This window comes from Natronolimnohabitans innermongolicus JCM 12255 (assembly GCF_000337215.1).
GTDB classification, from domain to species: Archaea; Halobacteriota; Halobacteria; order Halobacteriales; family Natrialbaceae; genus Natronolimnohabitans; species Natronolimnohabitans innermongolicus.
Genome location: NZ_AOHZ01000051.1, coordinates 1 through 43,658, shown reverse-complemented (window position 1 = coordinate 43,658; position 43,658 = coordinate 1). Strand labels below are relative to the sequence as shown.

The following is a 43,658-nucleotide window of genomic DNA, read 5'->3' as shown; positions in this document are numbered from 1 at the left end:
ACTGTTCCCGCGACTGCGGCCCCCGTCGTGGCGAGGAACCGCCGTCGATCGATCGTCGTTCGCTGCTTCCTACCGCGATCACGCTGTTGCATATCTAGTTTTAGGCCAACCTAAAACACATATAGATTCCGGTTTTACCGGATGTTATGACAAAAAGACGAACTAGCAGGAGCTGTTCGTTCGGCGTTCGCCCGGTGCCCACGGGATTTCGGCCGGCCTAAACTCCTCCAACCATTTCTTTTTAGGCCATCCTAAAGAGTCTGTCGGTGACGCTGATTCGCTCGAACTCATCGGTCGGTTTCGGGCTCGAGTCGGCCGCTCGATCGACCGCTGTCCCCAGCGCCGACGGCGAGTCGAACCCATTTTCTCTCCCGAGAGTGAACACTCGAGTATGAGCGTCCGCGAGGAGTTCGACGACTGGGCCGCAAGCGGCCGGGACAGAGGCATGGAAGACCGCCACTGGCACACCGCCAAACACGCGCTGGCGCGGATGCCGGTCGAGCCGGGCGAGACGATCCTCGACCTCGGCTGCGGCAGCGGCTACGCCGGCCGCGCGCTCCGGGACACCAAGGGCGCGGGTCGCGTCTACGGGCTCGACGGTTCGCCCGAGATGGCCCGCAACGCCGCCGGCTACACCGACGATCCCGCGGTCGGCTACGTCGTCGGCGACTTCGACGAGTTGCCCTTCGCCGACGACTCGATCGACCACGTCTTCTCGATGGAGGCGTTCTACTACGCGCCGGATCCCGAGCACACCCTCGAGGAGATCGAACGGATCCTCCGGCCCGGCGGGACGTTCTACTGTGCGGTCAACTACTACGAGGAGAACGTCCACTCCCACGAGTGGCAGGAGTTCATCTCGATCGAGATGACCCGTTGGGACCGCCAGCGGTACCGCGAGGCCTTCCGCGAGGCCGGTCTCCACGTGGCCGAGCAGGACAACATTCCGGACCGGGAGATCACGATCCCCGCCGAAGCCGAGTTCCCGCTCGAGGATTGGGACACCCGCGAGGCGATGGTCGAACGCTACCGCGAGTACGGCACACTGCTGACCGTCGGCGTCGCACCTTGACGCCGGTCGCTTTCACAACGAACGAAACGCCGTCGTGCGGTGGCACGCGCTGCTGATCGTCCGAGCGAGCGCGAGGACGATCATCGACGTCGTGTGAGGGATGAGCGAGTGACCGGCGGGAACGAGCGAATCGGCTGGGGAGGACGTGGGAATTCCCTGTTGCCACGGCCGTCGTACGCGTTGTTCCGGCGAGTCACAGCAGTACGCGTTGTTCCGGCGACGTCGGCGAGGGGTGCGTCATCGTGTTCGACGCGTTGAGTCACAGCAGTACGCGTTGTTCCGTGTCGAGTCACACCAGTACGCGTTATCCGGCGTTGTCTCGATACCATTTCCCCTCACTGTAGGGGGCCGTTTCGACTCGAGATATCCGACTCCTGACAACCCCTTGGCTTCGACTCGAGTCGGCCCGCTGTCTGTCGGTTTTCGTCACAGTGTTCGACTCGAAAGCGTCCGCCTCGAGTCAGTTTCTGCGGCTCGCTCGTCGGCAGGTCTCCCCGCAGATTATTCGAACCGTTCGCCCGCCGGAATCGCCACTTCGAGCCAGTTTTCCTCGGGCGGCAGGGGGCAGTCGAACGTCTCGCTGTAGGCACAGAAGGGGGTGTAGGCGAGGTTGAAGTCGACGACGAGTTCGTCGCCGTCCGCGAGGTCGCGATCCGGCGCGAGTTCCATGTACCGGCCGCCCTCGTAGCTCTGCTGACCGGTCGTCTTGTCGCGAAACGGGACGAAGAGCGGCTCCTCGTTGGGGCTCTCTAGCTGGTAGGCCGCGAGTTCGTAGGTGCCGTCCTCGAGGTCTTCGTCCTCGCGCTCTAAGTCGAACTCGAGGATCGCTACTCGCAGGTACCGCATCTCCCGGCCCGCGGTGGTGTCCATCAGGACGACCTCGGGATCGTCGTGGACCGTCGCGGTCGCGTGCACGCGGTAGTCGAAATCGGGCTCGAAGTACTCCAGGCCGTCGAACTCGTCGCGTTCCTCCGGCGGAATCGGCGACTGGGGGTGGTCGGCGAAAAACTCGTCTTTCTCGGCGCGTTTCGACTCGAGTTCGTCGCACCACTGTTCGACGTCGACGGTGTCGGTCATACCGACCGTTCGGCGTCCGTCCGGGAAGGGGTTACGTTCGGACGCCGGTGGGCTCTCGTGCGTGAGTCACGGTCCCACGACCCAATTATTAGACAAGGCTAAACAAGAAACTCGAGTAGAAACGTATATTAATTCTTGGTACCGAATTATGAACTTGGAACTTCGCCAATGACGTCTCTTCACTTCTCGCCGTCGCCGCGACCGCGACGCCATCACACGACGACGACCGGTCAGTCCGCAGTTTGCTATCGCGGGGCCGAACCGGGCCGGATTACGGAGGCGTAACGATGTGGCCCTGGGAACACGCCATCATGGGGTATCTGGTCTACTCCCTCTTCGCCCGCGTCTACTACCGGGAGTCGCCGGGCGGTCTCGACGCGTTCGCCGCGGTCTTCGCGTCCGTGTTGCCCGACCTCATCGACAAGCCGTTGGCCTGGGAGTTCGGCGTCTTCGACGCCGGCTACGCGCTCGGCCACTCGATCTTCTTCGCGATCCCGCTGTCGATCGCCGTCGGCGCGCTCGCCAGATCGTCCGACCGACCGCGAGCGGGCGTCGCGTTCGCACTCGGCTACTTGCTCCACCTCCCGGCGGACGTCGTCGACGGCTACGTTCGGGACGGTGCGTTCAACGTCTGGATCATGCTCTGGCCGCTCGGGCGGGAGCAGGTTCCCGACCACGGTCACGGTCACGGGTTCGTCGAGCAGTTCGCCGTGCTGTTCGGGCGGTACCAGCAGGAACTACTGTCGGGCGATCCGTCGACGTACATCCTCGTCCAGATGGGCATGCTCGCGGCCGCCGCCGGAATCTGGCTCTACGACGGGGCGCCCGTCGCCAGAGAACTCCTGCTGTGGTGCAAGCGGGCACTCGAGTCGTCGCGTCGCTCCTGATACCGTCGGGGTATCCCATCGAACGCCCGGTCGAACCGGTTTTCGGACGCCCGTCAGGCGGTCGCCTCTCGAACGCCGCGAGAGGCATCACCCGGTGTCGGTCTGTCACTCTTCGATGGTCAGGATCCCGTTTCGCGCGGTGACGTCGCTCGCCTCCGGCGGCAGGTCGAACTCGTACTGCTCGCCGTCGGCGAGGATGATCGCGGTCGAGCCGAGGATGTCCATCGAGATGTCCGCAGCCGAGTTACCGAAATCGACCGCGATGACGCTGCCGTCATCGTAGTCGAAGGTGCGGACGACGACGTCGTCTCGATCGACGTTTTTCAGGGAGCTGGGGACTTTCATAGCCGTCAGTAGGCGCTCGGTGAGTTAAAGAAGCAGGCTGGCAGCGTCCGGGAGGAGTGTCCCGCTTGCGTAACGCTTATCTATCATACTGTGAACAGATAGCGAACGCTATGACGGTCGCGTCGAACGCCGACGGCGATGCGGGAACGGGGGCCCGAAATCTGCGATCGGTGGCCGTCTTTCTCGGCGCGCTCGTGGCGCTCTCGAGCGGCGTCGTCGCCGTCTCGCGGCTCTCGGACGTGAGCATGATCGCGCTCGCACCGCTGTACATGTTCACGCCGATGCTCGCCGGGATCGCGACCTGTATCGTCGGTCCGCCGTCGTTCGAACGGGCCGGCCTCCGGCTCCCGCGGAATCGATTCCGCTGGCTGGGGATCGCCGCGGTCGTCCCGATCGTGCTCGTCCTGTTGGGCACCGCCCTCGCGCTGGCGCTCCCGGGCGTGGAGTTCGTCCCCGACGCGAATCCGCTGACCGGTGAGGGGACCGACTTCGCACCGGCCCAGGAGGGTGAGCCCGCCGGGCCGTCGCTTCCCGACTGGCCGCTGAACCTCCTCGTTGCGATCGTCGCCGCGGTCGCGATCGGCGCGACGTTCAACGCGGTGTTCGCCTTCGGCGAGGAGTTCGGCTGGCGCGGCGTCCTCCTGACGGCGCTCGCACCGCTGGGATTCTGGGGTGCCTCCGCCGTCATCGGCGTGCTCTGGGGGCTGTGGCACGCGCCGATCATCCTCGAGGGGTACAACTACCCGAGCTATCCCGTTCTCGGCGTCGCCGTGATGACCGCGGCCTGTCTCGCGATGTCACCGGTCTACACCTACGTCGCGGTCGCCGCGCGGTCGGTCGTGGCGCCGGCGATCTTCCACGGTACGTTCAACGCCTTCGCGGCGACGATGATCGTCTTCGCGCAGGGCGGCTCGGAGCTCGTCGTCAACCCCGTGGGAGCGATCGGGATCCTCGTCTTCGGTCTCGCCGCCGCTGCCATCGCGGTCCGCGGCCCGCCGTCCCTCGAGGCGAACTGGGCCGTCGCTGGGAAGACCGACGGTGACGCCGACGCGACCGACGGCCGCGATCGGGGCGCGGTCGAATCGACGACGGACGACGAGTTAGGCGCCGACGAGCGAGGGCAGCAGTGAGTGAAGACGGCGGAACGGCAGGGAACCGATACGCGATCGCGACGCGTCCCGACCGCCGCTCGCGTCGATCGGCCGCCGTGAGCGTGATCGTACACCCCAGACACCGATGTTCCGGGCGGACGTTCCGGACATTTATATACTGAAACGCGGCCAACGCAGTTCGTCAACGCTATGGACGACCGCCGCCGAGTACGCGCAGAATGACGGACTGGCGCTCGATCTTCGGCCACGACGAACCCTACGACGAGCAGGTCGACGGTATCGAGACCGCCGTCGACACCGCTCGAGACGGCGGCTACACGGTCATCGAGGGAGCCTGTGGCACCGGGAAGACGATGATTGCGCTCACCGCGGGGATAGACCTCGTGCGAGATCCGGACACCGACTACGAGCGCGTGTTCGTGCTGACGAGCGTCAAACAGCAACTGCGCCAGTTCGAAGCGGACCTCGAGACGATCAACGCGAATCTGCCCGACGAAGCGGCCCCCGTTTCGGGGCTCACGCTGGTCGGGAAGGCCGACGTCTGTCCGTACAACCGGGAGGACGCAGCCGGCATCGACGACGGCAACGTCTACGACCGCTGTGAGACCCTCCGAGACCGGACGCGCGACCTGACCGGCGAGGGCGGCGACACCACCGCGGGAAGCCTCGTCGATCAGGCCCGTAGCCAGCAGATCGGGTTAGCCGACAGCGGCGCCCGCGGGGGCGGTGCGACATTCTTGCGCACCGCCGATGAACCAACGCCGTACCCGCCTGACCTCCCCGAGTACAGCGACGGCGGCCCGATCGACGCCTCCACGGAGTACTGTCCGTTCTACGCCCAGTACCTCGAGGACCTCCCCGAGGAGGGCAGCGACGGCGACGCCGCGGAGGCCGTCCCCTACGACTTCACCGAGGCGGGGATGATCACCCCCGAGGACCTCGTCGCTCGTTCGGCCGCCCACGGTACCTGCCCCCACTCGGTGATGGGCGCGGTTCTGGGCCACGTCGAGATCGTCCTCGGTAACTACTACCACGCGTTCGACCCCCGAACCACGGGCTCGTTTACGGGCGCCTTGCTCGACGACTCGACGTTCGTCGTCTGCGACGAGGCACACATGCTCGAGCCCCGCGTGCGCGATCTGGTCAGCGACGGGATCGCCGACTCGACGCTCCGGGACGCCGAAACCGAACTCTCGCGGGTCATCCAGCCGGTCAAGTTCGAACGCGAGGGACGCGACGCACAGGGGGGTTCGAAGACCGCCGACGCCGACCTCGTGCGCGCGGAACTGAACGACAGCGACGTCTCCTACGACGAACTCGAGCGGACCCTCGAGTTCGTACAGGATCTGCGCGTCGAACTCGACCGACGGATCACCGCCTATCTCGACCGGAACTACAGGGGGTGGGAGTCGGACCTGACCGACCTTCGAGACGAGGAGATCCCGCTTCGCGACCCCGCCGTCCCCGCCGAGGACGAACTCTCCGAGTGGGCTCGCGAGGCCGGCTACGGCGACGCCGACTGGGTTCGCGCCGAGGCCGTCGGCGCCGTGGTCGAGCGGATTCTGAACGAAGCGGAGGACGAAGACCGCACCCGCGCCGCCCCCGCCGTGGGCCGCCTCCTCGGCGAGTGGTACCGACGCGGCCACACCGACTACTTCCGGGAGCTCGAACTCGAACGCACTTGGGACGACACCGAACCCGCCGACTCCTGGCGCCGCGCGTACAACGCCCGAATGGCCCTGCACAACTGCGTCCCCAGCGACGCCATCGGCGAGCGTCTCGCTACCTTCGGCAGCGGCATCCTGATGAGCGCGACCCTCGAGCCGATGGACGCCTTCACCGAGGTGACGGGCCTCCAGTACATAGCGCGCGAGGAAGACCGCCCCGTCGTCGAGCGACGCTACGGGCTGCACTTCCCCGACGAGAACCGCGAGAGTTTCGCGGTCGCGGCGCCGAAGTTCACCTACGACAACCGCGGCCGACCCGGCGACCAGAATCCGACCCGAACCCAGTATATCGACGCCATCACGAACGTCGGCGAACTGCCCGGCAACGTCCTCGTCGGCATGCCGAGCTACGCCGAGGCCGACTGGATCGCGGGCGTGCTCGAGGACCGCCTCGAGAAACCCGTCCTTCTCGACGCCGCCAGCGACGACGAGACCACCCAGTCGCTCAAACGCGAGTTCTTCGAGGGCGACGGGAAGGTGCTCGTGACGAGCCTCCGGGGAACGCTGACCGAGGGCGTCGACTACAGCGGCGACCGCCTCGCCGCGGCCGTCGTCTGTGGCGTACCGATCGTCAACACCTCGAGTCCGCGCACGAAGGCGGTCCGGCGAGCCTACGACGACGAGTTCGGCGACGGTTTCACGTACGCGCTGACCATCCCCGCGGTCCGCAAGGCGAGGCAGGCGATCGGTCGCGTCATCCGCAGTCCCGACGACGTCGGCGTCCGCGTCCTCTTAGACGAACGCTACGCTCGAGACAGCTGGGACTCCGTTCGACCGTACCTCCCCGACGACGGCGAGTTCCAGCCGGTCAGCCCGGACATGCTGGGACTGGGGCTGGATCGATTTCGGGATCGGCTCGAGACGAAGCCGTGACGACCCGTCGCTGAGCGACGAGCCGTCGCCGAGCGCCGGCGGCCGCTCTCGTTTCGTCGTCACTCGCGTTCGCGTCCGCGTTCGTATTCGTACTCGTCCCCGTCCCCGTCGAGACCCGTGCTCGCGTCCGTTCGATCCGCGTTCCCGTCGCTCGATCGATCGCTCGAATTGGCGTCGAGGAGGTGCTCGAGGCGCTGCTCGAACTCGGTCTCGTCCATTTCGCCGTCGGCGTATCGTCGCTTCAGGTCGTCGAGTGGTTCTTCGCCGCCGTCGCCGTTGGATCTTCGATTCGAGTCGCCCCCCGAGATTCCCGCACGATCGATCGCGTACTCGTCGGTCGACTCGAGGGTTCCGATGAGCGAGAGGTAGACTGGCCAGAGAACGAGTCCCGCAAAGAGGAGCGTCGGCGCCGCCATTCCGAGAAAGGCGACGCTCAAGCCGGCCGGGACGGTCGGGTCGAACAGTGCTAGCGCGAGGATCCAGAGCCCGCCTGTCCCGACGAGCGAGCCGAGTAGCCAGCGACCGAGTGCGCCGTCCGGCGTGTAGTGTTCGATGCGCGCGTGCCACCGGCGGGACAGCGGAAATCGCGAGGAGCCGCGAACCATATTGTATCGTGGTAACAGATCGTCATAATTGTGACGCCGAGCTGACAGCATCGCCCACAACCATCTCGACCGCCGTCAATCGCCGCTCCGTTCCGTCTCGTCGGATCGCCGTATCGTCACCGTCGTGGTCGTCGTGGTCTCCGCGTACAGCGAGTACAGCAAGATCGTGAAGCCGCCGGCGGTGAACGCGCTCTGGATCGCGACGCCGAGGCCGACGTTCCCGCCGTAGAGGTGTGCGATCGCACCCCCGACGGCGCCGAGAACGATACAGCCGAAGCCGATGGCGAGCGCTCGGAGCGCCTGCGAACCCGTGCGTTTGAACGCGCGATAGGAGAGCAACGCGACCGCGCCGCCGGTACACAGCGTCGCGGTGTTCGTGATTGCGATCAGGAGCGCGTATTCGTCCAGTCCCATGCGTATCAAGTACTGTTGGACGTCGGCCGGGCGCCGAGACGCCGACCCGTCGTCCGGTCGGATATCGGCTACTCCCGCAGCCGCGTACTTGAGTGGCGTCGCCCGTTCTCACTCGTAAAGAACGGTGCGAACGTGTTCGGCCATTAGTGTCCGCTGCGGACTCACTCGGTTGGCGGGCGCTCTTCGACGAGGTGCTCGTCGAACCGATCCGCCCACTCCGTGAGCCACTCGGTGAGTTCCCCGCGGAGTTCGGTGTAGCTCGTCGCGACCGGTTCCGGCGGCTCGCGGGCCAGGCCGACAAAGCCCAGGCCGGGATCGACACCCTCTACGGCCGGGATCTGGACGTTCCGCCGGGCGAGTTCGGCCTGCACCTCGTCGGTGAGGACGAACTCGAGGAAGGCGTAGGCCAGGTCCGGCGCCGTCGCCGCCTCGAAGATGCCCATGCCCTCCGGCAGCGTGTACCCCTCGTCCTCGAGGAACGCGACTCGGTGGCGGCGCTCGTCGTAGCCCTCGCGGGCCGCAAAGACGGGGTCGGTCGAGTAGGAGACGACGAGCGGGCGCTCGGCGTCCAGATAGGCGTCGTAGCTGGCGCTCCAGGATCGGTGAATCCGGGCGCCGTTGGCGGCCAGTTCCTCCCAGTAATTCATCGCGTCGCTCGGCCCGCCGGTCGCGATCGTCCACAGCAAGAACGCCTGTCCGGGCATCGAGTAGCCGGGATGGTGCGTTAGCAACGTATCCGCGTACTCGCTTTCGACCAGATCCGCGAACGCCTCGGGCGGCTCGAGGACCGTATCGTCGTAGACGAGAGAGACGTAGCCCGCGTCGTACGCGAGCGCCCGACCGTGCGGATCCTCGAGGTCGAGTCCGTCCTGAATTCGATCGACGCCGTCGATCCGGTCGTGGTTGAGTTCCCGCAGCAATCCACCCTCTTCGATTCGGTCGTCGATCCGCGTGAGGTCGCCGACGGTAAAGCCGAAGCAGACGTCGGCGTCGATCTCGCCGCCGTACTCGCCGCGCTGGAGGTAATGTTCAACGCCGGCTTCGGGCACCACCCACTCGAGTTCGGCGTCGGGATACTCCTCCTCGAACGCCTCGACGAGCCAGGGACCGGGCGGGTTCGGTCCGCTGACCATCGATCGGTAGGTGACGACGCGAAGCGTTTCGTCGTGATTCGGGTCCTCGGGTTCCTCGTCGTCTTCGTTCGGTTCGTCCGAGTCGTCGGCGAAGAGACAGCCCGCGAGTCCGGCGACGCCGACGCTGCCGGCGCCGCCGACCGTCCGCAGGACCCTCCGACGGTTCATACGGGTGTGTAGGAAGGGCGAACGTAAGTCTCGTTCCCAACCAACCAAATACCTTACAGATACGTGGTGGCGATCTCGATCACTCGTACCGCAACGCGTCGATCGGATCCGTCCGCGCCGCCCGCCAGGCCGGATAGAGGCCGGAGGCGATGCCGACGACGACCCCGACGACGATCGCCAGCGCGACGTACTCGTAGGGGTAGACCAGCGGGAGATCGATGTACCAGACGCCGAGATAGCCCGTCACGAGACCGAGTACGGTCCCCAGAATCGCTCCGACGACGCCGAGGATCACCGCCTCCGCGAGGAAGAGCCCGAGTATCTCCCGGTTCTGGGCGCCGACGGCTTTCATGATCCCGATCTCGCGGGTTCGTTCGGTCACCGAGACAAGCATGATGTTCGCGATTCCGATCGACCCGACGAGCAGCGAGATCGCCGCGATGCCGACGATGAAGTTCTGTAAGAGCGAGAGGACGTCCTCGAGTTGCTGGAGCAACTCGGCGCTGGTCTGGAGCGTCACCGCGAGATCGTCGCCGAGCAGTTCGCCGGCGTCGGAGTCGTCGCCCTCGAGGTAGGCCAGCGCGCTCTCGCGGGCGGCGTCGACGTCGTCGTCGTCGGCGGTAGGGGCTTCGACGACGATCGCGAGGAACAGGGCGCCGTCGCCGTCTCCGCCGCCGATTCCGTCGTCGTTCTGCTCGTCAGCGTCTTCGTCGTCACCGCCGTCACCGCCGCCACCGTCGTCACCCGCGCCGGGTCCGTCGGTACCGCCTCCGTCACCACCGCCGGGAATGTCACCGGCCGCGTCCTCCGTGTAGTAGGGATCGGTCGGGACGTAGATCCGCGGCGACGGCTCGAAGCCCTCGAACGGACTCAGCCCTTCGGACGTTTCGGTGATGCCGACCACCGTGACCGACGTCTGCTCGCCGCCTTGCAGGGCGACGGTGATCTCGTCGCCGACCTCGACGTCCTCCTCGAACTGGCCCGCGACGGCCGGGTTGATCACGGCTTCGCGCTCGCCCTGCTCGAACTGACGGCCCTCGTCGAGCGTGTCCTCCCGGATGTAGGTCGGTCCGGCCGCTACGAGGGCGTCGCTCTGGGGTGATAGCTCCCCCTCGTAGACCAGCGCCTGCGTCGAGATCGGCATGTAGCCGTAGGCCGCGTCGATCTCCTCGCGGCTCTCGAGTTCGTCCAGATCGTCCTGGCTGAAGACCGGCTGGGCGCCGGCTAACGGCCCGCCCTCGGTGTCCGGATCGGCGGCCCAGCCGTAGACGTTGCGCTGGTCGTCTGGACTGATGTCGCCGATGACGCCCGCCTGCAGGCTCGCGCCGAGCGTGACGAAGGCGATGACGGCCGCGATGCCGATCACGATGCCGAGCGTCGTCAGCGACGAGCGCAGTTTGTGACCACGGATCGAGCGCCAGGAGAGACGCAGGCTCTCGAGGGGACGCATCAGCGCTCGGCCCCGCTTTCGTTTTCGTTTCCGTCTTCGTCTCCGGCACTCGAGCTGCTGCGAACTCGAGTGCCCGCCGTCTCCTCGTCCAGCCGCTCGATCCGCTCGAGTTTCCCGTCCAGGAGGTGGACGATCCGGTCGGCACGTTCGGCGACGTGGCGCTCGTGGGTGACGACGACCATCGTCGTCCCGGCGTCGTGAAAGTCCGCGAAGAGGTCGAGGATGTCGTCTTCGGTGTCCGTATCGAGGTTTCCGGTCGGCTCGTCGGCCAACACGAGGGCGGGGTCGTTGACCAGCGCCCGCGCCAGCGCGACCCGCTGGCGCTGGCCCCCCGAGAGTTCGTTCGGAAGGTGATCCTCGCGGTCGGCGAGACCGACGCGCTCGAGCAGTTCCCGCGCCCGCTCGCGGCGCTCGCCGCGGCCGACGTTCTGGAACAGCTGGGGCAACGCGACGTTCTCGAGGGCCGTCAACCGCGGCATGAGGTTGAACGTCTGGAAGACGAAGCCGACCGTCGTTCCGCGAAGTGTCGTCCGCTCGCGGTCGTCGAGCGTCGTCACGTCCGCGCCGTCAACGACGACGGTGCCCTCCGTCGGCGTGTCGAGACAGCCCACGAGGTTCATCAGCGTCGACTTCCCCGAGCCGCTGGGTCCCATGATCGCCGTGTAGGACCCCCGCGGTATCTCGAGGGAGACGCCGTCTAACGCGTGGACCGGTTCGCCGAGCTGGTACGTTTTCCGAACGTTTTGCAGGGAGACCGCCGAGCCGCGACCGCCGACACCGCTATCGTGATCGCCGCTGTCACTACCGCCGTCGCCGTCGGCACTTCCGGACTCCGATGTCGCCATGGGCCGAGGACTACAGCCCGAAGTAAAAAGGTTCAATTGCCTAACGACCCGGCTACCCGCGGATCGCGTCGACGAACTCGAGCCAGCGCTCGTGACCGTCGAGCGTCGCCGTCTGCACCTCCGAGCCGAATCGATCGCGTCGCAGGCTCTGGAGGGCGTTTCGCGCGCGGTCGATGCCGACGATGCGCTCGACGACCTCCTCGCCCTCCTCGCGGTCGATCGGAGCCGACTCGAGGCGGTCGACGAGCTGTTTCCGCTCGTTCGTCAACTCCACCTGGGCCTCCCGGACCACCGGTTTGAGGTCGTCCGGAATCCCTTCGACCTTGCGAGTCTCGATGACGAACTCCTCGAGCGGGAGGTCGTCGTCGCCGACGGTGATCGTCTCGGGGAGTTGCTGGCCGATAGTCGCGCTCTGGCGGTTAGCGCGCTCGATGAGATCGCGTCGTTCGGCGGCGTCCATAGCGGCGCCACGTACTGTCTCGTAGAATACATTTCGGTCTCGAACGGTCGGCGAGCGGATTACCAGTCGCGGTCGTCCTGCTCGTCTCGCGAACTGCCCCAGTCGTCTGCGTCGTCGGTCGAGGAGTCCCAGCTGTTGGTCGCCCCCTCGTCTGGCGATCCCCAGTCGTCGGTTTCGGTGTCTCTGCCCCGGTCGTCGGCCCCGGAGTCGGCGTCCCAGTCACCGCCGTGTTCGTCCGTCGATTCGGTCACGTCGCCGCGGAGCAAGAGGTACGCGACGATCGCGACGAGGCCGACCGGGAGAAACAGGAAGAGCAAGAACCCGATACCGAGCGCCCAGAGGAGTTCGTTGTTCTGGCGGTTGGAAGCGTCGCGGTAGACCCAGTAACCCGCTCCCGCGGCGATGAGCAGTCCGATGACGAGACTGGCGATCATCATCTCCGGCGAAATCTCTTCTTCGACCTGCAGCAGCGTCGCCGTCAACTCGAGCATTCGGTACCTCCGTACTCATGCTGTCGGACAGCAGTCAGCGAGCGGTCGGTCGCGAATTCGCGGTCGGCTCCGACGGCGACGACCGCAGTCGCGCGACCGATCGGCAACGCGTGCTGTCCGGCAGTATCACGAGTCGTCGCTTGCGCCTCCGTTCGCCGGTAGTCACTTCCCGCCTCGAGGCGGCGGTGAGAACTTCTGTGCATCTGTCTAGCCCGTCACATACATATCAGCGGGTATGTATCTTTCGTCCGGTACTCTGACTCACGGAAGGGTGGCGATCCCGCTGTCGTCTCCGTACTTTGCAACGAGCGGGAGCGACGCCGCGGCGACGTAAACTGTAGCAAGATATATGTATTCTGCCTAAGAACACCGCTGATACGCAGGCTATGACAGCTATTGATATTTCCTCCGTGACGAAACGTTACGGCTCGGAAACCGCCCTCGAAGGTCTCGATCTCACCGTCCACTCCGGCGATATCTACGGGTTCCTCGGCCCGAACGGCGCCGGGAAGTCGACGACCATCAACCTGATCCTCGATTTCATCCGGCCGACCGCCGGCGAGGTCAGCGTCTTCGGCCTCGACGCCACCGAGGACACGCTCGAGATCCGCGAACGAACCGGGATTCTCCCGGAGGGCGTCGAGACGTACAACCGGCTGACCGGCCGCAAACACGTCGAGTTCGCCATCGAGTCGAAAGACGCCGACGACGACCCCGACGAACTGCTCGAGCGCGTCGGCATCGCCGACGCCGCCGACAAGAAAGCCGGCGGCTACTCGAAGGGGATGACCCAGCGACTGATGCTCGCGACGGCGCTGGTCGGCGAACCCGACCTGCTCATCTTAGACGAGCCCTCCACGGGCCTCGATCCGAACGGCGCCCGCCAGATGCGCGAGATCATCCGCGAGGAAAACCGACGCGGCGCGACCGTCTTCTTCTCCTCGCACGTCCTCGGTCAGGTCGAGGCCGTCTGCGACCGCGTCGGCATCCTCCGGGACGGCCGCCTGATCGCCGAAGACACCGTCGAGGGGCTCCGCGAAACGATGCCCACCCAGACGCGCCTGCGCGTCCAGCTCGATCGGATCCCCGACGACGCCGAGGGTGCGCTCGAGGCCGTCCGCTCGATCGACGGCGTGAGCGAGGTGCAGGCCGACGGCCCGTCGCTGCTCGTCACCTGCGAGGACAGCGCGAAGACGACCGTCCTCCACACGGTCGAGGAGTACGGCGTCACCGTCGAGGACTTTACGACCGATAGCTCCTCGCTCGAGGACCTGTTCGTCGCCTACACCGAAGGCGACGCCGACGCCCGCGGGGTGGCGCCATGAGCGCGGTCACGGTCGCAAAGAAGGACTTCGAGGACGCCGTCCGCTCGCGGAAACTGATGTTGCTGACGGCGGTGTTCGCGCTGTTCACGCTCGGCGGCGCCTACCTCGCCGCGGAGTTCGGCGAGCTGTTCGGGGAGGAACTCGGCGACGGCGCACAGTCGACGATCGAACTCGTCCTCGCCCTCCAGACGTCCGCCGGCTTTCTGGTGCCGATTATCGCCCTGGTCGTCGGCTACAAGGCTATCGCCGGCGAGCGCGAGAGCGGGAGCCTGAAGTTCCTGCTCGGGCTGCCGCACACGCGACGCGACGTCGTCGTCGGAAAGATCCTCGGTCGTTCGGCGGTCGTCGCCGTCTCGATCCTGATCGGCTTCGGCGTCGGCTTCGTCGGTCTGTTGGCGTTCGTCGGCAGCGTCTCGATCGTCGACTATCTCCTGTTTACGCTCGTGACGATCCTGTTTGGAGTCGTCTACGTCTGTCTCGGCGTCGGCGTCTCCTCGCTGACGAAATCGACCTCGCGGGCGGCGATCGGCGCGTTCGGAATCATCCTCTTTTTCTGGTTCCTCTGGAGCACCCTCGTCCAGGTCGCGCTCTATCTCGTCGAGGGCGAGTTCTTCATGGAGGAGTTCCCCGAGTGGTACATCAGCCTCCTTTCGATCTCGCCGGACGCCGCCTACGGCTCCGCTATCGGCGCCGTCTTCAGCGACTCGTCGTTTACGATGGCCGACGCCTACCAGTACGACGTCGGCGAACTGCCCCTGGTCGCCGAGCCGTGGTTCGGCTTCGTCATCCTCGCGCTGTGGGCCCTGCTCCCGCTCGCTATCGGCCTCTGGGCGTTCGGTCGCGCCGATCTCTAACCGGGCGTCGGAGAGTACAACGTTTTTGCCGCCGCCGCTCGCCGTAGTAGCCATGAAGACGGCAGGCGGATCCGACGCAGCGAAACGCCGAGCGGGCGAACGCGCGGCCGACGAGGTCGCCGACGGCGCCGTCGTCGGGCTCGGGACGGGCTCGACGACCGCCCACGCGATCCGAGCGCTCGGCCGAGCGGTCGACGACGGCCTTACGATCCGCGGCGTTCCGACCTCGTTTCAGTCGCGCCAGCTCGCACTCGAGGTCGGAATTCCGCTGACGACGCTCGACGCGGTCGAAACGGTCGATATCGCCATCGACGGCGCGGATCAGGTCGCCGACGACCCCGAGTCGGCGGGCCACGGCGCGCTCATCAAGGGCGGCGGCGCCGCACACACGCGCGAAAAGGTAGTCGACGCCGCGGCGGACCGGTTCGTCGTCGTCGCCGATCCGTCGAAGCTCGCGGCGACGCTCGAGCGGGCCGTCCCGATCGAAGTCATCCCCGACGCCCACACGGTCGTCGCCGACCGCGTTCGCGACCTGGGCGGCGAGCCGACGCTTCGCGAGGCCGGGGCCAAAGACGGGCCGGTCGTCACCGACAACGGCAACCTCGTGCTCGACTGCGAATTCGGTGCGATCGACGATCCGGGCGACCTCGCGACGCGACTCTCGCGACTCCCAGGCGTCCTCGAACACGGCCTGTTCGTCGATCTCGCGGACGTCACGTACGTCGGTACCGAGTCGGGCGTCGAGACCCGCGAGTACTGACGCGCCCGCTCATACGGATTGCTGCAACGATGTATCGGCGCAACCGCTACCTGGACGGCGGTTGCACCGGAACTGACGGACAGTAAACCGTATCACTCGTCCGTCGTCCGTCGTCTGTTCGACCGCCCGGTCGCGCGAACCGCGGCGAGTCCGACGACGACGTACACCGCACCGAGCAGCCGCGTCGCCGGCCCGATCCACGGTTTCACCTCGAGCTCGTCGGGATTCTCGTAGGCCAACTCGAGGCCGACCGAGAGGCTCTGGCGGGGGACGAGCGCCATCGCCAGTCCGAGCACCGAGAGCGGACGCTTGAGGATCGTCGTCTGTGCGGGGTGGCGAACGAGCAGCCAGCAAACGACGAGCCCCTCGAGTCTGGCCATCGGGAGCGTCCACGACCGGAGTCGACCCGCATCGGGATCCTCGAAGGCGAGTCGTTCGGCGGCGTCGACGATTCGGTTCGGAACGAGGACGGCGAGCAGGGCGGCGACGAGTGCGAGAATTTTTCGCATAGCACGGGTACGACGCTCTCGGCAAAGTGGTTGTGCGTTGCGCCGGTGTCCGCGGGCAACCGGCGCACCGAGCGGGTCCTCCTCGAGGCGCGAGCAGCGCGACCGAAATCCGATTCCACTCGACCTGACTCGGCCCGACCTAACTCGAGTCGATCCGACTCGAGCGTGGCCCGTCCGATCGGCACGCCGACTCACCCAGCAGACAGAACGCTTTCGGCGTGCGACCCCGACCGGTTACGTATGGATATCGAGGAAAAACGCGTCTACGGCGACCGGGAGGGCGCCCTCGAGGCCTACGTCGCCAGTTCGATCGGCGTCGTTCGCGTCCGGGTCGCCGGCGACACCGTCGGGGAGTTCGGCCTCTGTGACCGCTGTACCGCCCGCGATATCGCCGCGGGCGGCGGCGTCGTCGCGATGGCGACCGACGAGGACGTCCGGCTGCTCGCGCTCGAGTCCGGACCCGAGCGCGACGGCGACCGTGACACCGAAGCGCAGACCGAGAGTGCGGACGAGTCGCCCGTCATCGACGCCGGCTTCGGCCCTGCCGTCGCCGTCGGCGCCGACGACCGCGGACTGATCGCCGCCGGACCCGACGGCGAGGTCGCGCGACTCGAGGCGGATGCGGTCGCCGCCGCGGTCGAAACGGGTCACGAAAGCGGCGATTCCTCGCCGACCGTCGATGCCGAGTGGACGCCGCTCGAGCACAACGGCGTCGCGACGGTTCGCGCGATCGACGGCGACCTCGTTGGGACCGACAGCGGCGTCTACCGCGTCCACGAGGGCGCGCTCGATCACGCCGGGCTCACGGACGTCCGGGACGTCTCCGCGGCCGGCGTTCCGCTGGCCGCGACCGCAGACGGCCTCTACAAGCTCGGCAACGGCTGGATGGCGGTACTCGAGGGCGAGTTCGAGACCGTCGCCGCGGATCCGCGAAGCGAACGCGGCCGACTGCGCCGAGCGCACGCGGTCGCCGGCGAGACGGTCTACGCCTACGACGCCGACGCGGAGTCCTGGAGCGAGTACGATCGCTCGAGCGCGCCGATTGCGGGGATCGGCTACGGCGCGACGGTCTACGCCGTCACCGAGCGCGGAACCTTCCTCTCCGCGACGCCGGACGACGTCGGCGGTCGGTGGCGCTCGCAGACGATCGGTGTCGGGGATGTGACCGGTCTCGCCGTAGCCGACGACGGTTGAGTTACTCGTCACGCCCCGCGGTTCCCGCCGATCTCGGCTCGAGCGTCTGACGGAGATTTAACTATCCCGGATACTTTGCACTTCGAACATGAGTGGGATTTCACGACGGCGACTGCTCGCGGTCTCCGGCGTCGGTCTCGTCGGCGTCGCCGCCGGCTGTACGAGTAGCAGCGACGCTAGCGACGAGAACGGCGACGAAGACGACCAAACCGAAGACGACGCACATACCGTGTCGGGCGGGATCATCGTCGACAACTTAGACGACGAGGCGCACACGATCGACCTCCTCGTCGAGTTCGACGGCGAGATCGAAGCGTGGGAGACCGAAACCCTCGAGGGTGGCAACAGCGCGACGCTCGAGCGCGACTGGGACGCCGACCGCGAGGGCTTTCGCGTGACCGCGCGGCTCAACGAGGGCGACCCGATCGACATCACGCCGTCGGGGTGGAACGAATCGGACTGTCTCAGCATCTTCGTCCGTATCACCGACGACGAGCGGATGACGTACTCGAGTAACACCTCGCCGGGTCACTGCGACGACGGGCGAGATCCCGACGACGCCGACGAGGAGTGACGTCCCCGTCCGGCCGCAATCGAAATCGAAAACGGAAACGGGTTTAGCCCGCGCGCTGTCTGCTCGAGTATGACCACGATCGTCAGCGGCTCGGCCTCGCAGGCGCTGGCCGCCGCCCTCGCAGACGAACTCGAGGTACCGCTCGCCGGCGTCGAGTACGACCGGTTTCCCGACGGCGAACTGCTCGCGGCTGCACCCGATTTCGACGACGACCGCGCGATCGTCGTCGGCTCGACCGTCTCGAGCGACGCCCACCTCGAACTGCTCTTGCTCCAGGACGCCGTCCGCGAGGCCGGCGCCGACGAGGTCGTCACCGTCGTCCCCTACATGGGCTACGCCCGCCAGGACAAAGCCTTCGAAGCGGGGCATCCGATCTCCGCGCGGGCCGTCGCGCGTGCGATCTCGTCCGGCGCGGACCGCGTGCTGACCGTCGATCCCCACGAGGCCGCCGTCTGCGAGTTCTTCGAGCCGACGGCGACCGCCGTCAGCGCGGCCGGTCGACTCGCCGAGCCGTTGCCCGCCGGCCTCGAGGAGCCGGTCTTCCTCTCGCCCGACGCGGGCGCGATCGACCTCGCGGAGACCGTTCGAGACGCCTACGGCGACGGCGAGACGGACTACTTCGAGAAGGTTCGCCACTCCGGCACGGCGGTCGAGATCACGCCGAGCGACGTCGACGTGGCCGGCCGAGACGTCGTCGTCACCGACGACATCATCGCGACGGGATCGACGATGAGCGAGGCGGTCGGCGTCCTCCAGGAGCGAGCCGTCGGACGCGTCTTCGTCACCTGTGTCCACCCGCTGCTGGCGCGCAACGCGGTTACGAAACTCCGCCGGGCCGGCGTCGAGGCGATCTACGGCACCGACACGATCGAACGCGGCGTCAGCGCGGTCTCGGTCGCGCCGACGCTCGCCGAGGAACTCTAACAACCTTTTGCTCTGCGTGCGGTCGCGAAGCGACCGCACTCGGCAAAACACCGAGAGAGCGAAGCTCTCTCGGACAGCGAGGGACCGACGGTCCCTCGAGCAGTCGGCGCGAAGCGCCGACGACCCCGCGGGATCTTCGATCCCGCTTAGCGTTGATGAAAAACACGGTCGTTCGAGACGGCAAAGCCATCTCGTGATGACGAAAGACGCAATGCGTCTTCGAACCACGTCACCCCCTCAGCCGCGCCGTTCGTGCGGCTTCGAGGGATTCCTTGGCCCGTTCGCTCGCGGTTGCTAGCGGTAACGCCTGTGCCTGTACGTGCCGCGAGTTTCATCTCCAACTCCGAATAACGAAACCGTATACCCGACTACGAGCGTGTCATAGAACGCCTCACAATGGAAGCTGCAGGGTGCAAGATGTGTGTCCAGCACTAGTGCAACCCTGCAAGACGTAGCTTCGGTAGACGACTTTTTGAATATCGTAGCTACGGAGACAGCACCGAAAAGTACGTCGCTCGAGGCGTCATGGTGGAACGGTCGTGACTGCACCCTTGGGAATCCGGGGTACCGAACCGATTGACCAATCTCAGGAAGACAGTGAGACACTACATCCGAACGCAGTATGGCGATTCACCAAAGCCTACTTTGGCATATGAGAGTCTATTATCGAGTGAAATATGAAATCACGAAGAAAAATTCTCTGCGGGAGTGGGATAGTCATTAGCGGAGCAATCGCTGGCTGTACATCGCTTGGGTTCGGTTCGGATGATAACCGAGAGTATTCGATCGCAGTATACAATTACGATCAGTCCACTTCCAGAACGTTTCACATCCATATCGGAGAACGACCTGGCAAATTCTTCCATATTGAAGCGGTCGAACTCGAAGCGAATTCCGCTGACGAAACGATCTCATTTGACGGCATCCCGGGAGCGCTAACTATTACTATCGATGAGGGTGATCAGTGGGACAGCCTGGTATTCTCGTGGCCTGTCCAACATGGTGGTGGAGTGCCCGCATCCAAAGCGAAGATTCAGTTTTGGCCGGAAAGCCAACAGGAGATCGTTGTGTTGGCGGGTCCGACGAGTTGAATCCTATTGGGACCTGTCCATTCGAAAGCTAAAAACCCATAATCCCATAGTTTAAGTGAAAATGAGGGCGTCATAGAATAGTTATAGTAGCCACTGAACGTCAATGCACACCTGATCGCAGTACGGCGTTGCGATCAGTGTGTAAATCGTTTCAGTGGCTACTATATTATGCCAGAGAGCAGAGTCACTGGGCTCATTCATCACAGCGTTCACCCTGCTCTTTGGTGTGCCAATTGTTCTACGACACCCTCGACGACCGCTACAGCGACTCGAACTCGAGGTCGCCCTCGCGAATCGCCGCCAGCGTCTCGGCCAGGTCGTCGACGGGGAGTCGCTTCTGGTTCGTCGTGTCGCGTTCTCGGACGGTAACGGTCGTCTCGTCTGCTCGCGGCTCATCGCCGCTCGCACTATCCGAGGCGCGTTGCGCCTCGCGCTCTTCGATCGTCTCGTAGTCGACGGTCACGCAAAACGGCGTGCCGACCTCGTCCTGGCGACGGTAGCGCCGGCCGATGTTCCCCGAGTCGTCGTAGGTAACGGAGAGCCCTTCCGCGCGCAGGTCGGCGACGATGTCGTTCGCCTGCGCCTCGAGCTCGTCGTCGCTCTGGAGCGGGAAGACACCGACGAACGTGGGCGCGACCTCGGGCTCGAGGTCGAGGTAGGTGCGCTCCTCGCCGTCGACCTCGTCCTCGCGGTAGGCGTGGTGGAGGACGGTGTAGACGAGTCGGTCGACGCCGAAGGAGGGTTCGACGACGTGGGGGGTGATATGCTCGCCGGCCTCGGTCTGTTCCTCGACCGCGAAGCCGGTTTTTTCGACGGGGATCTCGTGGGTCTCGCCCTCGAGGTCGATCTCGACGCTGTCGCCCTCGAACGCGGACCGATCGCGGGCCGCGAGATCCTCGAGTTCCGAGACGACGGCCTGGGCGTCGCCGCCGAACTCGGGGCCGAGATAGCTCATATCGGGGTCGACGGTGGCGCGCTCGACGGTTTTGGGCTCGTCGTACTGTTTGAAGATCGTGAACCGATCGTCGGAGTACTCCTCGTGTTTCGAGAGGTCGTAGTCGCCGCGGTAGGCGAAGCCGGCCATCTCGATCCAATTACCGTCTATCTCGCTTTCCGCGTCCCAGCAGTCGCTGGCGTAGTGAGCGCGCTCGCCCGAGAGGTGCTGGCGGAACCGGAATCGGTCCATGTCGACGCCGACCGCCTCGTACCACGGCTTGGCGACGCCGAGGAAGTACGCGACCCACGGACTCGAGATGATCCCCTCCTCGACGGCGTCGCCGATCGTGGTCTCGATCTCGTCGCCGTCCGCGGCGTTTTGCTCGCTCGCGGGATACAGGCTCACCTCGACGTCCGCGACGGACTCGAGGTCGGGGTCGTCGGTCTCGGGGTCGATGAAGTACTCGAGTTCGGCCTGCGTGAACTCCCGCGTGCGGATGATGGACCGGCGCGGGCTGATCTCGTTGCGGTAGGCGCGCCCGATCTGCGTGACGCCGAACGGCAGTTGATTTCGAGCGTACTCCTTGAGTCGGGGGAACTCGACGAAGATGCCCTGGGCCGTCTCGGGCCGCAGGTAGCCCGGCTGGGCGTCGCCGGGGCCGATGTTCGTCGCGAACATGAGGTTGAAGTCCTCGACGGCGACGCCGGCCAGCCCCGCGCCGCATTCGGGACAGGAGAGTTCGTACTCGGCGATGACCTCCTCGACCTCCGGGATTGGGAGGCTCTCGGCGTCCTCGTACTCGGTGTTGTCCTCGACGAGGTGGTCCGCGCGGCTGCTCGTCCCGCACTCGGGACACTCGATCAGCATGTCGTCGAAGCCGTCGAGGTGGCCCGAGGCTTCGAAGACGGGCTCGTGCATGATCGTCGGCGCGTCGATCTCCATGTTGCCCTCGGCGACGGCAAAACGGTCGCGCCAGGCGTCCTCGAGGTTGCCCTTCAGCGACGCGCCCTGCGGACCGAAGGTGTAGAAGCCGCCGACGCCGCCGTAGGCGCCGCTGGACTGGAAGAAGTACCCCCGGCGCTTGGCGAGTTCGACGAGTTTCTCGCTCGTCGCCGCGTCGCCGTCGGCCGCGGTGTCCTCACTCATAGAGCGCCTCCAGCAGATCCACGTCACAGACGATACCGACCAACTGCTCGCCGGAGACCATCGGGATCTGCTCGATGTCGTTGCTGATCATCCGCTGGGCGGCCTCCTGAATCGACGTGCTCGCGGCGACCGTCACGACGTCGTCGCTCATGAACTCGCCGACCGTCTCCGCGGGGATTTCGATGTCCCGCGTGGGCAGGTAGCGGCTCCCGACGCCCTTGATTCCCTCCCAGGACCACTCGGAGTCCTGGTCCGGGAAATTGTCGCCCGTCTCCTCTTCGCCCTCGACGATGCGTGCGACGTCGATGATGTCGACTTCGGTCAGGACGCCGCTGACATCGCCGTCGTCGTCCAGTACGACCGTGTACGGAACGTTCGCGTAGTACAGTCCGCGCTCGGCGACGGGCAACGGCGCGCCTTCGTAGGTCGTGTTCACGTCCGTGCTCGCGTAGCCCTCGACGGTGCCGTCGGTCTCCTGGTCGCCCGTCGCGATGGCGTGGATCACGTCGGTCACCGTGATGATTCCCTCGAACTCGCCGTCCACGACGGGAACGCGACGCGCCCCCTCCTCGACCATCGTCCGCGCGGCGTCCTCGAGGGCGGTGTCGGCCGTCGTCGTCACAACTTCGTCGTCCATCAGCATGACGAGCTGGTCCTCGTCGGGCTGTTTGATCAGTTCTTCGCGGGAGACGATTCCGCGGTACTCGAGGCCGTCGTCGCCGGGTTTGACGACCGGCACCGACGAGAACGATTTCTCCTGGAGGTACTCGAGGACGTCCGAGCGGGTGCCCGGAAGCTCCACCGTTACCACGTCTTCGCGGGCCGTCATCGCGTCGGCTACGTTCATATCCCATCGATACGGCGAAAATGAGTATAAACCCAGTGTTTCGCAGACCGGAGTCGCCGGTCGTCCGCAGCCATTCAACCAATTGACGTGTCCGTTCGATTCGACGAGTTTATATATGAGTGGGTGACACTCACATACATGGCGACGAACCCCCACGTCATGACGTCCGACACCATCGTCGGTTCGATCGACTCGAGCGACTCGAGTACGAACTACGTCATCGCCGATATTTCGGCCGACGGGGCCTGGCTCTCGATGCAGGCGACCGACGCGCCGACGCTTACGGCCTGGCGATAAGGGGGTGGGGACGGGACGACGCGACGGCGCAAACCGCTCTCGCGGACCGTCGCGGGCGGCCGAGAGAAGTCACGGTCCCAGGAGTGAGCCGACTGACTGGCGACGCTACGGCAACGTGGCGCCGTCCCGTCCGTCGACGTCGATTACGGACGAACCGCGGAAATTCAGTTTTCAGTCCTCGTCAGCGTCAGACTCGCTCAGAAAACCGTCAGCCCGAGCGCGTACGGCCACTCGAGCGCGCTGACGGCCAGCAGTGCGATCGACGCCGCGAACAGGCCGACGTTCTTCAGAAAGTGGGTCATCTCGGTCTGGCGCTCTTCTTCGGGTGCGGCCCAGAAGTCGTGCATCATCGGCGTCGTCACGAGCAGGAAGCCCGCGAGCGCGGCCGCCGCGAGCGCCGGGAAGACCCCGAGTGCGACGCCGAGCCCGCCCGCGATCAACACGACGCCGGAGGCGACGACCGACAGTTTCGGCGCCGGGACGCCCTTGAACTCGGCGTAGCCGGCCATGTTCTCGAGGTCGAGGAAGTGATTCAGTCCGGTAAACGCGAGTACGAGGCCGAAGATGACGCGGCCCGCGAAGAACAACTCGTCGGCGAAGGGGCCGTCGAACGTCTGCAACGGTACGGTTTCGATAGCAACTAACATCGTGTAACCTGATAGAGGAACGGAACTGTAATAGCCGTTCTTGGACATCCGTTTCACCGGGTAACGCCGGTGTTATCGGCCGTTTCGGCTGCCGAACGTTCACACGACTCGATCGTCACGACGCCGACGCAGCGGCCGCGATCTGAGAGCCGCCCCCGACAGTTTAGTAGCCGACCGTTGGACCTCCCGTCGATGGTCGGGCCACGGCCACCTCGCGAGTCCGCCGACGACGCGAGCGACGCGTTCGACCTCGAGCGAGACGACTCGCGGTACACGATTACCACGTTTCTCTCGTCGCTCGTTCCGGCGGCGCTGGCCCGGCGAGCGGTCGCCGTTTCCATCAGGACCGACCGCGACGTCTACGCGCGCGACGACCCCGTCGCGATCACGGTCGACTTCAAGAATCGACTGCCGATTCCCGTCTCGATTCCGACGCCCAGCCAACGACGGTGGGGGTGGACCGTCGACGGCGACCTCGAGGCCAGCGACGAGCGACGGTACGTCCCCGACCGACCCGCCGTCTTCCGCTTTCGCGGCGGCGAGCGCAAACAGGTCCGGTTTACCTGGCACGGCCGCTTCGAGCGAACCGCGGGCGGTCGCCGCGAATCCGTCGTTCCCGACCCCGGGGAGTACGAACTGCGGGCGTTCATCGCGACCGGCGAGGAGACGTACCGGCCGAGCGACGCGACGACGATCCGACTCGAGTAGGATGGATTCGAGTGCACGCGATCGGAGTCAGCGTACGCCGGCAACCGTTTAGTCCCGTGGGTCGTGGTACCACGTATGTCCCTCGAGCAGCTATTCGGCCAGTTGCCCGATCCCGGTACGCACGCGTTCCCCGACTACTCGCTGCCGAAGGGCGAGCCAGTGATGCCGATTGCGGTCACGAGCGAGGAACTGACGACCGTCCTCGAACTCTACGAGGCCTTCCAGAGTGTTGATCCAACCGGACTGGATTCGAACCCGTTTCTCGAGGCGGCGACGACGTACATGCAGCAGGCCTTCGGCGTGGCGCGATATCGCCCGGACGAACAGCTGCAGGACGATATCGCCGCCCTGTTGAACGACTTCTCCGACGACCTCGGCGGCCGGACGATGGGGGTCGTCGACGCGACGCCGGACCACCACCGGACGCTCTATTTCTTCCTCGTCAGCTGTCGCGGCTACCACGGCGCACCCCACGTTCGATTCGATCCCGACGAGGCCGCCGTCGCGACGCTCTACGAGTGGTACCAGCGCGTGACCGACCAGGACGCGTATCTCAAACATCCCGCGTCCGTCCTCGAGTGACGCCGGGCGCTCACCGAGGGGTCGAGTTGCGGGTGACGACGGACGGCGAATACGCGTCGCTCGAGTCTCGCGGTCACTCGAGAGAAGAACGGAAACCGCAACCGCGGACGTCGATCATCGGTTCGAGTCCTCACCCGGTGAGGAAGCCGCCCGGCGGAATGCGGCCGGCCGGGCTCTCGTCGTCGTCGCTCGACTGATCGTCGCCGAACTGCGGGGAGTGGCGGATCGTTCGTCGGGCCTTCGCGAGTCGCTGCGTGCCTGCCGTGACGGTGGCGAGGAGTTTACTCATACACGAGTAACCAAGTGCGTCGTGTACATAAGTATTTTCGAGATGAAAGATGGTGTTGGTTTTGCCGAAACCGACGCAGAATCGCCGATCGGTCGAATGCTCGATTCAAACCATCTAACGGCATCTTATGGTCGATTATCTGTACTTCTTGCTCGAGTACTGTGGACGATGAACAGGTGTTTGATATCCGATAGCTCGACTCGAGTTGGGCAACGCCTTCGAAGCCGCGCCGTGCGCCCGCGCTTACCGATGCAGATGACACGCCGCGAAGTGGGGGTCGGACCCGTGCTGGGCCTCGAGTTCGTAGGCCGGTTGCTCCCGCGCACAGATGCTCCGTTCGGCGAACGACTCGAGCAGTAACTCGGTGGCGCGCTCCCAGTCGTCGTCGGTGACGCCGTCCTCGTCCCCGTCTCCACCGCGCTCGTCGTCAGTCCGACGATCGGTTGCGACGTACCCGATCGCCTCGTCGACGATTTCGCCGGCGCCGCCGCGGGGCAGGTCGCCGTCGAAGAACTCTCGACGGAGGTCGGCTGCCGTCATCGGCTCGAACGTTCGTCGTTTGACCGCGCGCATGAACGCCCGCGTGTGGCCCCACTCCTCGTCGGTCAGTTCGTACTCCTCGGGTGCGATCACTCGCGGACACCGCGTTCGGAACCGACAGCCCGACGGCGGGTCCTGCGGGCTCGGGACCTCCCCCTCGAGGACGCCCCGGGCGCCAGACTCCCGCGGGTCCGGAACGGGGATCGACTCGAGCAGCGCCTTCGTGTAGGGATGTTGCGGATTCTCGAACAGTTCTTCCTTCTCGGCGACCTCGACGACGTGGCCCAGGTACATCACCGCCACGCGGTCGGAGATGTGGCGGATGACGGAGAGGTCGTGGGCGATAAAGAGGTACGTGAGGCCGAACTCCGCCTGGAGTTCCTCCATCGTGTTCATCACCTGGGCCTGAATGGAGACGTCCAGCGCGGAGACGGGTTCGTCACAGACCACGAAGTCGGGGTCGACCGACAGCGCCCGCGCGAGGTTGATCCGCTGGCGTTGTCCCCCGGAGAAGGCGTGGGGATGGCGGTTGTAGTGGCGCGGATCGAGGCCGACTTTCTCGAGTAGCTCCTTCGCACGCGCTTCCCGGCCCTCGTCGTCGAACATGTCGTGGGCTCGCATCGGCTCCTCGATGATCTGGCCGACCTTCATCCGCGGATCCAGCGACGACTGGGGATCCTGAAAGATCATCTGGATCTCCGAGCGCTTCCGGCGCAGTTCCTCGCCGCTCAACTCGGCCAGATCCTCGCCTTTGAACCGGATCGTTCCGTCGGTCGGATCGAGCAGCCGCAGGATGGTCCGGCCGAGCGTGCTCTTTCCACAGCCCGATTCGCCGACCAGCCCCAGCGTCTCGCCTTTCTTGATCTCGAGGGAGACGCCGTCGACGGCTTCGACCTGATCGACGCCGAAACTCACCGGCGGGAACTGGCCGGGCTCGAGGTTGACGCCCGCGAGCAGTCCCGAGTCGGCCGGGAAGTGTTTGGTCAGCTCCTCGACCTCGAGTAACGTCTCGCCGTGGGCGAGGTCGCTCTCCCCGAAGCCGATCGGATCGTCGGGCGTGCTCATCGCTGCGGGTCACCTCCGTCGGGCGACGCGGGCTCTTCTTCGCCGGTCGAACTCGAGTTCGAGTCCGCGCCCGCCTCCGTCCCCGTCCCGCCGACCCGCGTCTCGGCCTCGTCGCCCGGTTCGAGCGGCACGCTCCCGTCGTAGTCGACGTCGAAGACGTCGTGTTTCACGCAGGCCGTCCGGTGCGGATAGCCGTCGGCGCGGTCGACCTCGAGGGTCTCGGGGTGGACGCGCGTACAGACCTCGCGGGCGTCGGGACAGCGCGGGTGGAACCGGCAGCCGGAGGGCGGCTCGATCGCTTCGGGCATCACGCCCTCGATGGGATCGAGTTCGTCGACGGTGCGATCGGGGCGTGGCATCGAGTCCAGCAGCGCCTTCGTGTAGGGGTGGTTGGTGTCGTAGAATAATTCGTCCACCGGCGCCTGCTCGACGATCTCGCCCAGATACATCACGTTTACGCGGTCGCAGATCTCGGCGACGACGCCCATGTCGTGGGTGACCCACACGAAGCTCGTGTCGTAGCGGTCCTGCAGGTCGTCGACCAGATCGAGGATCTGCCCCTCGACGGTGACGTCCAGCGCCGTCGTCGGCTCGTCGGCGATGATCAGGCTGGGCTCGCAGGCCAGCGCCATCGCGATGAGCACGCGCTGGCGCATCCCGCCCGAGAACTGGTGGGGATACTCCTCGTACCGTTCGGCGGGATCCGGAATGCCGACCTCGCGGAGCATCCGGATCGCCTCGTCTCTGGCCTCGCCGCTCGAGAGGTCTCGGTTGAGTTCGATGAACTCCCGGAGCTGGCCGCCGACGGTGAAGACGGGGTTGAGCGACTCCATCGGGTCCTGGAAGATTACGGCGATCTCCCGACCGCGGATTCGCTCGCGCATCTCCGATTCGGAGAGCATCTCGTCGCGTTCTCGCAACTCGCCGTCAGGCCCCTCCTCGAGGCCGAAGAGCGTCTCTCCTCTGTAGGTTATTTCGCCGCCGACGATCTCGCCGGGATCCTCGACGAGGCGCATGAGGCTCATCGAGGCGACGGACTTGCCGGCGCCGGACTCGCCGACGAGGCCGACGATCTCGCCCTCGTGGACCTCGAAGGAGATCCCGTCGACGGCGCGAACGGTACCGCTCTCGGTGAAGAACTGTGTCTTCAGGTTCTCGACGCGAAGGAGTGGTTCGGACATGGGTTAATTCTTGATCCGCGGATCGAGCGCGTCCTGGAGGCCGTCGCCGAACAGGTTGAATCCCATAATCGTCACGAGGATCGCCAGCCCCGGCCAGATCGACAGCCAGATGTTCGAGTGCATGTACCGGCCGTGGGCGATCCGCAGCATCTCGCCCCAGTCAGGCGTCGGCGGCTGGGCGCCGTAGCCGAGAAAGGAGAGGCCGGCGACGGTCAGGATGGTCACGCCGATCTGGAGCGTCGCGTACACCAGTACCGGCGAGAAGCTGTTCGGAATAACGTGTCTGCGGATGATGTTGCGATCCTTGACGCCCGCGGCGCGGGCCGCCTCGATGTAGTCCATCTCCCGGACCGACAGCACCCGACTGCGGATGATGCGGGCGAAGACGGGAATGAACGTGATCCCGACGCCGACGATCGCGTACCGAATGTCCGGGCTGCCGCCGCTGAGGAAGACGATGAAGACGATGATCAAGACCAGCGGCGGAATCGCATACAGCGTCTCGACGAGGCGCATCAGGACGTCGTCGACCTTGCCGCCGTAGTACCCCGAGATAGCGCCGACGATCGTCCCGCCGATCAGTCCGATCGCCGTCGCGACGATGCCGACGCTGACCGACACCTGCGAGCCGTAGACGATGCGGGTGAAGTAGTCCCGTCCCTGCGGATCGGTCCCCAGCGGATGCGAGAGCGTCCCGCCGTCGACGAACGCCGGCGGCGCGTTCGCGTTCGCCTCGCCCGGCGGCGGAATCGCCGTCGGATGGTCGAAGATCGGGAGCGCCCGCGCCGCGGGATAATCCTGGACCGCCCCGAACGTGAGCCGCGCGACGTTGCTGTCGATCGCTGCGAACGTCGCGATAAAGAGCACGACGGCGACGATGTAGAGCCCGATACGCGCCGTCGCGTCCCGCTTGATCTTCGCCAGCGTGTACCGCCAGCCGACGCGCGTCTCGACTTCCTCGTCGGCCTCGTCTTCGCCGGGGCCGACGCTCGGTTGTTGCTCCTCGAGTTGGGATTCAGTCGTTGCCATGTCTCACTCACCTCGCATCGCCGCGTTCGTTCGCCGGTCGCTCGCTGTTTCGGTCGCGTTCACGATCACTCACGCTCCCCGTAGGTTACGCGCGGGTCGATGTACGCGTAGGAAATGTCCGTGATGACGACGCCGATCACGAAGATCGCGCCGAGCACCATCGTGACGCCCATGATCAGCTGGTAGTCGAGTTGCTGGATCGCCTCGATGAACAGCCGCCCCATCCCGTTGATGGCGAAGACGGTCTCGATCAGGACGGCGCCGCCGAGGGCCGTCGAGAGGTTGAGGCCGATGATCGTGATGATCGGCAACTGCGCCGAGCGGAACGCGTGTTTGCGCAGGATCGTCCGCTCGGGCACGCCGTAGGCGCGGGCGAGCTTGACGTACTCCTCCTGGAGCGACTCGATCATCTGCGTTCGCTCGACTCGCATCAGCGTCGCCATCTGGAGCGTCCCCAGCGCAATCATCGGCAGTATCAGGTGTCTGATCGACTCGATCCAGTGTTCGAGGTAGCCGTCGTGGCCGGCCGCCTCGGGGGGCTGCCACGGGTATACCAGCCCCGCCGACGGCAAGACGCCGAGTTGTACCGCGAAGATGATGATCAGCATGATGCCGATCCAGAACGACGGCGTGCTGACGCCGATCAGGGCGACGATCCGGGAGATGTGATCGGTCGGTTCGTTGCGCCGCTTCGCCGCGATGATGCCGAGCGGAATCGCCGTCACGATCGCGAAGACGTACGCCGACAGCACCAGCAACAGCGTCGGGCCGGCCCGCTCGAGCATTAGCTCCGAGACGGGCCGATCGCGGTGAATGCTGTAGCCCAGGTCGCCCTGGACGAGTCCCGTCATGTAGTTCCAGTACCGGACGTGCAGCGGCTGGTCGAGTCCGTAGCGCTGTTCGATCGTCCTGACCAGTTCCTCGTCCGCCTGCTGGCCCTGTAGCATGAGCCGGACGGGATCGCCCGGCGCCAGATTCGCCAGCAGGAACGTGATGATCGAGATACCGATCAGGACGGGGATCGCCTGTAGCAGTCGGTAGATCGTGTACTTGAGCAGTCCCATTCGTCGAATGCTGTCGTGGGTTCGAATCTGTTCGAGCCGCCGCGCGGCCGGTTCCGTTTTTCGAAGGCGACGCCGTCAGTCGTCCTCGTCACTCGTCACTCATCGTCCTCGAGGTAGACGTTGTTCTCGTCGGAGACGAGTTCCGGATTGTACGAGACGTTCGGATGCGGTTGCACGTCACCAACGTAGTCCTGGGCCGCGATCGTGTTGTGCTCGGAGTAGGCGGGCATCACGGGCACCTCCTCGACGAGTTCGTCGATGACGTCGACGTAGAGTTCCCGGCGTTCCTCCTGGTCTGCCGTCTCGCGGGCCTCGAGGATGTTGTCGTGGAAGTCGTCGCTGCCCTCGTAGAAGTGCCCCTGCGTGACGCCGGCGTTTTCCTCGTGGAAGAGGTTGTACAGGTAGACGTCGGGGTCGGGGCCGCCGGTCCAGCCGAGGATGTACATTTCGTAGTCGTCCGCGTCACCGGAGATGTACGTGTCCGTCAGCGTCGCGAAGTCGAGCGCCTGTACCTCGGCGTCGTAGCCGAGTTCGTCGAGTCGCGAGGCGATCAGTTCGCCCAGCGCGATGCGAACGTCGTCCGGCGGCACGATGATCGTCGGCTCCCAGTCGTCCGGATCGTCCAGCCCCTCCTCGAGCAGCGCTTCGGCCTCGTCGGGGTCGTACTCCGGCGCTTGTTCTTCCCACTCGTCGCTCGGGAAGTCCCAGCCGAGGTCGTCGACGATCGGCGGGATCGGCGAACTCACCGGCGTCGCGCTCTCGCCGAGATTCGTCTCGACGAAGTCGCTCATCGAGAACGCGTGAGCGATGCCCCGGCGGACGTCGGGATCGGTCGTCTCGCCCTCGTTGCAGTTGAACGCGACGTACTGGTAGGAGGGGCTCTCCGTTCGGTAGACCTCGATCCCCTCCTCGCCCTCGATCTGATCCCAGTCCTCCGGCGGCACGGTCGCGATCGCGTCCGTGTCCCCCGCGAGGATCTGAGAAACCCGCCCCGCGTCGTCCTCGGCGGCTTCGAACCGAACCGACTCGAGTTCCGGCTCCGGATTGGCCCAGTAGTCGTCCCAGGCCTCGAGTTCCACGTACTCGTCGGAGGTCCAGTCCTCGAACGTAAACGGCCCACAGCCCACGGGGTTCGTGTTGTAGTCGCCGGGATCGTCCGTCCGGACGTCCGCGTTGACGACGTACGTCGCCACGGTCAGCGTCTCGAAGGGACCGTAGGGATGCTCGAGGTCGATCTGGACGGTGTGTTCGTCGATCGCTTCGGTTCCGTCGACGTCGATGAAGTCGTACTCCGGCCGGTTGTCGGTGTCCTCCTCGACGGGCGCGGTAAACGAGTGAGCGACGTCCTCGGCGGTGACGGGATCGCCGTTGTGGAACTCGGCGTCCTCGACGATCTCGATGATGTAACGCTCGCCGTCCTGTTCTTCTTCGGGCTCGCCCGCCGCGAGCTTCGGCTGGAGCTCGAGGTCGTAGTCGTACTCGTAGAGCCCGTCGAAGACCTGGTGGATAACCTGCGCGCTGTAGGCGTCGTTCGAGACGACCGGATCGAAATCCCCCTCCGGATGGACTTCCTGCGTATAGAGAAGCCCGTCTCCCGGACCGCTGTCCCCACCGATACAGCCGGCCACCATCGTTGCGCTCAATGCGGCACCGGACGCGAGTAGCTGCCGTCGCGTCGGCGTGATCTGATCGTGCACCATCTCGGTATACAATAACTCCCGTGGTATATTGGTAGCAGGGATCTAGACCTCGTCCAAGCAACGTTTACCGACGCCATAATCTTTCAAAGTCTGTTTATTTCAATTCGTGGTAGAATTCGTGGCGAAAAACTAGATGAGAAACCGTTATAAAAGAGGCGGCTGGCGGCCACATCTGGTCGCCGCGAATCGAAGACGGTCAGTACGGCCCAGCAGTGCCACTCGATGAACGCGCGGCGACGGACCGGTGGCATTTTTGTCGTGGCGGCGGTGATGGTGCGTATGAACTATCGGGCGGTCGAGACCGAATCGGAGTACGTCGCCCGCCTCGAGACCGGCGCGGAGTGGCGGGCCGAGATCGAGTCGCTCGCGGACGACGTCGACGCGGACGCAGCCTGGTTCAGCGCCCTCGGCGCGGTCCAGGACGCCGAACTCTGGTTTTACGATCAGGAAGCGTGTGAGTACTATCCCATCGAATTCGACGAGCCACTCGAGGTGGCAAGCTGCGTCGGTAACGTCTCCTGGCTCGACGGAGACCGATTCGCGCACACGCACACGGTGCTCTCGGATCCCGACGGCACGGCGTACGCCGGCCACCTGAACGAGGCGACCGTCTGGGCCGGCGAGGTCTACATGCGCGTCTTCGCCGACGGACTCGAGCGCGAGTACGACGAGACCACCGAACTGGACCTCTGGCTCTGAGATGCGCGAGGCAGACGAACGCTACTTCGAACGGCTCGAATCCCAGCTCGAGGCGGCGATGGACGTCGCCGAGGAGGCGAAACAACGTGGCGCAGATCCCGAACCGGAGGTCGAGATTCCGACCGCACGCGACATGGCCGACCGCGTCGAGAACATCCTCGGAATCGACGGTGTCGCCGAGCGCGTGCGCGAACTCGAGGGTGAGATGTCCCGCGAGGAGGCCGCACTGGAACTCGCGAAGGACTTCGCGGAGGGTCGGGTCGGCGACTACGAGACGAAAGCCGGGAAGGTCGAGGGGGCCGTCCGCACCGCGGTCGCCCTGCTGACCGAAGGTGTCGTCGCCGCGCCCATCGAGGGCATCGACAAGGTCGAGATCCTCGAAAACGACGACGGCAGCGAGTTCGTCAACGTCTACTACGCCGGGCCGATCCGCTCTGCAGGCGGGACCGCACAGGCCCTCTCGGTGCTCGTCGCGGACTACACCCGCGCGCTCGTCGGCATGGGACAGTACGAGGCCCGAGACGAAGAGGTCGAACGCTACGCCGAGGAGATCGGCCTCTACGACAAGGAAACCGGACTGCAGTACACGCCCAAGGACAAGGAGACGAAGTTCATCGCCGAACACATGCCGATCATGCTCGACGGCGAGGCCACCGGCGACGAGGAGGTCTCCGGCTTTCGGGACCTGGACCGCGTCGACACTAACAGTGCCCGCGGAGGGATGTGTCTGGTCCTCGCCGAAGGGATCGCCCTCAAAGCGCCCAAGATCCAGCGCTACACCCGCAACCTCGACGAGATCGACTGGCCGTGGCTCCAGGACCTGATCGACGGCAACTACGGCGACTCGAGCGACGCCGATGCGGAGAGCGAAGACGCCGTCGAGCACGCAGGTGACGACGCCGCCGAGGACGAAGACGAGGCGCCCGATTCGGCCGACGACGGCGATGACGACGCCGACGAGTCCGCGGGGCCGCCCCGCGTCGAGAAATCGAAGAAGTTCCTTCGGGACCTGATCGCCGGCCGACCGGTCTTCTCCCACCCCTGTGCGAAGGGCGGGTTCCGACTGCGCTACGGTCGCGCGCGCAACCACGGCTTCGCGACCGCCGGCGTCCACCCCGCCGCGATGCACCTCGTCGACGACTTCCTCGCGACCGGGACGCAGATCAAGACCGAACGCCCCGGCAAGGCCGCCGGCGTCGTCCCCGTCGACACCATCGAGGGGCCGACCGTCAAACTCGCAAACGGCGACGTTCGACGCATCGACGATCCCGAGGAAGCCCTCGAGATCAGAAACGGCGTCGAGAAGATCGTCGACCTCGGCGAGTACCTCGTCAACTACGGCGAGTTCATCGAGAACAACCACCCGCTCGCACCCGCCTCCTACACCGACGAGTGGTGGATACAGGACTTAGCGGCCGCCGGCGCCGACGTACAGGCCTTCGAGGACGACCCCCGAATCGACCTCGAAAACCCCGACGCCGACGAGGCCCTCGAGTGGGCCCTCGAGTACGACGCGCCGCTTCACCCCGCCTACACCTACCTCTGGCACGATATCTCGGTCGACGAGTTCTGCGAACTGACCGACGCCGTCGCCGCCGGCCGGATCGAAGGCGCCGACGACGACGAAATCGGTGGCGACGAAGCCGACGCCGACGGGACGCTCGTGCTCCCCTACGAGGAGTCTACGGCGGCGATCCTCGAGGCGCTCATCGTCGAACACCGCCAGCGCGAGGGCGACGACAGAATCGAGATCGACGACTGGCTGCCGTTCGCCCGCACCGTCGGCTGTGAACCCCGACGAGCGGTCGCCGACGGAGCCGCGCTCGATCCCGACGGTCGCGAGGACGAACCGATCGTCGAACTCGAGCGCACCTGGTCCGACGACGACCTCTCCGAGCGCGCCCGCGAGTGGGGCCACGAGAGCGAAGACCCGGGCGCCAACGCCATCGAGGCGGTCAACGAGGTCGCCCCCTTCCGCGTTCGCGAGCGCGCGCCCACGCGAATCGGAAACCGAATGGGCCGACCCGAAAAGTCGGAGAGCCGCGACCTGAGCCCCGCCGTCCACACGCTCTTTCCCATCGGCGAGGCCGGCGGCACGCAGCGAAACGTCGCCGACGCGGCCAAACACGCCGAGACGATGCGGGATACCCCCGGCGTCGTCGAGGTGCAGATCGGTCGCCAGCGCTGTCCCGACTGTCACGAGGAGACGTTCAAGAACCGCTGTCCCGAGTGTTCCGCCCGAACGAAGCCCGACTACCGCTGTCCGGACTGCGACGACCGCGTCGAACCCGACGAGGCCGGCCGCGTCGAGTGTGGCCGCTGTGAGGTCGAGGCCACCTGCGTCGAGACCCGGGAGATCGACATCAACGAGGAGTTTCGCAACGCCCTCGAGTCGGTCGGCGAACGCGAGAACGCCTTCGACATCCTGAAAGGCGTCAAGGGGCTGACCTCGACGACCAAGGTTCCCGAACCCATCGAGAAAGGAATCCTACGGGCCAAACACGACGTCTCGTCGTTCAAGGACGGCACCGTCCGCTACGACATGACCGACCTGCCCGTCACCTCGGTTCGGGCCAGCGAACTCGACGTCGACGTCGGCCAGTTGCAGGCGCTCGGCTACGAGGAAGACATCCACGGCGAGCCCCTGACCCACGAGGACCAGCTGGTCGAGCTCAAGGTCCAGGACATCGTCCTCTCGGACGGCGCCGCCGAGCACATGCTGCAGACGGCGAACTTCATCGACGACCTGCTCGAGCAGTACTACGGCCTCGAGCCGTTTTACGAACTCGAGGATCGCCAGGAGCTCGTCGGGGAGCTGGTCTTCGGGATGGCGCCGCACACGAGCGCGGCGACCGTCGGGAGAGTGGTGGGATTTACGAGCGCCGCGGTCGGATACGCGCATCCGTACTTTCACGCCGCGAAGCGTCGGAACTGTTTCCACCCCGAGACGACGGTCCGCTACGAAGACGAAGCCGGAATCGCGCGCGAGGAATCGATCGAGGCGTTCGTCGAGTCGCGGCTAACCGATCCCCGCGAAGACGACTTCGGGACGCTCGTTCAGGAACTCGAGCAATCGATTACCGTCCCGTCGATCGACGACGACGGACGACGCGTTCGCCGACCGGTCGACGCCGTGTCGAAGCACCCGGCTCCCGACCATTTGATCCGCGTCGAAACCCGCAACGGACGGTCGTTGACCGTAACCCCGGATCACACGATGGTCGTCTGGAACGACGGTCTCGAACGAATCGCCGCGAGCGAACTCGAGCCCGGCGACGAGATTCCGACGCCAAATCGGTCTCCGACGGATATCGGAGCCACAGCAGCGACGGGCGTCACCGACGGAGGTCGTCCGCCGGTCGATATCGTCGACCGAACCGAACCGCTCCCGGCCGACACCGACTACACGTATTGTCTGACGGTTTCAGGGACGCATACGCTCGTCGCAAACGACCTCTACTCGGCCCAGTGTGACGGCGACGAAGATTGCGTCATGTTGCTCATGGACGGTCTCATCAACTTTAGCCGGTCGTTCCTCCCCTCCTCTCGGGGCGGCCGCATGGACGCGCCCCTCGTCATGTCCTCACGCATCGATCCCTCCGAGATCGACGACGAGGCCCACAACATGGACATCGTCAGCCAGTACCCCCGCGAGTTCTACCTCGCTACCCGCGAGCAGGCCGATCCTGAATCCGTAGACATCCAGATCGGCGAGGATACCCTCGGCACGGACGGCGAGTACACCGGCTTCGAGCACACCCACGACACCACCGACATCGCGATGGGGCCCGACCTCTCGGCGTACAAGACGCTGGGCTCGATGATGGACAAGATGGACGCCCAGCTCGAGCTCTCGCGCAAACTCGAGGCCGTCGACGAGACCGACGTCGCCGAACGGGTCATCGAGTATCACTTCCTGCCGGACCTGATCGGGAACTTGCGGGCCTTTTCGCGCCAGGAAACCCGCTGTCTAGATTGCGGCGAGAAGTTCCGCCGGATGCCCCTGACCGGCGACTGTCGAGAGTGTGGCGGTCGGGTCAACCTCACCGTTCACAAGGGCTCGGTCAACAAGTACATGCAGACCGCGATCCAGGTCGCCGACGAATACGACTGTCGAGACTACACGAAACAGCGCTTAGAGGTCCTCGAGAAATCTCTCGAGAGCATCTTCGAGAACGACAAGAATAAGCCCACGACTATTGCGGATTTCATGGGTGGCGGGCCCGGAGATGGATAGTACCGTGTTTCGCTCTTCTTCCATCTTCGGCGCGTAGTTCATCGGACGGTTTCTCAGAACGGAAACGAAACTGTCCGCAACCGAGACCGGTGCTCTCGTAGCCGTCGACGGGTCTGGTACGCTGTCTGCAAGCCGATGTACTCGGTGCCAGAGTGCTTGGTGAGTGCGTTCAACGCCGAGTGAACTACGGGACGCTTCCGCCGAGTACAAAAAAGAACGGTGCGCTCGAGAGTCGCTCGCGCCCTCGAGTGGTGTTCGTCAGTCGCTACGGACAGTGTTTGTCGTCGCTCTCATCGTACGACTCGTCATCGTTGGGGTCCTCCGGTAGGTCGTCAACCGGCATGTCCTCCACGATACTGTCGAGGATCACGTAGATGTTCTCGATATTGATCTCCATGCCGGTCAGCTCTTCGACGGTGAGTTCCTCGACGACGATGGTTCCGGCGTCATCAGGGATCTCGAGGTCGTCTTCGTCAGGGGCCTCTTCTTCGTCTTCGTCAGGGGCCTCTTCTTCGTCTTCGTCAGGGGCCTCTTCTTCGTCTTCGTCAGGGGCCTCTTCCTCAGCCTCTTCGAGTTCTTCGGCGAGTTGCTGCCAGTCCTCGACGGTGTCCGCGCCGTCGTTCAGCGCGTCAACGGCGTCCTGGGCTGCGACACCGTACTCATCTTCGATCGCGTCAGCTTCCTCGCGGGCGTCCTCGGGCGTGTCGACATCATCCGCAATGTCCGTCCCGAGGAGTTCCTGGGACTGGGCGTTGATCTCCGCAACTATTTGATCGAACGTCTCATCCTGTAGGTCTTCCTGTACGTCCGCGTCAAACTCCTCTACTTCTTCGATGTCGTCGACGTTCTCGAACCGTTCGTTGATTTCCGCGATGTCTTCGTTGACCTCTTCGACTGCGTCTTCTTCAGACGTCTGCGCCGCGACCGACCCGAAGCCGACCAGCGCCGCAGATGACGCCATAAGGATGGCGAACGTTACCGCAAGGACCTGTGTCCATCGTTGTTGACTCATTTGATCACTACCTTCGCAGTGTAACGAAGGCGTGTGGAAGGTCAGCAGACGACACTATTAAACGAAGATATCGTTCAAAGTTCCCAGTTCTCCCATTAGTTCTACTGATTCCAATTGAGATTTCTGCAACTAATTACCTGAATAATTACTCGAGAATTAGATAAACATCGTATCGAACTACCGCTTGATCGAACCAGTCGAGGACCGTGATTATTTGTCACCGACAGCTCGAATCAGCCGTCTCTGGGCGTTGAAAGAGGGTTCCCCACGACAATAGCACGATTGCCCTCTCGTCGCGACGGAGACGAATCCGCGTATCCACCACTCGAGCCGATACCACGGTGTACCCTCTCGATCGGTTAGATAGCGTGAAACTCGCTTCGCTTCGGAACACCGAGCGGTTCGTGCTGAGTCGATCCGCTCGAAGCCGTCCCTCGACCGACCGGCCGCGAGGACCGTCGAAGCCGTCGAACGGAGCGGTCACGTCACTACCGTCGCAACCGGTGGGGACTCGTCACCTCGAGGGATACGGATCCCGGCACGGCTTCGAGGGCGACCGTCCCTGAATCGCGGTAACGCACGTTGGATCCACGGCGGAATACTCCCGTGACCCTCGTGGTGTGTCGGTCGCGCCGTCCGGTGATCCGTTCCGGTTGCGGATGGCGTACTCGTTCTCGCATCCGCTCGAGGGAACCCACCACACGATAACACGTCGCTCGAGGCTGTCGGTGAATCAGTTCGAGGCCACGTCGTTCGAGAATCGTCGATTCTCGTGACTGAGCGAGTCGGCGAGTTCGGAACGACCTCGATGGTAGCGGAGCTACTGAAACGAGTTATACACTGATCGGAACGCCCTCTGGCGATCAGGTGTGCAGTGACGGTCCTCGGTGGTCCGTGAGGCGGCGACTCGCGGACGAGAACCCGGGCGTCTACATGGTGACGGTCGTCACGTACTGTTCGGATCGGAGACCGAACCGCTCTGGGGCGTGCGCGAAACGACGTGTGCGACGACGCCGCCGAGTGCGCCCAGGACGAGCGGATAGAACGTTCCGGCTAGCCCGATCGCCAGGAACAGGTCCGGCGCCATCGCTCCATTGCCCGGATCGACCGTAAACACGAACGTTCCGAAGACGACGAGCGGGAGGTAGCCGACGACGATCACCGACCCGGAGAGCGCGGCGTCTGTCGCCGACTCGTCGGTGCTGTGGGTGTATAGCGTGACCACCGCCCCGGCGCCCATCAAGAACAATACGGGGATCGCGTACAACGCCAGGGTGCTCCCGCCTTCTGCGAGGACGAAGTTGTGACTCGGCTCGAGCGCCTGTAGAACGCTGTACTGCGGAACGTCCGCGACAACGTTGTGCGCGTTGTAGTAGAGCAACCCGACCATCTCGACGGCGAGTGATTCGTCGGTTGCAGCCTCGAGGGTGTCGTACTGTTCGTTCGATCGGAGATCGCTGATCGAGGCGGCGTAGGTAAGGCCGTATCCGACGATCCACGCGAGTGCGCCAGCGAGCGCGCCGAGTGCGATCGCGGCTTTCGACTCGTTATCGATAACCACGCCCATTAATTATCAACATTGATATTTAGAAGTTATGGACGAAAAACAAATTTATAATTCATTGTAGTTTAGTACTGAACTAGCTCGGTCGCCGTAGCCGGTGCGGATCTGCGGTGAACGACGGGCGAACGAAAGCGCAGAACCGGTGGTTCGATAACCGGATGACAGCTTTTGAATCTCCCGATCGGACCGACCTTCGGTTCTCGAGCGCGCTGCGACGCAGGTAGCCGGAACGCTACCGTAGGTATCGCTCCCGTCAGAAACGAGCGGTGCAACAGAACAGCGTGATCGAAACGATCGCGGAACCGTTGTGCCTCACGGACAGCGGTTCTCTACTGTCCATTGGCCTTCAGGGGCTGTGAGAGCAGTAGTTGTCCATCTCGTCGTAATCGGCGGTCGCCTCTGCGATCTCGTCGCCGTCCAGGTGAAGCGATACCGTCGCCGTGTCGTCCTCGAGTCCGGTCGTGACCGTCTCCGAGTCGTCGGCGCCGACGGTCAGTTCGTCGGCCGAACCGTCCCCGCTGCCGCCACGGTCGGTGAGTTCACGTATCTCCTCGACGTTGTCGGCGGCGTCGTTTAGCCCATCAACGGCCTCTTGTGCTGCGGCGCCGTACTCCGCTTCGATCTCGTCGGCTTCCGCGCGAGCTTCGTCGGGCGTGTCGACAGCACCCGCAATGTCCGTCCCGAGGAGCTCCTGGGACTGAGCGTTGATCTCGGCAACGACTTGCGTGAATACTTCCTCCTGGACATCGTCGCCGGTATTCGCGTCGATCTCGTCGATCGGTTCGACATCATCGACGTTCTCGAGGCGTTCGTTCGTGTCTTCGATGATCGAGTTGACCTGCTCGACCGCCTCGTCGTGATCGACGTCGCCGCTGTCGTCGTCGCTGCTGGCGTCGGTTTCATCGGTGCCGTTCCGACCGAAGTCGATAACTGACGTCCCCTCCGTCGTCAGCGTGACCGACTCGTCGTTGTCGTTGTCGACCCGGAACGTCGCGAACTCGCGTTCCTCGTCGACGCACGCTGCCACGAACTCGATTTCGTCGGGATCGACCTCGGCTGATTCGTCGTCTCCGCCGTTTTCGTCGTCCTCGGCATCTCGTCCGTCGTCGTCCATAGTGGCCGATACGACCAGCGCGCCGCCGCCAAGTAGCGTGCTCCCGGTCGCAATCGCCATCAAGCTATCACGTCGTGAGAGTGGTGTTCGATTTGCCATCGTATGCTTCCAGCCCAGCGGGCGAGAACCGATAACTCACTCATCACAATTATTATCGGTGATATAAATCCGTTCACCCAAATTAGTACAGAATATATTCGAATTAGCTACTGTTTCATTACGAGGGATAGTTGCGGATGAGATGGTTGAGAATATAAAAGTGTAATAAAACTATACCCCTCCGTGTCGAGAAGGCGATCGATCAGTAACTCGCTCGAGTCAGCCCCGGAATCTCGGCCGGCGGATACTCAGGCGTCGGGACGCATCGGTCGTCGGGGAGCCACTCGAGGAGCATTTCGTTGAACCGCTCGGGACGTTCGCGGGGTGTCCAGTGGCCGCAGTCGTCGAGCAACTCGAGGTCGGCCTCCGGAATCCGATCCGCGGCGCGGACCGACCACTCGACGGGAACCAACGGGTCCTGTTTCCCGTGGACGAGCAGCGTCGGCATCGACAGCGACTCGAGGTCGTCGACGAAGTTCGTCGCGACGCGGCCGTTAAAGGAGAGTTCGTTGTTCTGGAATTCCTTGAACGCCTGAATGGATCCCGGTTCCATCAGTTTCTGGCGGATGTCCGCGACGAACGGGTCGGGAAGCTCGGACGCGTCGGCGACGAGATGATCGAGCACCAGACGAACGCTGTCGGTCGTGGCGCTGGCGGCGATCTTGCTGAACTCGGTCACCCCGGGCATCTGTCCCAGTACCTTCCAGGGGAGTGCGTTCGGCAGTCGACCGCCGAGACCGTAGCTATCGACGAGCGCCAACTGCTCGACGCGGTTCGGGTTCTCGAGGGCGTAACCCAGCGCCACGCCGCCGCCCATCGAGATACCGGCCAGTGAGACGCGTTCGTAGGGCAACGACTCGAGAAAGCCCTCGAGGACGTCGACGTACGTGTCGATGGTGTGGGTCACGTCACCCGTGCTCCGACCGTACTCCGGCCAATCGATCCCGTAGACGCGATAGTCCTCGGCTAGCACGTCGATCGCGTGACGCCACGAGACCGTCGCGTCGTCGATGCCGGCCCCGTGAAGCAAGACAACAGGTGGACCGTCTGTCCCTGCTCGCCGGTAGCTAATCCGACAGTTGCCAACGGTCGTCACACCAGTCCCTGTCATCCGTGGATCACATCCGTATGACGGCTCGAGAACGTATCAAGTACAGGCGAGCATCTGATGGCCCGCCCCGCGTCGGTCACCGGCGGTCGAACCAGAGCCACTCGAACCGGCCATATACCGAGTGCTCTGTAACTTCTTGAAGCGGAGATAGCCCATTCTGTCGCTTTGAAACCCCCTGATTCGACTGGAAACGTCCGGCTGACCGTTCCAGTGACGCGGCTAACTACCATCTCACGGGTATCGGAACGGAGGGTGTATATTGCTTTCTATTACCATGTGATATGCTGGCATGTTTTCTGTCGCGGTCGACACTCCGGTCGGCCCGGGTTTCGAGGCTCCAGCCCATTCGATATCGCGCCTTGGAGTTTATATCACTTCACCGCTGGGTTCGCAACCGTTCTCGAGAGCGTCCCGCGAAGACGATATTCCGCTGTTCAGGATCCGTGAGCGGTCCGTTACCCAATTCGTGTTACGTATACACATTGCACACAAACGAGAGCGGACGCGATTCGGCCTCGAGACGAGGTGTCCACCGAGGTGGGAGAGGCGATCGACCACATTCGCGGCTACGACGAGGAGTGACTCTCCGTCACGCCGTGGGAGGGCCTCGAGGGGTGAGCATCGAACACGTCCGGTCGAGCCACGAGTTCGGCGAAGTCCACCCGCGCTGGCGCTGTCTCGAGTGCGGTGAGATGGGCGCCCTCGACGACGGCCTCCCGGATTCCCGTCCGTCGTGTGGGCCTGGCCGCGAGGCCAGTTACTACTGGACCGAGGACTGAGTCGCCACCCCTTTTATCGACACGAACCCAACGCTTCGGCCATGCAGATCGTCGTCTTCGGCGCCGGCAGCCTCGGCAGCCTCGTCGGCGCCGCACTGGCACGCGAGGCCGCAAACGAGGTCACGCTCGTCGGCCGGGATCCACACGTACGGACGATTCGCGAGACCGGCCTCGAACTGGTCGGTGAACTCGAGGCGACGGTCTCACCGAACGCGACGACCGATGGCAGCGGTCTCGAGGCAGACCTCGCCGTCGTGACCGTCAAGTCGTTCGACACGGCAGCGGCGGCCGAAACGCTCGCGACCGGATCGTACGACACCGTCCTCTCGCTCCAGAACGGCATGGGTAACGAGACGACGCTCGCCGACGCGCTCGAGACCACGGTTCTCGCGGGAACGGCCTCCTACGGCGCGCTATTTCGCGATCCCGGCGTCGTCGCCTGTACGGGAATCGGTGAAATCGTCCTCGGCCCACGCGAGGGCGGCCGTTCGGCCCGCGCTGATCGGATCGGTGACCTGTTCAAGGCGGCCGGACTCGAGACCACCGTCGCCGACGACATGCCGCGACGATTGTGGGAGAAACTCGCCGTCAACGCCGGTATCAACCCGGTGACGGCGCTTTCGAGAAGCGAAAACGGTGCTATTCTCGAACACGAGGCGAACGATCTCGCCCGCTCGGCGGCTCGCGAAACGGCCCGCGTCGCTCGCGCGTGCGACGTTCGGCTCTCGAATCGCGAGGCGGTGGCCGCGCTCGAACGCGTCGCGAGCGAGACGACCGCGAACACGTCCTCGATGCACCAGGACATCCTCGCGACGCGGCGCACGGAGATCGATGCAATCTCTGGCTACGTGGTCGATCGGGGTGAGGAGTGCGCGCTCGAGGTCTCGACGAACCGGTTGCTCACGTCGCTGGTGCGGACGTGGGAGCGATCGCACGGCCTTCGCTAACCGTACTGGTGTTGCGAGGCGTCGAGACTGTCGAGTCGAAGACGCCAAAAACGAAACTCGAGGCGACGCTGCGCGTTAGAACGGCGCTTCCGGTCCTTCGTCGGCTTCGCCGTCGTCGACGGTCTCGCCGGGGAACGACGGGCTCATGCCGCCGCCGCCGCCCATGTCAGCTTC

The 43,658-nt window shown here is 64.8% G+C and carries 40 protein-coding genes and 3 pseudogenes; 18 read left to right on the top strand and 25 right to left on the bottom strand.

Going from position 1 to position 43,658, the window contains the following annotated elements; translation table 11 throughout:
* The first annotated feature begins 391 nt into the window (after positions 1 to 391).
* Positions 392 to 1,072, top strand: a complete 681-nt coding sequence (locus tag C493_RS11480; protein ID WP_007259606.1) for a class I SAM-dependent methyltransferase — start codon at positions 392 to 394, stop codon at positions 1,070 to 1,072.
* 501 nt (positions 1,073 to 1,573) lie between these two features.
* Here the strand turns inward: C493_RS11480 and C493_RS11475 are convergent.
* Positions 1,574 to 2,149 (bottom strand): DUF1684 domain-containing protein, encoded by a 576-nt coding sequence (locus C493_RS11475; RefSeq protein ID WP_007259605.1) that lies wholly within the window; start codon positions 2,147 to 2,149, stop codon positions 1,574 to 1,576.
* Between the two features lie 287 nt (positions 2,150 to 2,436).
* On the opposite strand from C493_RS11475, the gene C493_RS11470 reads away from it, so the two are divergent.
* Positions 2,437 to 3,036, top strand: coding sequence for a metal-dependent hydrolase (locus tag C493_RS11470; protein ID WP_007259604.1), 600 nt, complete (start codon positions 2,437 to 2,439; stop codon positions 3,034 to 3,036).
* A 105-nt stretch (positions 3,037 to 3,141) separates the two neighbouring features.
* On the opposite strand, the gene C493_RS11465 is transcribed toward C493_RS11470, so the two are convergent.
* Positions 3,142 to 3,381 (bottom strand): DUF7127 family protein, encoded by a 240-nt coding sequence (locus tag C493_RS11465; RefSeq protein ID WP_007259603.1) that lies wholly within the window; start codon positions 3,379 to 3,381, stop codon positions 3,142 to 3,144.
* A gap of 110 nt (positions 3,382 to 3,491) precedes the next feature.
* Here C493_RS11465 and C493_RS11460 point away from each other — a divergent pair, with 110 nt between their 5' ends.
* Positions 3,492 to 4,511, top strand: a complete 1,020-nt coding sequence (locus C493_RS11460; protein WP_007259602.1) for a CPBP family intramembrane glutamic endopeptidase — start codon at positions 3,492 to 3,494, stop codon at positions 4,509 to 4,511.
* 200 nt (positions 4,512 to 4,711) lie between these two features.
* On the top strand, positions 4,712 to 7,093 hold the full coding sequence (locus C493_RS11455; protein WP_007259601.1) for an ATP-dependent DNA helicase: 2,382 nt from the start codon (positions 4,712 to 4,714) through the stop codon (positions 7,091 to 7,093).
* A 59-nt stretch (positions 7,094 to 7,152) separates the two neighbouring features.
* Here the strand turns inward: C493_RS11455 and C493_RS11450 are convergent, their stop codons facing one another.
* The 7 genes from C493_RS11450 to C493_RS23635 all read right to left on the bottom strand — a co-directional run bounded on the left by C493_RS11450 (position 7,153) and on the right by C493_RS23635 (position 12,659).
* Complete coding sequence (locus C493_RS11450) at positions 7,153 to 7,698, bottom strand: SHOCT domain-containing protein (RefSeq protein WP_007259600.1); 546 nt, start codon at positions 7,696 to 7,698, stop codon at positions 7,153 to 7,155.
* A gap of 75 nt (positions 7,699 to 7,773) precedes the next feature.
* Complete coding sequence (locus tag C493_RS11445) at positions 7,774 to 8,106, bottom strand: DUF7521 family protein (protein WP_049889320.1); 333 nt, start codon at positions 8,104 to 8,106, stop codon at positions 7,774 to 7,776.
* Positions 8,107 to 8,273: 167 nt separating this feature from the next.
* On the bottom strand, positions 8,274 to 9,413 hold the full coding sequence (locus C493_RS11440) for a thiamine ABC transporter substrate-binding protein (protein ID WP_007259598.1): 1,140 nt from the start codon (positions 9,411 to 9,413) through the stop codon (positions 8,274 to 8,276).
* A gap of 79 nt (positions 9,414 to 9,492) precedes the next feature.
* Positions 9,493 to 10,863, bottom strand: a complete 1,371-nt coding sequence (locus tag C493_RS11435) for an ABC transporter permease (RefSeq protein WP_007259597.1) — start codon at positions 10,861 to 10,863, stop codon at positions 9,493 to 9,495.
* Entirely contained in the window at positions 10,863 to 11,708 is an 846-nt protein-coding gene (locus C493_RS11430; RefSeq protein ID WP_007259596.1) for an ABC transporter ATP-binding protein, read from the bottom strand. The genes C493_RS11435 and C493_RS11430 overlap by 1 nt, the downstream gene beginning before the upstream one ends.
* A 52-nt stretch (positions 11,709 to 11,760) precedes the next feature.
* On the bottom strand, positions 11,761 to 12,168 hold the full coding sequence (locus C493_RS11425) for a DUF5788 family protein (RefSeq protein WP_007259595.1): 408 nt from the start codon (positions 12,166 to 12,168) through the stop codon (positions 11,761 to 11,763).
* 59 nt (positions 12,169 to 12,227) lie between these two features.
* Positions 12,228 to 12,659 (bottom strand): TMEM14 family protein, encoded by a 432-nt coding sequence (locus C493_RS23635; RefSeq protein ID WP_007259594.1) that lies wholly within the window; start codon positions 12,657 to 12,659, stop codon positions 12,228 to 12,230.
* 386 nt (positions 12,660 to 13,045) lie between these two features.
* Here C493_RS23635 and C493_RS11415 point away from each other — a divergent pair, with 386 nt between their 5' ends.
* From C493_RS11415 to rpiA, 3 genes are read left to right on the top strand one after another with little or no spacing between them, the layout of a single operon-like run.
* A complete protein-coding gene (locus C493_RS11415) occupies positions 13,046 to 13,984 on the top strand; it encodes an ABC transporter ATP-binding protein (protein WP_049889319.1) in 939 nt (312 codons plus the stop codon).
* Complete coding sequence (locus C493_RS11410; RefSeq protein ID WP_007259592.1) at positions 13,981 to 14,838, top strand: ABC transporter permease; 858 nt, start codon at positions 13,981 to 13,983, stop codon at positions 14,836 to 14,838. The genes C493_RS11415 and C493_RS11410 overlap by 4 nt, the downstream gene beginning before the upstream one ends.
* 52 nt (positions 14,839 to 14,890) lie before the next feature.
* Complete coding sequence (gene rpiA / locus C493_RS11405) at positions 14,891 to 15,598, top strand: ribose-5-phosphate isomerase RpiA (RefSeq protein ID WP_007259591.1); 708 nt, start codon at positions 14,891 to 14,893, stop codon at positions 15,596 to 15,598.
* Between the two features lie 92 nt (positions 15,599 to 15,690).
* Here rpiA and C493_RS11400 read toward each other — a convergent pair whose 3' ends face one another.
* The gene (locus C493_RS11400; RefSeq protein ID WP_007259590.1) at positions 15,691 to 16,107 is read right to left on the bottom strand and encodes a hypothetical protein; all 417 of its coding nucleotides are present in this window, start codon (positions 16,105 to 16,107) and stop codon (positions 15,691 to 15,693) included.
* Positions 16,108 to 16,347: 240 nt separating this feature from the next.
* On the opposite strand from C493_RS11400, the gene C493_RS11395 reads away from it, so the two are divergent.
* From C493_RS11395 to C493_RS24225, 4 genes and pseudogenes are all read left to right on the top strand, one after another.
* Complete coding sequence (locus tag C493_RS11395; protein ID WP_007259589.1) at positions 16,348 to 17,301, top strand: HVO_0234 family beta-propeller protein; 954 nt, start codon at positions 16,348 to 16,350, stop codon at positions 17,299 to 17,301.
* Between the two features lie 88 nt (positions 17,302 to 17,389).
* A complete protein-coding gene (locus C493_RS11390) occupies positions 17,390 to 17,875 on the top strand; it encodes a hypothetical protein (RefSeq protein ID WP_007259588.1) in 486 nt (161 codons plus the stop codon).
* Between the two features lie 69 nt (positions 17,876 to 17,944).
* Positions 17,945 to 18,799 (top strand): ribose-phosphate diphosphokinase, encoded by an 855-nt coding sequence (locus C493_RS11385; RefSeq protein ID WP_007259587.1) that lies wholly within the window; start codon positions 17,945 to 17,947, stop codon positions 18,797 to 18,799.
* A gap of 421 nt (positions 18,800 to 19,220) precedes the next feature.
* Positions 19,221 to 19,319, top strand: a pseudogene (locus C493_RS24225) (IS5/IS1182 family transposase); the annotation flags it as partial.
* Between the two features lie 830 nt (positions 19,320 to 20,149).
* Here the strand turns inward: C493_RS24225 and glyS are convergent.
* Both glyS and C493_RS11375 read right to left on the bottom strand, forming a co-directional pair.
* A complete protein-coding gene (glyS, locus tag C493_RS11380; protein ID WP_007259586.1) occupies positions 20,150 to 21,973 on the bottom strand; it encodes a glycine--tRNA ligase in 1,824 nt (607 codons plus the stop codon).
* Positions 21,966 to 22,820 (bottom strand): CBS domain-containing protein, encoded by an 855-nt coding sequence (locus C493_RS11375; protein WP_007259585.1) that lies wholly within the window; start codon positions 22,818 to 22,820, stop codon positions 21,966 to 21,968. Before C493_RS11375 ends, glyS begins: the two co-directional genes overlap by 8 nt.
* Before the next feature lie 138 nt (positions 22,821 to 22,958).
* On the opposite strand from C493_RS11375, the gene C493_RS23435 reads away from it, so the two are divergent.
* Positions 22,959 to 23,117 (top strand): DUF7556 family protein, encoded by a 159-nt coding sequence (locus C493_RS23435; RefSeq protein WP_007259584.1) that lies wholly within the window; start codon positions 22,959 to 22,961, stop codon positions 23,115 to 23,117.
* Positions 23,118 to 23,314: 197 nt separating this feature from the next.
* Here C493_RS23435 and C493_RS11370 read toward each other — a convergent pair whose 3' ends face one another.
* Complete coding sequence (locus C493_RS11370) at positions 23,315 to 23,764, bottom strand: DoxX family protein (protein ID WP_049889318.1); 450 nt, start codon at positions 23,762 to 23,764, stop codon at positions 23,315 to 23,317.
* A 192-nt stretch (positions 23,765 to 23,956) separates the two neighbouring features.
* Here C493_RS11370 and C493_RS11365 point away from each other — a divergent pair, with 192 nt between their 5' ends.
* Entirely contained in the window at positions 23,957 to 24,472 is a 516-nt protein-coding gene (locus C493_RS11365; RefSeq protein WP_007259582.1) for a hypothetical protein, read from the top strand.
* A 75-nt stretch (positions 24,473 to 24,547) separates the two neighbouring features.
* Positions 24,548 to 25,054, top strand: a complete 507-nt coding sequence (locus C493_RS11360) for a hypothetical protein (RefSeq protein WP_007259581.1) — start codon at positions 24,548 to 24,550, stop codon at positions 25,052 to 25,054.
* A gap of 130 nt (positions 25,055 to 25,184) precedes the next feature.
* On the opposite strand, the gene C493_RS23430 is transcribed toward C493_RS11360, so the two are convergent.
* The 6 genes from C493_RS23430 to C493_RS11335 form a co-directional block, all read right to left on the bottom strand.
* Entirely contained in the window at positions 25,185 to 25,343 is a 159-nt protein-coding gene (locus C493_RS23430; RefSeq protein WP_007259580.1) for a hypothetical protein, read from the bottom strand.
* A gap of 243 nt (positions 25,344 to 25,586) precedes the next feature.
* Entirely contained in the window at positions 25,587 to 26,948 is a 1,362-nt protein-coding gene (locus C493_RS11355) for an ABC transporter ATP-binding protein (RefSeq protein ID WP_007259579.1), read from the bottom strand.
* Complete coding sequence (locus C493_RS11350; protein ID WP_007259578.1) at positions 26,945 to 28,129, bottom strand: ABC transporter ATP-binding protein; 1,185 nt, start codon at positions 28,127 to 28,129, stop codon at positions 26,945 to 26,947. The genes C493_RS11355 and C493_RS11350 overlap by 4 nt, the downstream gene beginning before the upstream one ends.
* A gap of 3 nt (positions 28,130 to 28,132) precedes the next feature.
* The gene (locus C493_RS11345; protein ID WP_007259577.1) at positions 28,133 to 29,158 is read right to left on the bottom strand and encodes an ABC transporter permease; all 1,026 of its coding nucleotides are present in this window, start codon (positions 29,156 to 29,158) and stop codon (positions 28,133 to 28,135) included.
* A 65-nt stretch (positions 29,159 to 29,223) separates the two neighbouring features.
* Entirely contained in the window at positions 29,224 to 30,222 is a 999-nt protein-coding gene (locus tag C493_RS11340; RefSeq protein WP_007259576.1) for an ABC transporter permease, read from the bottom strand.
* 95 nt (positions 30,223 to 30,317) lie between these two features.
* The gene (locus tag C493_RS11335; protein ID WP_007259575.1) at positions 30,318 to 31,922 is read right to left on the bottom strand and encodes an ABC transporter substrate-binding protein; all 1,605 of its coding nucleotides are present in this window, start codon (positions 31,920 to 31,922) and stop codon (positions 30,318 to 30,320) included.
* A gap of 279 nt (positions 31,923 to 32,201) precedes the next feature.
* Here C493_RS11335 and C493_RS11330 point away from each other — a divergent pair, with 279 nt between their 5' ends.
* Both C493_RS11330 and C493_RS11325 read left to right on the top strand, forming a co-directional pair.
* The gene (locus C493_RS11330) at positions 32,202 to 32,621 is read left to right on the top strand and encodes a PPC domain-containing DNA-binding protein (RefSeq protein ID WP_007259574.1); all 420 of its coding nucleotides are present in this window, start codon (positions 32,202 to 32,204) and stop codon (positions 32,619 to 32,621) included.
* Position 32,622: 1 nt separating this feature from the next.
* A complete protein-coding gene (locus C493_RS11325) occupies positions 32,623 to 36,858 on the top strand; it encodes a DNA-directed DNA polymerase II large subunit (RefSeq protein WP_007259573.1) in 4,236 nt (1,411 codons plus the stop codon).
* Positions 36,859 to 36,956: 98 nt separating this feature from the next.
* Here the strand turns inward: C493_RS11325 and C493_RS23850 are convergent.
* The 5 genes and pseudogenes from C493_RS23850 to C493_RS11305 form a co-directional block, all read right to left on the bottom strand.
* Positions 36,957 to 37,047, bottom strand: a pseudogene (locus tag C493_RS23850) (IS6 family transposase); the annotation flags it as partial.
* Positions 37,048 to 37,123: 76 nt separating this feature from the next.
* Positions 37,124 to 37,870 (bottom strand): hypothetical protein, encoded by a 747-nt coding sequence (locus tag C493_RS11320; RefSeq protein ID WP_152421150.1) that lies wholly within the window; start codon positions 37,868 to 37,870, stop codon positions 37,124 to 37,126.
* A gap of 946 nt (positions 37,871 to 38,816) precedes the next feature.
* The gene (locus C493_RS11315) at positions 38,817 to 39,431 is read right to left on the bottom strand and encodes a hypothetical protein (RefSeq protein WP_152421149.1); all 615 of its coding nucleotides are present in this window, start codon (positions 39,429 to 39,431) and stop codon (positions 38,817 to 38,819) included.
* 349 nt (positions 39,432 to 39,780) lie between these two features.
* Positions 39,781 to 40,608, bottom strand: coding sequence for a hypothetical protein (locus tag C493_RS11310; protein WP_049889317.1), 828 nt, complete (start codon positions 40,606 to 40,608; stop codon positions 39,781 to 39,783).
* Between the two features lie 241 nt (positions 40,609 to 40,849).
* Positions 40,850 to 41,758, bottom strand: a complete 909-nt coding sequence (locus C493_RS11305) for an alpha/beta fold hydrolase (protein ID WP_049889316.1) — start codon at positions 41,756 to 41,758, stop codon at positions 40,850 to 40,852.
* Positions 41,759 to 42,372: 614 nt separating this feature from the next.
* Between C493_RS11305 and C493_RS23845 the strand changes: the two genes are divergently transcribed.
* Positions 42,373 to 42,537: a DUF7130 family rubredoxin-like protein gene (locus C493_RS23845; protein ID WP_007259568.1), complete on the top strand. Its 165-nt coding sequence runs from the start codon at positions 42,373 to 42,375 to the stop codon at positions 42,535 to 42,537.
* A 41-nt stretch (positions 42,538 to 42,578) separates the two neighbouring features.
* Positions 42,579 to 43,484 (top strand): ketopantoate reductase family protein, encoded by a 906-nt coding sequence (locus tag C493_RS11295; RefSeq protein ID WP_007259567.1) that lies wholly within the window; start codon positions 42,579 to 42,581, stop codon positions 43,482 to 43,484.
* A 75-nt stretch (positions 43,485 to 43,559) separates the two neighbouring features.
* On the opposite strand, the pseudogene C493_RS22675 reads toward C493_RS11295, so the two are convergent.
* A pseudogene (locus C493_RS22675) lies at positions 43,560 to 43,658 on the bottom strand (NifU family protein); the annotation flags it as partial.

Bases quoted from the DNA above. Each gene is read 5' to 3' on its own strand.
- C493_RS11325 (WP_007259573.1), top strand. From the start codon at position 32,623: ATGCGCGAGGCAGACGAACGCTACTTCGAACGGCTCGAATCCCAGCTC.
- C493_RS11310 (WP_049889317.1), bottom strand. From the start codon at position 40,608: ATGGCGATTGCGACCGGGAGCACGCTACTTGGCGGCGGCGCGCTGGTC.
- C493_RS11345 (WP_007259577.1), bottom strand. From the start codon at position 29,158: ATGGCAACGACTGAATCCCAACTCGAGGAGCAACAACCGAGCGTCGGC.
- C493_RS11375 (WP_007259585.1), bottom strand. From the start codon at position 22,820: ATGAACGTAGCCGACGCGATGACGGCCCGCGAAGACGTGGTAACGGTG.
- C493_RS11355 (WP_007259579.1), bottom strand. From the start codon at position 26,948: ATGAGCACGCCCGACGATCCGATCGGCTTCGGGGAGAGCGACCTCGCC.
- C493_RS11440 (WP_007259598.1), bottom strand. From the start codon at position 9,413: ATGAACCGTCGGAGGGTCCTGCGGACGGTCGGCGGCGCCGGCAGCGTC.
- C493_RS11465 (WP_007259603.1), bottom strand. From the start codon at position 3,381: ATGAAAGTCCCCAGCTCCCTGAAAAACGTCGATCGAGACGACGTCGTC.
- C493_RS11330 (WP_007259574.1), top strand. From the start codon at position 32,202: ATGAACTATCGGGCGGTCGAGACCGAATCGGAGTACGTCGCCCGCCTC.
- C493_RS11415 (WP_049889319.1), top strand. From the start codon at position 13,046: ATGACAGCTATTGATATTTCCTCCGTGACGAAACGTTACGGCTCGGAA.
- rpiA (WP_007259591.1), top strand. From the start codon at position 14,891: ATGAAGACGGCAGGCGGATCCGACGCAGCGAAACGCCGAGCGGGCGAA.
- C493_RS11460 (WP_007259602.1), top strand. From the start codon at position 3,492: ATGACGGTCGCGTCGAACGCCGACGGCGATGCGGGAACGGGGGCCCGA.
- C493_RS11480 (WP_007259606.1), top strand. From the start codon at position 392: ATGAGCGTCCGCGAGGAGTTCGACGACTGGGCCGCAAGCGGCCGGGAC.
- C493_RS11435 (WP_007259597.1), bottom strand. From the start codon at position 10,863: ATGCGTCCCCTCGAGAGCCTGCGTCTCTCCTGGCGCTCGATCCGTGGT.
- C493_RS11365 (WP_007259582.1), top strand. From the start codon at position 23,957: ATGGTCGGGCCACGGCCACCTCGCGAGTCCGCCGACGACGCGAGCGAC.
- C493_RS11470 (WP_007259604.1), top strand. From the start codon at position 2,437: ATGTGGCCCTGGGAACACGCCATCATGGGGTATCTGGTCTACTCCCTC.
- C493_RS11425 (WP_007259595.1), bottom strand. From the start codon at position 12,168: ATGGACGCCGCCGAACGACGCGATCTCATCGAGCGCGCTAACCGCCAG.
- C493_RS11390 (WP_007259588.1), top strand. From the start codon at position 17,390: ATGAGTGGGATTTCACGACGGCGACTGCTCGCGGTCTCCGGCGTCGGT.
- C493_RS11450 (WP_007259600.1), bottom strand. From the start codon at position 7,698: ATGGTTCGCGGCTCCTCGCGATTTCCGCTGTCCCGCCGGTGGCACGCG.
- C493_RS23435 (WP_007259584.1), top strand. From the start codon at position 22,959: ATGGCGACGAACCCCCACGTCATGACGTCCGACACCATCGTCGGTTCG.
- C493_RS11395 (WP_007259589.1), top strand. From the start codon at position 16,348: ATGGATATCGAGGAAAAACGCGTCTACGGCGACCGGGAGGGCGCCCTC.
- C493_RS11305 (WP_049889316.1), bottom strand. From the start codon at position 41,758: ATGACAGGGACTGGTGTGACGACCGTTGGCAACTGTCGGATTAGCTAC.
- C493_RS11385 (WP_007259587.1), top strand. From the start codon at position 17,945: ATGACCACGATCGTCAGCGGCTCGGCCTCGCAGGCGCTGGCCGCCGCC.
- C493_RS11400 (WP_007259590.1), bottom strand. From the start codon at position 16,107: ATGCGAAAAATTCTCGCACTCGTCGCCGCCCTGCTCGCCGTCCTCGTT.
- C493_RS23635 (WP_007259594.1), bottom strand. From the start codon at position 12,659: ATGCTCGAGTTGACGGCGACGCTGCTGCAGGTCGAAGAAGAGATTTCG.
- C493_RS23430 (WP_007259580.1), bottom strand. From the start codon at position 25,343: ATGAGTAAACTCCTCGCCACCGTCACGGCAGGCACGCAGCGACTCGCG.
- C493_RS11370 (WP_049889318.1), bottom strand. From the start codon at position 23,764: ATGTTAGTTGCTATCGAAACCGTACCGTTGCAGACGTTCGACGGCCCC.
- C493_RS11335 (WP_007259575.1), bottom strand. From the start codon at position 31,922: ATGGTGCACGATCAGATCACGCCGACGCGACGGCAGCTACTCGCGTCC.
- glyS (WP_007259586.1), bottom strand. From the start codon at position 21,973: ATGAGTGAGGACACCGCGGCCGACGGCGACGCGGCGACGAGCGAGAAA.
- C493_RS11295 (WP_007259567.1), top strand. From the start codon at position 42,579: ATGCAGATCGTCGTCTTCGGCGCCGGCAGCCTCGGCAGCCTCGTCGGC.
- C493_RS11320 (WP_152421150.1), bottom strand. From the start codon at position 37,870: ATGAGTCAACAACGATGGACACAGGTCCTTGCGGTAACGTTCGCCATC.
- C493_RS11350 (WP_007259578.1), bottom strand. From the start codon at position 28,129: ATGTCCGAACCACTCCTTCGCGTCGAGAACCTGAAGACACAGTTCTTC.
- C493_RS11410 (WP_007259592.1), top strand. From the start codon at position 13,981: ATGAGCGCGGTCACGGTCGCAAAGAAGGACTTCGAGGACGCCGTCCGC.
- C493_RS11430 (WP_007259596.1), bottom strand. From the start codon at position 11,708: ATGGCGACATCGGAGTCCGGAAGTGCCGACGGCGACGGCGGTAGTGAC.
- C493_RS11475 (WP_007259605.1), bottom strand. From the start codon at position 2,149: ATGACCGACACCGTCGACGTCGAACAGTGGTGCGACGAACTCGAGTCG.
- C493_RS11360 (WP_007259581.1), top strand. From the start codon at position 24,548: ATGTCCCTCGAGCAGCTATTCGGCCAGTTGCCCGATCCCGGTACGCAC.
- C493_RS11340 (WP_007259576.1), bottom strand. From the start codon at position 30,222: ATGGGACTGCTCAAGTACACGATCTACCGACTGCTACAGGCGATCCCC.
- C493_RS11455 (WP_007259601.1), top strand. From the start codon at position 4,712: ATGACGGACTGGCGCTCGATCTTCGGCCACGACGAACCCTACGACGAG.